Here is a 55397-nt window from a genome sequence, read left to right on the forward strand (position 1 = left end):
CCCGAAGCGCCATAGGATGTGGCTTGCCCATCTCGGACCCCCATATCTGCCCTGCAGGCAGAGAATCATACAGCCGACTTCATGGGAATCCTGAATCGAATCGACCGCAACACGCTCTAGAAAGGAGTACGGTTTTTTTGTATTTTAGTGTTGGCGCCAGATCCCGATGAAGCAGTATGGCGCTCTGAGAGACCGCTTTCGCCCCTCCTGGCACCGGGACCGGTTAACAGCCCCTTCCGCATAACTCTCGAAAGAACGGAAAATCCGCCGCAACCGGATTGGGAGAACGCTTTCGCGAGGGGTAAGTGGCGGAGCGATAGGAGTTCGAACCACTGGATCGCCCTTCGATCGCTCCGATCACCTTGCTTAGAGCGGCTCTAGAATGTAGAGGACCGTCACCACCTTCCGATCACACGGCTACGATTCCTCGGATTATGTCGGCTTCGTTTGTAAGGATGTGCAAAGAACCAGACAGCTTGTGACAGGGCATCTACCTGATCATCGTACTCACCGTTCGGAAAGGCCTGCAATTCCTCGATCAGATCCTGCAGCCAGCTGGCCTTCATGGGCAGGAAAACCCTACCGTCCTCCATGGCCACCATGGCGCGGTCCATCCTGATCTCCTTCGACTCTGTGGGCTTGAACCATTGGACCACCGCCCGTCGAACCTCGCGCGGGTAGTACTCCCAAAGTTCTTCCGCCAGGGCGCGACCACTTGAAGCCAATTCGATCAGGTAGAAGTCGGCGTCGAACTCGTCGAACGCTGCAATTGCCGCTTTCTTGAGGTTCGGAAACGACCAACGGCCTCGGCCACTGGCGACAAGGTAAAGACGACCATCGCTTATCTGCCAGACCTGGATCACCGAATAAGATCCCGAGTCTGATCCCGAGGCCGCATCAATGCTCAAGAAACGCGCGTCCCAAACCTTTGGGAACTCGCTGTGGCGCTGGAACAGCGACACGTCTATGTAGCCGCCACCGGCGGGAAGCGGTGCCTGGAGATACTGCGCACTGTATCCCGCAGTTCCCATGGCGACCTTGCGCTGCTCCAGAAACTCGGCGGGCAGAAGCTCAGGGTGGAGCAATTCACCTTTCACATACTGATACGTCGCGTCCGGTCCGATCGGAATCGACTGGTCAACCTCCGCCTTTGCCGGCAGTGAGAGCATATTCCAGGGTTCAAGCTGCCGGAGAAATGCCGCCGGGTCGTTCATGGCAAGCCGTTGCATCACCAAAACTATGATGCCTTCGGAGCCTTTGTTGAAGCGCCCCATCAGAACGTTTGCAATCCAGTGGTTCACCTTCGCGCACGCCGCCTCATTCAGAGCGTCCGAGGCATCAAGCGTATCATCCAGGATCATGATGTCGGCGCCTAGGCCCGTGATCTTACTGCCGACCGAATACGCCTTGCGGAAGCCACCTTCGCTCGTCTTCAGCATGAGAGCAGTATCCTTATCCGCCTTCGGCACCATGGTCGGGAAGGCGTCCGTGTACCAAACGGACTCTATGACGGTCCGGAACGCAGCATGATGTTCCTCGGCGAGATCAAGGCTGTGCGATACCACAAAGATTTGCATAGTCGGGTCGTGCCCCAGCACAAAGGCAGGCCAGGCGATAGAGATAATCATGGATTTCAACGTCCGGGGAGGAACGTTGACCATAACGCGCTTCGTCTCACCGTTCATCACGCAGGACAGGAGCCAAGTAATGGCGTCGATATGCCAGTTGTGAAGGTATTCCTGCCCGGGGTTCAGTGTATGGAAGACCTTTTCGACGAAGGCGGGAAAATCTTGGCGGAGTACGGCGTTCATTTCAGAGTTTGTCGCCATAAATCTAGTCCTCCACACCGGAACCCGTGCGTCCGAGGCGACGCCGCACGAAGTTCTCGAGAATTTGCAGGTCTTCTTCGGTTGGCGGGAGTGACGCATCCTCAGCAGCATGCGTCTCCGGGAAGTATCGGTTGATCTGCCGCATGAGTTCCGCGATGGCCTTCTTGTCGCCTGCGAGAGCCATATTGATCAGCAACTTGGTCAGACCACGCATGACCGAGGCCTTGAGTTTCTTGTCGCCGACCTTCATGACGATCTCGTTAGCGAGCTCCTCTCGGAGGACGGTGGCGAAGCGCTCCTGCTCCGTGCGCCTACCTGCCGGGTTGCCGGATTGGCCCTTCTTGAACCGTCCATGTTCCGGGGGCCTGCGATAGCCCACATCGTAACCGTCAGACATTTGGATCCTCCTCGTCCGGAGCCGGCAGAAGCTTCACCGCGCGCCTGGCCGAGACAGCCTCATAGGTCTCACCGGTTTCCGCATGAATGACCTTTTGCCCGGTCAGGTCCATCCAGCGCCGAAGCGCAAGGTCGACATAGCGAGGTTCGATCTCGACACCGACGCAGCGCCGACGCGATGACTCGGCAGCAATCAGCGTCGATCCAGACCCCAGGAAGCAGTCGAGGACCACGTCGCCTGGTGCTGTGACATCAAGAATGGCGTCGCGAACCATCGCCACCGGTTTCACGGTCGGATGCACGGTGAAGTCATCCTCGTCCGTCTTGCCGCTAGTGGCGCCACCGTATTCCCAGACGTTAGAGCGGTTGCGCCCAAACCGGCCGAGCTGGACATTGTTGCGATGCCGCGCACCGGGCTTGCGAAGGACGAACACCAACTCGTGCTGCGACCTGTAGAGCGTTCCCATGCCTGGCGCGCGTTTGACCCACACCGCCAGGTTGATCTGCTCGACACCGAGTTGCAGAAGCGTCTCGTTCAACTCCGACACATGACGCCAGTCCATGAAGATAAAGGCAACGCCGCCGGAACGCAGCAGAGCAATTGAGGGCCCCAGACATTCGACGAGAAACCGGACAAACTCCACCGGCTGCATCTCGCCGCTTGCTTCGGCGAACTCCGCGTGTCGCCCGTTGACGGTGCTGACATGGCCGCTGATCTTGACATTCCAAGGGGGGTCCGTAATCAGCATGGCCGCTTCACGCGCAACACCGCCGTGGGCGAGTTCGCCCATGTCCTGCGCACGACCGCAGAAAATCCGGTGATGGCCGGCAATCCAAACGTCTCCGGGACGGGTTACTTGGCTCAAGCCATCCGCAGCCAAGCCATCCAGGTCATCCAGAGGATCTTCGTCGGATGCACCAACTGAATGGTCCTGGAGGATGACATCGATCTCGGGCACTTTGAATCCGGTCACTTCCAGATCGACCCCTATCTGGAGCAAGTCGGCAAACTCGATCCGCAGTGTCTCGTTATCCCACTCACCGCTTTCCTGCAGCTTGTTCAACGACAGCGCCAACCTGCGCAGGTCCACGTCAGAAAGATCACCGACCAAGATGCGGGGCAGTTGCTCGGCTCCAAGCCGGCTGGCGGCCTCAAGCCTGATGTGGCCATCTACAACCTCATATCTTTCGCCACTCGCACCATGACGAACGAGGATCGGTACGCGGAAGCCAAAGGTCTCGATCGCTTGAACAACGGCTTCTACTTGTTTCTCGAGCGCACGCCGAACTCGACGTGGCCCCGCATCGATGAGCGCGATGGCCAACCACAGGATGCACATCTCCCCGAAAAGATCGTTCTTCAGGTTGTTTGGCTCGCGCGGAATGTCGAAAGGCTTCGCCGGTGAACCGGAGACCTCGCTCAGGACTTTTTTTGACTTGGGTTCCATATGACCTCCTGCATGCTTACCAGGAGGCGACGAAGACGGCTGTGCGGTACACGGAAGCAATACGCTCAGCTCATCCACGTCGTGACCCTCCTGGATCACGGTGGACGAACCGCGGGTAATAGACTTCCTGTCGTTGCCGGGTTCTATCTAGGCCTTCTGAGTGGCACAGTATCCCCTCCCTGTCAACCGCACCTACCCCACAACCCATTGGGATAGTTGACAAACGGTTTGGAGGGCGACACGGTCTTGCCCTTCGCAGGTTAGACTGGACTTCCTCGGCGAACGGAGCGTCAGTGGCGAAGCGCCCGGCCGGTCCGGGCTTTCCTCGGTGAGGGCCGGCACGGTGTCGACCCGGGCAAACAGAGGAGACCAGGATGAGCAAATCCACTGACGTCAAACCGCGCAAGACCAAGTCAGCGACCCTAAGGCGGCTCTTGTCGCGGAAGGCAGGGGCGGACCTCGCGACCCTTCAGGAGGCCACCGGGTGGCAGCCGCATTCGGTGCGGGCGGCGCTCAGCACCCTCCGAAAGGCGGGCTTCCGCGTCGATCGGACAGAGCCAAGATCCGAGGGTGGCGCGCCCGTCTACCGGATCACGGCAAGTCCGGAGGGGGCATGACGCTCCCGACGGTGCCGGAGATCGAAGCAATGGACCGGGCGGCACTTGTTGCCGCCTGGTCCGGGATGTTCGGCAAACCGGTCCCCAAGAGCCTCAGCCAGCCTTTCCTCCGCCGATTTCTGGCCTTCGAGGTCCAGGCCCGCCGGATGGGAGGGCTGCCAAAGGGCTTCGTGAAGGACCTGGACCGGTACCGGGCGAGGCATGTCGCGCCGGCCGGGTCGGACCTCAAACCGGGCGGCCGGCTGCTCCGGGAGTGGAACGGCATAACCCACGTCGTCCAGGTCACCGAAGATGGCTTCCGTTGGAACAGCGCGAGTTACCGCTCCCTCTCGGCGGTCGCTCGCGCCATCACCGGCGCGCGCTGGTCCGGTCCCCGGTTCTTCGGCCTGGGAGAGGCTCGATGATGGCTGTTGCGGCGAAGGTGCGCTGCGCGATCTACACCCGGAAGTCTTCCGACGAGGGACTGGAGCAGAGCTTCAACTCGCTCGACGCCCAGTACGAGGCCTGTGCCGCGTATGTCGCGAGCCAGAGGCAGGAGGGCTGGATCCTTGCGAAGGACCGTTTCGACGATGGTGGCGTCTCCGGGGGCACGCTCGAACGCCCCGCCCTGCAACAGCTGCTTTCCGAGATCGACGCGGGCCGCGTCGCGATGGTGGTGGTCTACAAGATCGACCGGCTCACCCGGTCCTTGGCGGACTTCGCCAAGCTGGTCGAACGACTGGATGCTTCGGGTTGTTCCTTTGTCTCAGTGACGCAGGCATTCAACACGGCCTCTTCGATGGGCCGACTCACCTTGAACGTCCTGCTGTCCTTCGCCCAGTTTGAACGGGAGGTGACCGCCGAGCGTATCCGCGACAAGATTGCCGCCTCGAAGAGGCAGGGAATGTGGATGGGCGGGATCGTCCCTCTCGGCTACGATCCCCATCCCGATCCCAAGGTCCGGGAACTCGTGGTCAACGAGGCCGAGGCCGAGACAGTGCGGACGATCTTCGATCTCTACGACCGCCATGGCAACCTCATCCTGGTGGCGCGCGAGGCCGCAGCGCTCGGGCTTCGGTCGAAGCGCTACGTGTTTCGGACCGGGCGTACTCAGGGCGGGAATGTCTTCTCCACCGGTCACATCCACAAGGTCCTCTTGAACCCGGTCTATCTCGGTCGCATCCGGCATAAGGAGCTAGTCTGGCCTGGGCGGCACCAGGCGATCCTCAACGAGGATCTCTGGAACCGGGTCCAGGAGAACCTGCAGGCATCGGCGCGGCGCGGGAGGGGGCGAAGGTCCGACGCAGATCCGGCACTCCTCGCGGGCAAGCTCCGCGATGAGACCGGCGATCGGTTGACGCCGACCTCAACCATGAAGGCGGGTCGTCGGCACCGGTACTACGTCTCGAACCGGCTCGTTGCCGGTGGACCCGATCCCACCGGTTGGCGCCTGCCTGCCTCGAAACTTGAGAGCCTCGTCGCGGGGCTCGTCGCAGATCACCTCGAGCGGGCGGCCTCCGGACATCAATTGCTTACCGATCCCGACCTTAGGGCCGCTTCTGATCTTGCCACGGCTGCACGCGCCCTTGCAGCTTCCTTGCGTCGACCAGTCCCCTCACTACTCAGGGGCGTCCTCGTGTCAGGGGTTGTAGGGGCCAAAGAAATCTCCCTGAAGCTGGACCGTATTACCATCGCAACGGCCCTCTCCGTCTCAGCAGACAGCCTCGCATCGGAGGTCGGCAAGGTATCGGCAGAGGTCCGGTTGCGCCGGCGCGGGGTCGAAGTGAAGCTCATCGTCGGCGACCGGGCCGAGAAGCCCGATCCCGTCCTCTTAAAGACCCTGCAAGATGCTCATCGTTGGACCGCAGCTCTGCGGACTGGCACGCCTATGGGGGACCTCGCTGCAGAAGCCGGGCACCACGAGGTACATATCCGGACCCGCGCGCCGTTCGCGTTTCTCTCGCCCCGGATCCAGCGCGCGATCGCAACCGGGACCCTGGCGCCGGAGCTGACGCTCCGACGAATGCTCGTTCTTGATATCCCCCTCGACTGGATCGAACAGGAACGGCTCTTCGGTCTCCCCTGATCCGAAGCGAATTCCCTGCACATTCCCTGCTCGGAGGCGCAGGGAATTGACTTGTAAGCAACTGTTTTGGATGAGCTTTGCCCGCCCGAAAGTGACGGAAACTGCGAGTATGCGGAAAATTCCCTGCAAATTCCCTGCCAGCAGGGAATGTCCGGCCAAAACCGTACCCGCAGTTGCTGCCTCCGGAGACTCAGCGGCCAATTGCTACCTGACATGTCTCCGAGAGGCGTCTCCGTTCAGTGAGCACGCAGACAAGTCGCGGGAATGTCGGGAGGATTTTCGGCCATTTTAAATTATATATCAATGGCTTAGGTGGCTGGCGGAGAGACAGGGATTCGAACCCTGGAGACGGTTTCCCGCCTACACACTTTCCAGGCGTGCGCCTTCGACCACTCGGCCACCTCTCCGGCAGGCTGGCGTTTAGCAGCAATATCCGACCGGGATCAAGCGCAAGCCTGACGGTGTCGTCACTTCAATCCGAGGACGTCCAGCATGTCGTATTCGCCCGGCGAGCGACCCTGTCCCCAAAGCGCCGCCTTCAGGGCGCCTCGTGCGAAAAGGCTGCGGTCGGTGGCGATGTGGCGCAGGACGATCCGCTCGCCGGGCGCGGCGAAGATGACGTCGTGCTCGCCCACGATGTCGCCGCCCCGGATCGCCGAGAACCCGATGTGTCCGGCCTCGCGCGCACCAGTGATCCCGTCACGACCGCGATCCTCGACCGCACGCAGCGATACGCCGCGTCCAGCCGCCGCGGCCTCGCCCAGCATCAGTGCAGTGCCGGAGGGCGCATCCACCTTGTGACGGTGGTGCGCCTCGACGATCTCGATGTCGTAGTCCGTGTCCAAGGCCGCCGCGACACGCCGCGTGAGTTGCACCAGAAGATTGACGCCAAGGCTCATGTTCCCGGCGCGCACGATGGTCGCGTGACGCGCCGCTGCCCTCAGCTTCGCCAAATCTCCCTCGCTCAGACCTGTCGTGCCCACCACATGAACCGTGCGCGCCTGCGCCGCGATGGCGGCATGGGCGACGGTGGCCTCGGGCGTGGTGAAATCGATCACCGCCTGAGCCTCGGCGAAGGCCTCGAGCGGATCGTCCGACACCAAGATACCCTCCGGGGCACTAGGCAGCACGTCGGACAGCGACCGGCCGACCCAGGGGTTGCCCGGCTTCTCGACCGCGCCCGACAGGCGCAGCACGTCCGACCGCTGCAAGGCGCCGATCAGGATCCGCCCCATGCGCCCCGAAGCGCCCGTCACAACCACGTTCGGCAAGTCGTCCATCGCACCCTCCCTATCCGCGCCTTCCTTACGCCAGCGGCTCCCATCCGCAAACCCGCAACTTCTTCAATCCGCAAATCCTCCGGGGGAGACGCCAAAGGCCGAGGGGGCGGAGCCCCTTGCATCGCGACTTGTCCCGAGACGCTTCAAGGCCTAGATGCGAGGACATGGCACGCTCCCGCTTCTCCGACACGTCCGGCCCCTCGCAGCGCCAGCTTCGCGTGGCCGAGCTGATCCGACGCAGGCTGTCGGACATCCTGACCCAGGGCGATATCCACGATCCCGACCTCAATCGCCTCTCGATCACCGTGGGTGAGGTGACCTGCACGCCCGACCTACGGACCGCGACCGCCTATGTCCTTCCGCTCGGCGGCGGCCAGCGCGACGAGGCGCTCGACGCGCTGCGCCGCAACCGCTCCGAGATCCGCCGCGTCGTGGGCCGCAGCCTTCAGCTCAAGTTCACGCCCGAAATCCGCTACGAGATCGACGAGACCTTCGACCGTCTCGACGACACACGCGCCATGTTCGCCGACGAGAATGTCCGCCGCGACCTGGATCGCGAGTAGCGCGATCCTTCTTGCGTCGCTCTTCTCCGGGACCGCGCAGGCGGCCGGATGCCGGGACGTGGCATTCGAGGACACGCCCTTCACCGTGTGCGAGGCCGACCCCGCAACCGACGACATCCGGCTCTTCCTCCGAGACGATGACGGAAGGCTGCTCGGCACCTTCGAGAATGTCGATGCGTCCCTAGCGTCCGAAGGAAGGCGCCTCGCCTTTGCGGTCAACGCCGGCATGTATCATCCCGACCGGCGCCCCGTCGGGCTTTACGTCGAGGACGGGACCGAACGCGCGCGTATCGTCACCCGCAAGGGCCCGGGCAACTTCGGTCTCCTGCCGAACGGCGTGCTCTGCATCGGCGACGGCTGGGCGCGCGTGGTCGAATCCCGTGCTTTCGCCGCCGAACCACCCGCCTGCCGCTATGCCACGCAATCCGGGCCGATGCTCGTCATCGACGGCGCGCTCCATCCGCGCTTCTTGCCCGACTCGCGGTCTCGCTACATCCGCAACGGTGTCGGCGTCACGCCGGAGGGACGGATGATCGTCGCGATCTCGAACCGCCCGGTGACCTTCCACCGCTTCGCGCGGTTCTTCCGCGATGTCCTCGGAACGCCGAACGCCCTCTTCCTCGACGGCAACATCTCGCGCCTCTACGCGCCCGAGCTCCGCCGCCAGGACTTCGGTTTTCCGATGGGGCCGATCCTTGGCGTCACCGTTCCCACCGATTGACATTTGCGCCCGCGAGGCGCTAGCACGCCGCCTCTCGGAAGGGGACGAGCATGGCACGGCGCAAAAAGGGACGCGACATCTCGGGATGGCTGGTGGTGGACAAGCCCGCCGGACCGACCTCGACCGCCGTGGTGAACAAGGTCAGGTGGGCTTTCGACGCGAAGAAGGCCGGCCACGCAGGCACCCTCGACCCCGACGCAACCGGCCTCCTTGCCATCGCGCTGGGTGAGGCGACCAAGACGGTGCCCTTCGTCACCGACGCGCTCAAGGCCTACGACTTCACGATCCGCCTTGGCGCCTCCACCAACACCGACGACGCCGAGGGCGAGGTAACGGCCACCTCCGACACCCGCCCCACCGACGAAGAAATCCGCGCGGCCCTGCCCGCCTTCACCGGCGACATCCTCCAGACACCGCCCGCCTTTTCCGCCGTGAAGATCGAGGGCGAGCGCGCTTATACGCTCGCCCGCGCCGGCGAGACCGTCGAGATCGAGGCGCGCCCGCTCTACGTCGAGAGTCTCGACCTCCTGGCCCGCCTCGATCCCGACCACGCACAACTGCGGATGGTCTGCGGCAAGGGCGGATATGTCCGCGCCATCGCCCGCGACCTTGGAGAAGCGCTCGGCTGCTTCGGCCACGTCGTCACGCTCAGACGCACCTGGGCCGGGCCATTCGATCTCGATGACGCTGTGACCCTCGACGACGTCGAACGCCTCGCCCGCACGCCCGAGCTCGACGAGCTTCTCCTACCGCTCGAGACCGGACTTGCCGATCTGCCCGAATTGCCCGCGACTGCCGAGGGCGCCGCGCGGCTCAGAAACGGCAATCCCGGCATGGTGATCGCCTCCGACGCGGAATACGGCGAGATGGCCTGGGCCTCCTACCAGGGCGAGGCTGTCGCCGTCGGCACCTACCGCGCGGGCGAACTGCATCCGACCCGCGTCTTCGCCTCGTGACCCTCGTCACCCGCCGCCACACTGGCGACGGGCGCGACAGCGCGGCGGTCTATTCGCCCTGCCTCCGCTACCGCTACGCGCTGACCCGGACCTGGGACGCGGCCGGCCCGCGCCTTCTCTACGTCATGCTGAACCCCTCGACCGCCACCGAAGCCGCAAACGACCCCACCGTCGAGCGCTGCGAACGCCGCGCCCGTGCTCTCGGCTATGGCGCCTTCCGCGTCGCGAACCTCTTCGCCCTGCGCGAGACCGATCCCGCCCGACTGCGCCGCGCCGAGCGGCCAGTCGGTGCGGCGAACGACGCCCAGATCGCCGAGGCTGCGGACTGGAGCGACGCCGTCCTCTGCGCCTGGGGCATCCACGGCGCGCATCGGTCTCGGGGGCAAGCAGTCGCCGCGATCCTCAACGCCAGTGGCAAGCCCCTCCTGACGCTCGGACTATCGAAGGACGGCCACCCGAGGCACCCGCTCTATGTCTCCTACGGCGTTGGCCCGGTCTCCTGGACCTGAAGGGCCGGCACGCATGCAGAATGACCCACAGCCCACGGCACCGGCGGCGCAAAGACCCCGCCGCCAACCGTCACGGGATCGCTGCCCTGCATCTTCACTGGTCCGAAAATATCCCGGGGGAGGCCCGGCCTTGCGCCGGGACGGGGGCAGCGCCCCCCTTCCTGACCGGCGGGCGGCGGCCGCGCATCGCGGCCGCCGTCAGGCCCCCCGTGCACGCACGGGTCCGCCGCCCCTTCCAAGGTCACCTGGACTCCCTTCTGGAGCGGCCGCACCCCTGCGGCTCATGACAGGCAATCTGGCAGCTTCTGATGAAGACGCCGTTACCGCCTCACGTCGTCTTTCCGGAACGCCTGTTCCGGTCGTGCCACGCTCCATCTGCTCCCAGATTCCGCTTTCCAACGGCATCCGCTTCGCCTATACGCCCCATCTCACCTCCACGGGCCTTGCTGGACGACATCCCGGCTCGCGCCATCGATCCTGAAAGGAGACCCCGATGTCGATCACTGCCGAAGAAAAGCAGAAGCTGATCAAGGACTACGGCACCAAGGACGGCGACACCGGTTCGCCCGAAGTGCAGGTCGCGATCCTGTCGTCGCGCATTTCCACGCTGACCGAGCACTTCAAGACCCACGCGAAGGACAACCACTCGCGCCGCGGTCTTCTCAAGCTCGTCGCGCTGCGCCGCAAGCTCCTCGACTACGTCAAGGCCAAGGACGAGAAGCGCTATCAGGACCTGATCGAGCGTCTCGGCCTCCGTCGCTGAGGCAAGCCTCCAAGACCGAACACCGGAAGGGCTGCCTCGGGCGGCCCTTTTTCGTTGAGCCCCTCCCTATGTGAACTCGTCGCCCGTCCGTTCCGCGTCCCTGCCCAGAGCCGCAGCCGGCTTGAACCGCCTCGGTATCTCGACTAGGGACGTCCTCGCATCACCGGAGTAAGGCACATGGACCAGCACTGCATCTGACCCGTCACCCATCGACAAAGATCAGACCAGCGAGGCGTCCATGCCCTTCCCCTCTCCCGACACACGTCATCCCCTGAGGCTGCCCGATGGCTCCGCCCATCCCGGCGCCGTTTTCCTGAAGGCCGTCGTCGATCACCCGAGGATCGAGGTCGGAGATTACACCTATGCCTTCGAGAACGACCCGCCAGACGACTGGATCGCGCGAAAGGCCCCCTACATCTTTCCCTTCTCGGCCGAGAAGCTTGTGATCGGCAAGTTCTGCCAGATCGCCAGCGGCGCACGCTTCATCACCGCCTCGGCCAACCACAGGTACGACGGGATATCGAGCTTTCCCTTCGCGATCTTCGGCGGCCCGACCGTCGGGCGCCCTTCGATGCCGACATCGTTTTCGGACACCATCGTCGGCCACGATGTCTGGCTTGGCGACGCAGCCACGATCCTGCCGGGTGCACGGATCGGATCGGGCGTCATCGTGGGCGCCGGTGCCGTGGTGTCAGGCTCCATCCCGGACTACGCCATCGTGGCAGGCAATCCGGGCCGCGTTCTGCGCAGGCGTTTCACCGACGGGCAGATCGACCGCCTCATGCGCATCGCCTGGTGGGACTGGCCGATCGACCGCATCCTCGCCCACGAGTCCGAGATTTGCGGCGGAGACGTGGACGCGCTCGAGCGTGCGGCGCCATGAGCGAGCCCGAACTCTTCCTCGTGACCCATCCCGGTCTCGAAGACTTCCTCGCGGACGAAGCGCGCGAGAAGGGCTTCGGCGTCACCGGCACCATACCCGGCGGCGTCACGCTGTCGGGCGGCTGGTCCGAGGCCTGGCGCGCGAACCTGCGTCTGCGCGGCGCGACGCGCGTGCTTGTCCGCCTGACCTCGTTCCGCGCCATGCATCTTGCACAACTCGACAAGCGCGCACGCAAGGTACCCTGGGGGGACTGGCTGCGGCCCGACCTTCCGTTCCGCGTCGAGGCGACGTGCCGCAAGTCCCGCATCTACCATGCCGGTGCCGCCGCGCAGAGGATCGAGCGCGCGGTGAGCGAAACCCTCGGTGCGCCCCTGTCCAAGGACGCCGCCATCGTCCTGAAGCTTCGGATCGAGGACGACCTGGCCACGCTCAGCGTCGACACCTCGGGCGCGTCGCTCCACAAACGCGGTCTGAAGCAGGCCGTCGCGAAGGCGCCCATGCGCGAGACGATGGCCTCCCTCCTCCTGCGCGCCGCGGGCTTTGACGGACGCGAGACGGTCCTCGATCCCATGTGCGGCTCAGGAACCTTCCCCATCGAGGCAGCCGAGATCGCGTCCGACCTGGCCCCCGGCCGCGCCCGCGCGTTCGCGTTCGAGACGCTGGCCACCTTCGACGCAACAGGCTGGGAGGCGATGCGCCATGCACACGACCGGGTTACGCCCCCTGGCCCGCCCCGCTTCTTCGGCTCGGACCGGGACCAGGGGGCCGTCCGGATGGCGGGCGAAAACGCGACAAGGGCCCGCGTTTCGGAAATCATCCGTTTCCAGCGCATGGACGTCTCGGACGTGGCCCCGCCCGAGGGACGCCCCGGCCTCGTCATCGCGAACCCGCCCTACGGCGGCCGCATCGGCGCCAAGGGTCCGCTTCATGCGCTGCACGCAAGCTTCGGAAAGGCCATGAAGGAAAGGTTTCGGGGCTGGCGCATCGCCCTCGTCACGTCCGAGCCCGGCCTGGTGAAATCGACGGGCCTTCCCTTCGCCGAACCCGGTCCGTTCATCGACCACGGAGGGATCCGCGTCCGTCTCTATCAGACCGGCCCTCTCTGACCTCGGCAATCCCTTCACGAAGCCGCCGCAATTTTGCCCGAATCCGGGGTCGAGATCGGAGGCGCATCCAGAACGGGGACACGGCCATGATGTTCGCACGGAAACCGCCCAGGGAACTCTGCGTCCGTCGGCTCAAGCGGCGGATGATCGGCATCGGTGACGACGCGGCCAGGCTGATCGCCACGATGAAGGAAAACCGCCCCCTGTCCTACGGTCCCGACCGTCGTCCGCTGGACCTGATCCGCAATGCGGACTCCGAGGCGCTCTTCGTCGAAACCGACGCGCTTGGCCACGACAGCTTCCAGCATTTTCACTACACGGACGACTTCCGCTCGATCGATCCGAACGCGCAGGTCGACCTCATGGTGCTCTTCGGCGATGTCGCGCGGGTCAACGCCATCCTCGCGCCCTTCGCCGGGTCGAGCGTCGCGTCCCCTGCCGCGCGCCTCGTCAACGAGATCGCGGACCGCATCATCGCGACGGCCTGTTTCTTCGACGCCTATTTCTCGCGCTTCGACGTATCCACCGACATTCTCCTCGGCCGCACGTCGGGCCGAGCCCTGGCCGAACGGATGGCCGCGCTGGGCGCAGAGGACCGCATCCGCTACGACCGCGCACAATCCCGGCTGTCGGACCCCGCAACGGACGCCGCCCGCCTCGCGCCGCGCCGCATCCCGCCCTTCGTGATCTCGGCCGGGTTGCGCTATGGCCGGGGGCAGACCTTCGTCAACGGAGTGTACTTCCCGACCGAGGCGGCGCAGGTGATCCTTGGCCAGACGGCGGCGCTGGCGGCCGCCTCGCAACTCGAAGCCGCGCCGCGGATGCACTGAGGGGCGGACACCCGCCCCGCGCACTTGACCCGCGTTTGACCTGCATCATGTCTCGAGAGGCATCGGCCCGCCACCATGGCGGAACAGCTTTCGCAGGACAGGTCCCATGACGCTCAGCCGCCAGACACCCGACACGGACACGCCGGACCTCCGCGTCCCGCTCGACACCGTATGCTATGTCATCGAGAAGGCGCGCGAGTTCGACGTCAAGACGGGGTCGTCCGATCCGGCGGCATCGCGGCTCGACGACGACGACATCGACGCCGCCGTGCTCGAGGATCGACCGTCCGACCCCGTCCGGCACGAGCTTCTCTCGGTCATCTCCGATCTCAACCACGGCGCGCAGATCGACCTCGTCGCCATCATGTGGCTCGGTCGCGCCGAAGGCCCCGACAGCTGGGACGAAGCCCGTCGCATGGCCGAGGAAGGGCACAACGACCGCACCGCGCAATACCTCGTGGGCACGCCGCTTCTGGGTGACTACCTGGAAGAAGGCCTGAACGTCATCGGCCTTTCCTGTGCCGACTACGTCGAGAACAACGTGTAACAGGGCTTGCATCGAATCCATATATCTGGAATTCTGGATATATGGATAAGACAAACAGCCTCGCCGCCCTCTCCGCCCTGTCCCAGGACGTTCGTCTCGACGCCTTCCGTCTGCTCGTCCAGGCCGGCGCCGAGGGCCTGCCTGCGGGCGAGATCGGCGACCGCCTGGGCGTCCGCCAGAACACGATGTCTTCCCACCTTTCGATCCTTCATCAGGCCGGCCTCGTGCGGAACCGCCGCGAGGGCCGGGGGATCCGCTATTTCGCCGACATGGAAGGCATGCGCGGGCTCCTTGGTTTCCTGATGGAAGACTGCTGCGGCGGTCGCTCCGAACTCTGCCAACCCGTCATCCAGGAAGTCGCCTGCTCCTGCTGAGATGCCTATCATGCGCGAACCCTACAACGTCCTCTTCCTCTGCACCGGCAACTCCGCCCGCTCGATCCTGGGCGAGGCGATCATGACCCGCGAGGGCGCAGGCCGCTTCCGCGGCTTCTCGGCCGGCTCGCGGCCCTCGGGCCAGCCGCACCCGTACGCCATCGACCTGCTCACACGTCTCGGCCACGACACCGCCTTCGCGCGCTCGAAAAGCTGGGACGAATTCGCCGGACCCGGAGCGCCGAAGATGGACTTCATCTTCACCGTCTGCGACCAGGCGGCGGCCGAGGAATGCCCCTACTGGCCCGGCCATCCGATGTCGGCGCACTGGGGCCTGCCAGATCCCGCCGCAGCGACCGGGACCGAGGCGGAACGCCGTCTCGCCTTCTCCGACACCTACCGGATGCTGCGCAACCGGATCACCGCCTTCGTGAACCTGCCGACCGAGTCGCTCGACAAGGCCTCGCTGCGCGCCCGACTGGCCGAGATCGGCCGCGACACCACGCCCGCCCCGACCGAATGACCGACACGCCCCGCCGACTGGTGGCCGAAGCGCTCGGCACTGCCCTCCTCGTCGCGACCGTCGTCGGTTCGGGCATCATGGCCGACGCGCTCTCCGCCGACGACGCCGTCTCGCTTCTCGGCAACACGATCCCCACGGGAGCGATCCTGATCGTCCTCATCACCATCCTCGGCCCCGTCTCGGGCGCGCACTTCAACCCCGCCGTGACGCTTGTCTTCGCCGCCCGCCGTGACCTCGCCCCAGGCCTCGCCCTGGCCTACGTCGCCGCCCAGATCGCGGGCGGTATCGCCGGCAGCCTTCTCGCGCACGCCATGTTCGAACTGCCCATGCTCCAGATCTCGACCCGCGCGCGCACCGACGCCGGCCAATGGATCGCCGAGGTCGTCGCGACCTTCGGCCTGCTCCTGACGATCCTCGGCGGCCTGCGCCACCGCGCCGACGCGGTCCCGTGGCTCGTCGGCCTCTACATCAGCGCAGCCTACTGGTTCACCGCCTCGACCAGCTTCGCCAATCCCGCCGTCGCCATCGCCCGCGGCCTGTCGGACACCTTCGCCGGGATCCGTCCCGCCGACGTGCCCGCCTTCGTTCTGGCCGAGATCGCAGGCGCGCTCCTCGCCGCCGCCCTCGGGGGGTGGCTCTTCGTGCCCGACCGCAACGCGCCCCGGTGACGGGCCGGGCACACGCCCTTTCCAACCCGGCCATTCTCCTGTATGGCCCGCCAATCTGAGACGTGACGCTACGGACCCCGGCGAACGCGAAGGATAGGGGTCGGCGGCAATGGGGCCGCCATTTCAACGGGACGCTGTGGAACGCCGCGCGATCCCAGACAGGATGTCAAGATGTTCAAGGAAATCAAGAAATCGATCCAGTGGGGCGAAGAAACGCTGACACTGGAAACGGGCAAGGTCGCCCGCCAGGCCGACGGATCGGTCATCGCCACCTACGGCGAAACCTCCGTCATGGCCAACGTCACCTTCGCCAAGGAAGCCAAGCCCGACCAGGACTTCTTCCCGCTGACGGTGCACTACAACGAGAAATACTACGCCGCCGGCAAGATCCCCGGAGGCTTCTTCAAGCGCGAGGCCCGTCCGACCGAGAAGGAGACGCTGACCTCCCGCCTGATCGACCGTCCGATCCGGCCGCTTTTCGCGCCCGGCTTCAAGAACGAAGTCCTCGTGATCTGCACCGTGCTGTCGCATGACCTGGTCAACGATCCCGACGTCGTCGCCATGATCGCGGCGTCGGCCGCCCTGACGATCTCTGGCGTGCCCTTCATGGGTCCGATCGCCGGCTGCCGCATCGGCTTCGAGGACGGCGACTACGTCCTGAACCCGACCGTCGACGACATGCACCAGCTTCGCAACAATCCCGACCAGCGCCTCGACCTCGTGGTCGCCGGCACCAAGGACGCGGTGATGATGGTGGAATCGGAGGCCTACGAGCTCTCCGAGGCCGAGATGCTGGGCGCGGTCAACTTCGCGCACGAGCAGATCCAGCCCGTGATCGACCTCATCATCGACCTCGCGGAAGACGCGGCGAAAGAGCCGTTCGACTTCCAGGCTCCGGACTACTCGGCGCTCTACAACGCCGTGAAGGCCGCCGGCGAGGACAAGATGCGCGCCGCCTACGCCATCACCGACAAGCAGAAGCGCGTCGCGGCGGTGTCCGAGGCCCGTGAAGCCGTCAAGGCGTCGCTCTCGGAAGAGCAACTCGCCGACAAGAACCTCGGTTCGGCCTTCAAGAAGCTCGAATCCGCAGTCCTGCGCGGCGACGTCGTCAAGAACGGTCGCCGCATCGACGGCCGCGCGCTCGATCAGGTTCGCCCGATCGTCTGCGAAACCGGGCTTCTGCCCCGGACCCACGGCTCGGCGCTGTTCACCCGCGGCGAAACGCAGGGCCTCGTGGTCACCACGCTCGGCACCGGCGACGACGAGCAGATGATCGACGCGCTGAACGGCACGTATCGCTCGAACTTCCTCCTGCACTACAACTTCCCGCCCTACTCGGTCGGTGAAGTGGGTCGCTTCGGACCGCCGGGCCGGCGCGAGATCGGACACGGCAAGCTCGCCTGGCGCGCGCTCCAGGCCGTCCTGCCCTCGACGACCGACTTCCCCTACACGATCCGCCTCGTCTCCGAGATCACGGAATCGAACGGCTCCTCGTCCATGGCTTCGGTCTGCGGCGGGTCGCTCTCGATGATGGACGCGGGCGTGCCGATCAAGGCCGCCGTCGCAGGCGTCGCAATGGGCCTCGTGCTCGAGGACGACGGCTCCTATGCGGTGCTGACCGACATCCTCGGCGACGAGGATCACCTCGGCGACATGGACTTCAAGGTCGCCGGCACCGAGAAGGGCATCACCTCGCTCCAGATGGACATCAAGGTCCAGGGCATCACGCCCGCGATCATGGAGGAGGCGCTCGCACAGGCCAAGACCGGTCGTCTCCACATCCTGGGCGAGATGAACAAGGCCAAGGCCGAGACCGGCGACTTCTCGGTCCACGCACCCCGCATCGAGACGATGACCATCCCGACCGACAAGATCCGTGAAGTGATCGGCTCGGGCGGCAAGGTCATCCGCGAGATCGTCGAGGTCTCGGGCGCCAAGGTCGACATCAACGACGACGGCGTCATCAAGATCGCCAGCGCCAACGGCGATGCCATCCAGAAGGCCTACGACATGATCTACTCGATCGTGGCCGAGCCCGAGGAAGGCAAGGTCTACAAGGGCAAGGTCGTGAAGATCGTCGACTTCGGCGCCTTCGTGAACTTCTTCGGCAAGCGCGACGGCCTCGTCCACGTCAGCCAGATCGAGAACAAGCGCCTGAACCATCCTTCCGACGTCCTGAAGGAAGGCCAGGAGGTCTGGGTGAAACTTCTCGGCTTCGACGACCGCGGCAAGGTCCGCCTCGCGATGAAGATGGTCGACCAGACGACAGGCGAAGAGCTCTCGAAAGAAATGCAGGAAGAAGCGGCCGACTGAGGCGCTTTCTCCTCCGATCACTCAGGGCCTCGGCGGAAACGCCGGGGCCTTTTTGTTTTGCGGCGCTGGACGTGGGTCAATGACCGCGATGCGGACGAAGCGGACATTGCACATTGACTAACTCTTTCATCGCTCACATCTTCGAACTGTGAAAAGGTTGATCATCTCAGCAGTAGCTTCAGCATACCTGATTCCGTCTGTGGGTTTCGCCGACAATGAAAAAGCACCGGAGTTTCTCAGCTTCGGGAGGCCCTTCAGTGAACAAAGCGAAAAGCTGAGTGCACGAGAACTTCAGCGATATGAGCGAGCTCTTGGTAAGTTCCAGCGTGTTGACGATTGCGTAGAAAAAACTGAAGCAACACTAGATTTCGGACTGTCACAGATGCGCTGGAATGAGCTGAATACACTTGAGAAAGTGAATTTATGTGTTTTTCGGCCGGCGGCGGAGCTCAACAGCTACGAAAGGATGCTCAAATGGTTCAATTCAAATGGGTTCAAGGCGATCTCGACTAAACGGCCACAAAGCGTCATGAGGTTTTACCAACATGATAGTGACGGCATCTTGGTGAGCGCTACCGCACCCATAGATGGCCCAATTAGAGTGGGGCTTCTGGACCGGTTGCTGGCTCACAGCGTTTCCGTGGGTGTTACGCTTACTTCAGATGGCAAGCCTCTAGGCGTCAACACAACCATCACAAGAAAGTAGTTTCAGCACCAAGATATCGTCGGTATGGGCTCAAAGCTGACGTTAGCTACGCGTACGAACGTTTCCGGGGCGCCAAGGTCGGCTGTGCGGACGAAGCGGACATTGATCAGATCAGCACTGTCTAAATACTTAGTAAATTTCTTGATCTTCATCCCTCAGTGAACGGTCGAAAATAATCTCGCAAACTCAATTATGGATTCGATGTTTTCTTCCATCGCAATTGGGTCGGGTCCGTCCTTGCGCATTTCCTCGACAAAGTCGTCAATTCTGTAGGCCGTCTCATGAACTCGTACGAACGTTTCAGTTATATTTCCTAGGAAGAGACGATTATTTCCCGAAATTTTCTGATAGGCCTTGAGCAGAATGTCGCCAGCGAACTGGGTCTCACAGTAATAGATAGCGGACAATGCAACATCTATTACGTCCTCATCCCTCGTGGCGCTGTCGATGCGCGCGATCACCTCATCTTCAGTAAGTGGCTCAGGAATTACATACTCCACTAGCTCACCATAGCAGAACTCTTCTCGTAGGGTAAGTTGATGCTTCCAGCCAGCTAAGGGCTCAAAGCTGCCCTTCGCTGCTGCGCAGAAGAAAGCGACTGCACTCCCTTCAGCCGAGATCCCCTCCTTCACCCTCACTCAGTCGCCCCTAACAAACCCCACCGCCCGCTTCATCCCATCCCGCGAACCCGCTCCATCCACCGACGCAATACCGACGTGATACCGACGCGATACCGAAGGTCCCGGGAGCGCCATTTCCCTTCATTTGCTGGCATTAACGTATGTCCCCGACGCAGCCGCACCGGCGTTGCGTCAGAACGGTACCTGCGACCGGAACGTCATCCCCACGCCCCCGTCCGGATGGCGGAACTTCAGGCTCTCGGAATGCAGCATCAGCCGTGGGAAGTCCCTCACCCAACCCTCGGCATAGAAGGGATCGCCCAGGATCGGATGACCGAGCGTCAGCATGTGGACCCGCAGCTGGTGCGACCGCCCAGTCTTGGGGAAAAGCCTGACACGCGTCTCGTTCTCGCCCACCTTCAGGACCCGCCAGTCGGTCACGGCGGGACGCCCGTTCTCGTGGTCGACGTGCTGCCTCGGCCGGTTCGGCCAGTCGACCCCGATCGGCAGGTCCACCGTCCCCGTCTTCTCGGCGATGCGCCCCGCCACACGGGCCACATAGGCCTTTCTTACATGGCGTTTCTCGAACTGAAGCCCCAGGTGCCGCTGCGCGTGCGGGGTCAGCGCAAAGACCATGACGCCCGAGGTATCCCGGTCCAGACGATGCACCAGAAGCGCCGTCGGAAACACTGCCTGCGCCCGTGTCAGCAGGCAGTCCGCCAGGTGCTCGCCCTTGCCGGGCACCGACAGCAGCCCTTGCGGCTTGACCACCACAAGGACCTCGTGGTCGTGGTGCAGCACCTCCAGCGGCACGTCCGGCGGATCGTAGGCGTCGCTCACCGCTGCGGCACGCCGTCCGCGATGTCGTAGTAGTCGCCCTTGTCGGCGGTGAAGATGTGCTTCTCCAGCCGCAGCCCCGTCGGCCCGTCGATGGCGCCGAGCGCGAAGGACACGTGATCGTCAGCCTCGCCCTTCCAGAACAGGAAAGACCCGCAGGTCGGACAGAACCCCCGCCGCGCCTTCTCCGACGCGCGGAACCACCGAACCTCGCCCTCGACCGAAAGGTCCGCGTCCGGCACGTGAGCCGACGACCAGACGTGCCCCGACTGCTTGCGGCACTGCCCGCAATGGCAGACGGACGTCCCTTGAGGCGTGCCCCTGACGGTGAAGCGGACAGCTCCGCAAAGGCAACTGCCCCCGATCATGCCAGCCTCCCGAAGACCTGTGCCAGAAGGCGTTCCATGCCCTCCGCATCCTCGCGCGTAAAGGCGTCAGGCAGATCGCTGTCGATGTCGAAGACCGCGATCAGCGCGCCCTTGCCATCATGGACGGGCAGGACCAGTTCGGATCTGGTGGACGACGCGCAGGCGATGTGACCTGGAAAGGCGTCGACGTCGGGGACGAGTTGCACCTCGCCCGTCCGCGCACAGGCCCCGCAGACGCCCTTGTCGAAGGGAATGACGAGGCAGCCGTGCCCGCCCTGGTAGGGGCCGATCTTCAGGAGGTCGGGCGACACCACGCGATAGAATCCCGTCCAGTCGAAGCGGTCGTCGGCGTGATGCACCTCGCAGGCGACCGTCGCCATAAGCGCGATGGCGTCATCCTCGCCCTCGGCCACCGCCGCCAGGCGTCCGGCCAACTCCCTGTAGTCCACGCGCAGCCCGCCGGCGTCTTTTGGCATGAGGGTCCCCGCTTACAGATTGGTAACGCCTGTCCCTTAGTGTGCCTCAACCCGCATGTGAAGGAGTTTGCGATGCATATGACAGCCACCGAGATCGGCCCCGCCCTGGTCGTGGCCGTAGGCGATCGTCGCATCGACGCCGCCGTCGCCGTGCGGTTCAAGGACAAGATGCTGGAACTGACGAAGCATCCCGCGGACCGCGTCATCCTCGACCTCGGCAACGTCGACTTCCTCGATTCCAGCGGTCTTGGCGCGGTCGTGGGCTCGATGAAACAACTCGGTCGGACCCGTCACCTCGACCTCGCCGCCATGACGCCGACGGTCGAAAAGGTCTTCCGCATCACCCGCATGGACCGCGTCTTCCGCATCTTCCCCACCGTCGACGCGGCGTTGGAGGACAAGGCGGATGCCTGACGACGCCCTGGGCCACGGCACGACGGACCTGCCGGGACAGCCCGCGTCGCAGTCGGGCATCGTCGCGGACGAGGTTTTCAAGGCCGACTTCCGGTGGGTTCGGCGCGGGGTGCAAACCCTTATCCACACCCTCTCGACTCAGGGCATCTTGCCCGGCGACCTCGGCACTGTCGAAATCGTCGTGGCGGAAGTTCTGAACAACATCGTCGAACATGCCTACCCCGAAGGGGCGCCAGGCGAGATCCGCGTGATCGTCCGCAGGCGGTCCAGCAGCCTGATGGTCGAAATTCGCGACCGGGGACGTCCGATGCCCAAGGGCCGCGCGCCGCTCGGCAACCATCCGATGGTCGAGTTCAACCCGAACGACGCCATGCCGGAGGGTGGCTATGGCTGGTTTTTGATCCGCGAACTGGTGAGAGACCTCGTTTACGACCGCAAGGAGGACGAGAACATCCTGTTCTTCCGGGTCGCTCTCGGCAAACCTACGCCGACCTGATGTATACATAACGCGCCGAAACGCCCCCAGAGTTGCCTCCTAACCCTACGATCCGTATACACGGCTCCGAGGGGGAGATTCGACAGAAATGGCCGACGGCGCGACAAGGCAGTCCGAACGGGCTCTGCAGAGCCTCCGCAGCCTCGTGCTGAACGGCGACTTCGCCCCGGGCGAGCGGCTGTCCGAACCCGTCCTGTCCGAGCTCCTCGGTATCTCACGCACCCCCCTGCGGGAGGCCAAGGCCAAGCTGATGGAGGAGGGGCTTCTCGAGCCCGTCGCCGGCGGCTTCCGCGTCGCCCGCTTCTCGATGCAGGACATCTCGGATGCGATCGAGACGCGTGGCTCCCTGGAAGGCCTCGCCGCCCGACTTGCGGCCGAGCGGGGCGTATCCGATGCCGACGCGCGCGCCTGCGCCGACATCCTCGACGCGCTTGACGGCGCACTCGCCGCCCCCGGCACCGACTTCGATGCCTACGTCCTGTGGAACTCACGCTTCCACGACTGGCTGGCGCAGGCCCCCGGCAGCCCCATCGTCGCCCGCGAGGTCGCACGTGCCGCGCGCCTCCCTCTCGCAAGTCCAAGCGCTTTCCTGCGCGGACAAGAGGACCGGCCGGAATTTTTAGCGTCGCTCGTCATCGCCCAGGATCAGCACCGCGTCATCCTGGAAGCGATCCGCGCCCGCGAAGGCGCCCGCGCCGAGGCCGCCGCCCGCGAACATGCCCGCCAGGCCCGCCGCAATCTGAAATACGCCATTGAAAGCAAGGCCGACCTCGCCCGCCGCATCCCCGGCCTGGCGCTGGTCACGGCCGACTGAGAACCCGAAAGCCCCCGAGGAGGAAGCCCATGCAAAGCCTGTCCACAGTGATGGAAAATCACAAGAACCCCGTCGAGATGCTGCGCAACAGCAAGATCGGCATGTACGTCTATCCCGTCGTCACGCCCGAGTTCCGCAACTGGCGCGTCGAGCAGGAAGCCTGGCGCAAGACCGCCGTCCTCTTCGACCAGTCGCACCACATGGACGAGCTGATCGTCGAAGGCCCGGATGCCGAGAAATTCCTGTCGCACCACGGCGTCAACGCCTTCGGCAACTTCGGCCTGAACCGTGCCAAACACTTCGTACCGGTCACGCCGGCGGGTCACGTCATCGGCGACCACATCATCTTCCGCGAGCGCGAGGACAAGTTCATCCTCGTCGGCCGCGCCCCCGTCTCCAACTGGCTTCAATTCTGCGCCGCCTGGGGCAAATGGAACGTGCGGATCAAGCATGACCCCCGCTCCACCTCGCGCCCCGAGGGCGAGCGCGTGCTGCGCACCCACTACCGCTTCCAGATCCAGGGTCCCGACGCGCCCAAGGTGTTCGAGAAAATGAACGGCGGTCCGGTCCCCGACATCCCGTTCTTCCACGTCGACACCGTCAGTATCGGCTCGAAGAAGGTGCAGGCGCTCCGCCACGGCATGTCCGGCGCCCCCGGCCTCGAAGTCTGGGGCCCCTACGACGACAAGCACTACATCCACTCGACGATCCTTCAGGCGGCCAGCGACGCCGGCGTCGATCTTGTCCAGTGCGGCAGCCGCGCCTATTCGACCAATACGCTGGAATCCGGCTGGATTCCGTCCCCGCTCCCCGGCATCTACACCGGCGACGGGATGCTGGCCGACTACCGGGACTGGCTCGGCGCCGACAGCTACGAGGCCGCTGGCGCCATAGGCGGCAGCTTCGTGTCGGACGACATCGAGGACTATTACGTCAACCCGTTCGAGTTGGGCTACGGCTTCTACATCGGTTGGAAAAAGGACGACTTCATCGGCAAGGACGCCCTCGCCGCGATGAAGGACGCGCCCTCGAACCGCAAGAAGGTCACCTTCGAGTGGAACAAGGAAGATGTCCTCAAGGTCATCGCCTCGGCCTTCGAGGAAGGCACGCCCTACAAGTGGATCGACTTCCCGCAGCCGAACTACGCGTCGTCGACCGCCGACATGGTGATGAGCGGCGACAAGATGGTCGGCATGAGCATGTTCAACGGCTACTCGTTCAACGAACGCTGCATGCTGTCGCTCGGCGTGGTGAGCCAGGACGTTCAGGAAGGCGACGTGCTGACGCTCCGGTGGGGCGAGTCCGACGACACCGCCAAGACCTCGGCCGAGAAGCACAAGCAGGCCGAGATTCGGGTGCGCGTGTCGCCCACGCCCTACGCGAAAGAGGCGCGCGAGAGCTACGCCGACAGTTGGCGATCGCGCTGACCCACATCGGGCGCGCCGGGTCTTCCGGCGCGTCCTCACTTCCGGCATGGTGCCTCCGGGAGGGGCCGCCATGAGACCATCAGCGACGCGATGACCGTGCTCCGCCGCGCCGCCGATGCGCTGACCCGCCTCGCCGCGACCATCGGCGCGCTGGCCCTCCTGGTCGAGGTCGGCGTGATCCTCGTCGACGTCATCGGCCGCGCCTTCGGCCATCCGCTTTTCGGCTCGCAGGACCTCGTGACCATGACGATGGTGATCCTCGTCTTCGGCGGCATGACGCTCTGCGACCGCAATGGCGGGCACATCGCCGTCGACTTGCTCGAGCCGCGTTTCTCCCCGACGCTGAACCGGGTGATCGACGTTGCCTCCGCGATCCTCGGTGCAGTGATCTTCGTCTTCATCGCCTGGGCCGTCTGGGAAAGCGCGAAACTCAGCCAGATGCTGAACCTCTCGACGAACCTCCTTCGGCTGCCGAAGGCATGGTTCCAGTGGGCGCTGATCGCCTTCGTCCTCCTCGCCGCAGTCGGCATGGCCCTGCGCGCGGCGGAACTGGCGCTTCGCCGCCACGATGTCCGGAAAGAACCGCTGTGAGCGGGGGCGTCATCGGCACGCTCGGCATCGTCGTGCTTCTGGTCCTGCTGCTGGCCCGCGTTCCGGTGGCCTTTGCAATGTTCCTCGTGGGGTTCCTGGGCATCTGGGCGCTGAACGGCTGGAACGCGGCCATGGGGCTCCTGGGGTCCGAGACCTTCACCCTCGCGTCCAACCCCGAGCTCGTCGTCATTCCCCTCTTCATCCTCATGGGCAACGTGGCCAGCGCATCAGGGATGAGCCGCAAGCTCTATGATGCGGCTTACGCCATGATCGGCCAGGTGCGCGGCGGCCTCGCCTCGGCCACCGTCATCGGCTGTGGCGGCTTCGCGGCGCTCTCGGGCTCGTCGGTCGCCTCGGCGCTGACCATGGGCAAGGTGTCCCTGGGCGAAATGGACCGCTTCGGGTACGACGACCGGCTGTCGACCGGCGTCATCGCGGCAGGCGGCACGCTCGGCATCCTGATCCCACCCTCGACCGGCTTCGTCATCTACGCGATCCTGACCGAGCAATCCATCGGGCGGCTGTTCCTCGCCGGCGTGCTGCCTGGCTTGCTGCTGCTGGCAGCCTTCGTCCTGACGATCACGCTGCTCTGCTGGCGTCGGCCCGAGCTTGGCCCGCCCGGACCCTCCACCACCGCAGCCGAGAAGTTGCGCTCGATCCTCGGCGCCGGACCGATCCTCGTCGTCGTCCTAGTCACCATCGGAGGCATCTATGGCGGCTTCTTCTCGCCGGTCGAGGCGGCGGGCGTCGGCGCAGGCATGGTCGTCGTCTATGGTTTCGCCACCGGCACACTAGGTCTTCAAGCCTTCTGGCAGGCATCACGCGAAAGCATCGTCACCACCGCGACGGTCATGCTGATCCTGATCGCCGCCCACGTCCTCAATCCCTTCATCGCGCTGTCGCAAATCCCCGCCTCGGTCGGAGCCTTCCTGACCGCCCTCGACCTGCCCCCGACGGCGACGCTTCTGCTGATCCTCGCCGTCTACATGGTGCTCGGCTGTTTCCTCGAAGGCTTCGCGATGCTGGTGCTGACCCTTCCGATCTTCTTCCCGGTCATCCTGCAACTGGGAATCGACCCGATCTGGTTCGGCGTCCTTGTCGTCCTGACGCTGGAAATGGGGCTGATCTCGCCGCCCGTCGGCCTGAACGTGTTCATCGTGAAGTCGGTCGCCCCCCAGGTGCCCCTGGGCCGCATCTTCCGCGGCGTCCTGCCGTTCTGGTTCGCCATGCTGGTGACGCTGGCGATCCTCGTGGCCTTCCCGGCGATCTCGCTGATCTTGCCGACGACGATGTTCGGCTGAGGTTCAGACCGCTTCCAGCGCGATCGCGATCCCCTGCCCCACACCGATGCACATGGTGGCAAGCGCGCGCTTGCCGCCGCTCAGCGACATCTCCAGCGCCGCCGTGCCCGCCAGCCGAGCTCCCGACATGCCAAGCGGATGCCCAAGGGCTATGGCCCCACCGTTCGGGTTCACGCGGGGGTCGTCATCGGCAATTCCGAGCTGGCGCAGAGTGGCAAGGCCCTGGCTCGCGAAGGCCTCGTTCAGTTCCACCACGTCCAGGTCGGCGACGCTCCACCCCAGGCGGTCGAGCAGCTTCTGCGAGGCGGGCGCCGGCCCGATCCCCATGATGCGCGGAGACACCCCCGCCGTCGCACCGCCGACCACACGCGCGATTGGCGTCAGACCATGACGCCGGGCGGCCGCCTCGGACGCGACGATCAAGGCCGCTGCGCCATCATTCACGCCGCTCGCGTTGCCCGCCGTGACGGAACCGTTCTCACGGAACGGCGTCGGCAACTTCGCCAGCGCCTCGACAGTCGTGTCGGGACGGGGATGCTCGTCCTCGGACACCACCACAGTCTCGCCCTTCCGTTGCGGGATCGACACCGGCACGATTTCCCGCGCCAGCCGTCCGCTCTCCATCGCGCGGCCCGCCTTCTGCTGCGACCGGATCGCAAAGGCGTCCTGGTCGGCGCGCGAGATGCCGAATTCCTCGGCTACGTTCTCGCCCGTCTCGGGCATGGAATCGATGCCGTAAGCCTTCTTCATCGCCGGGTTCACGAAGCGCCAGCCGATGGTCGTGTCGAAAATCTCGGCGTTCCGCGAGAAAGCGCTCGTCGCCTTCGGCATCACGAAGGGCGCGCGGCTCATGCTCTCGACGCCGCCTGCGACGCTCATCTCGATCTCGCCCGCCATGATGGCACGCGCCACGTCCAGCACGGCATTCATACCCGAGCCGCACAGCCGGTTCACCGTCGCGCCCGGAACGGTCTCGGGCCAGCCAGCAAGCAAGAGCGACATCCGCGCGACGTTGCGGTTGTCCTCGCCCGCCTGGTTCGCGCAGCCGAAGATCACCTCCTCGACGGCAGCGAGGTCGAGCGAGGGGTTCCGCTCCGCCAGCGCCCGCAACGGGATCGCCCCCAGATCGTCGGCCCGGACCGAGGACAGCGCGCCCCCGAACCGACCGATCGGCGTGCGGACATAGTCGCAGATGAAGGCGTCGGTCATGGGATCTCCGGAACGGTCAGGTCGGCCAGGGGGCCGGGGGTGTGCAGCGTCGCGCCGGTCATCGACTGAAGCTCTTCCATCGACAGCCCGGGCACCTTCTCGCGCAGGACGAATTGGCCATCCTCGATGTCGACGACGGCGAGCGAGGTATAGACACGGCTGATGCAGGCGACGCCGGTCAGCGGAAAGGTGCAGCGCTCGACCAGCTTGGGCTCGCCGTCCCGGGTGACGTGTTCGGTCACGACAGCGACGCGCTTCGCTCCATGCACCAGGTCCATCGCGCCGCCCACGGCAGGCACGCCCTTCGATCCCACGCGCCAGTTGGCCAGGTCACCGCTCTCGGCCACCTGCAAGGCTCCCAGAATGGCAACATCCAGATGCCCGCCCCGCACCATGGCGAAGCTGTCGGCGTGGTGGAAGAACGATGCGCCGGGCTTCAGGGTGATCGCCTTCTTTCCGGCGTTGATGAGGTCCCAGTCCTCCTCGCCCTCGGGCGGCGCATCGCCGAACCCCAGGACGCCGTTTTCGGTATGAAAGATCGCCTCGCGCCCAGGCGGCTGATAGCGGGCGACCATCTCGGGGAACCCGATCCCGAGGTTGACGTAGGCGCCGTCCTCGATGCCCTGAGCCGCGCGCCAGGCGATCTGCGTGTTCGTCAGCTTCTCCCAAGTCATGCGTAGGCCTCGCCCGCACGGATCATCTGTTCCTCCTGCCGTGGGTCCGCGACCTCGACCACGCCGTCGACGAATATTCCAGGGGTCACCACCTGCTCGGGGTCGATGTCCCCCGGCGGAACGATGCGGCTGACCTGCGCGATGGTGGTGGCCGCCGCCATGCACATCAGCGGATTGAAGTTCCGCGAGGCATAGCGATAGGTCAGGTTCCCGTGGGCGTCGCCCAGATGAGCCTTCACGATCGCGACGTCGGCCTTCAGCCAGCGCTCCTGAACGTAGGACGCGCCGTCGAACTCGGCCACCGGCTTGCCCTCGGCCAGCTCGGTCCCGAAGCCCGTCGGCGTATAGAATGCCGGGATGCCCGCGCCCCCCGCCCGGATGCGTTCCGCCAGTGTGCCCTGGGGCACAAGCTCCAGCTCGATCTCGCCGGCGAGATACTTGTCGGTGAATGCGCGCGGATCCGACGACTTCGGAAACGAGCACACCATCTTCCTCACCATTCCCGCGTCGATCATGGCCGCGATGCCGACACGTCCGTTGCCCGCGTTGTTGTTGACCACCGTCAGGTCGCCCGGACTGCCGGTCGCGCGATATCGGTCGATCAGAGCGTGGATCAACTCGATAGGCGACCCGGACCCTCCGAAGCCGCCGATCATCAGGACACTTCCGTCGGCGATCCCGGAAACGGCCTCGGCGGGCGATGCGATTGTCTTGTCCATGAACGTCTCCCTGCCGACGGTTCTAACGCCACCGCTCTTCGGCGCAACCGCCCGTCCGTCAGTAGGGCAGGCCGATATAGTTCTCGGCAAGCTCTCGCCGCGCCGTCTCGGACTGCGACAGGTGCTGCAACGTCGCCTTGCGCATCTGGGCAGCAAAGCTGTCCTCGCCCTCGAAGCGGTGCAGCATCATGGTCATCTGCCAGGAAAACCGCATCGCCTTCCAGACACGCATAAGGGCCCGCTCGGAATAGGTGTCGATGCCCGATCGGTCGCCGGATTTTACCGCGTCGATCAGCGCGGCATGAAGGTAATGCACATCCGACGCCGCCAGGTTCAGCCCCTTCGCCCCGGTCGGCGGGACGATGTGTGCGGCGTCACCCACAAGAAAAAGGTTTCCCCACCTCATCGGCTCGGCCACGAAACTGCGCAGGGGCGCAATGGACTTCTCCATCGACGGCCCCGTGACCATGCGCTCCGCCGTCTCGAACGGCAGGCGTCTCTTCAGTTCGGCCCAGAAGGCGTCGTCGGACCAGGCCTCCACCTTGTCGGTCAGGGGCACCTGCACGTAGTAGCGCGACAGGTTCTCGTTGCGCATGGACGCCAGGGCGAACCCGCGCGGCGAGTTGGCGTAGATCAGCTCGTCGTTGCAGGGCGGTGTCTCGGACAGGAGTCCGAGCCAGCCAAAGGGATAGACCCTCTCGTGTTCGCGGCGCTTCCCTTCCGGGATCGTCTTGCGGCTGACCCCGTGAAAGCCGTCGCAGCCCGCAACGAAAAGGCAGTCCAGCCGCTTGCGCTCACCCTCGTGCGTGAAGTCGACGTGGGAGGTCGCCTGGTCGAGGTCATGTATCGTGACGTCCGACACCTCGTGCAGGATCGTCGTACCCATGACGTCCTGCGCCTTGTAGAGATCCTGCGTCACCTCGGTCTGCCCGTAGACCGTGACGTGCTGGCCGGTAAGCTTTTTGAAATCAATTCGGACCATAAGGTCCTCGTCGGTGAGGAAACAGCCGTCGTGCGGGATGGCCTCGCGATCCAGCCGGTCCGCCACGCCTGCCTCGCGCAGCATCCTCACCGCGCCGAATTCCAGGATGCCGGCCCGGATGCGGGACAGCACATGCTCGCGCGTCGACCTTTCAAGGATGACGGTTTCCACACCGGCACGATTGAGAAGCTGAGACAGCAGGAGGCCGGAGGGTCCGCCCCCGATGATGGCCACCTCGGTCTTCATGCCACGTCTCCTGCAAGCGTTGTCCCGCCAGTCTGGCCGGAACTAGTTTGCGAAGTCAACTAAACCCGCCGCGCGTTGCGTCAAGCCACACCCAGAAGGCGCATCGCGTTCTCCTTGAGGATCAGCGGCCTGACCTCGTCCTTAAACGGCATCGCCTCGAAATCGGCCAGCCATCGGTCCGGCGTGATCGCGGGCCAGTCCGAGCCGAACAGCATCTTCTTCTTCAGGATCGAGTTCGCATAGCGGACGAAGAGCTCGGGGAAGTACTTCGGAGACCACCCCGACATGTCGTAGTAGACGTTCGGCTTGTGCTGCGCGACCGCGAGACCTTCCTCGGTCCAGGGAAACGACGGATGCGCCAGCACGATCGGCATGTCCGGAAAATCGACCGCCACGTCGTCGAGGTGGATCGGGTTCGAGTATTTCAGCCGCATTCCCATGCCGCCCTTCATCCCGGATCCCACGCCGGTCTGGCCGGTGTGGAAAAGCGTGATCGCGCCTTCGTCGGCGATGGCCTCGTACATCACATAGGCGGAGCGGTCGTTCGGATAGAACCCCTGCATCGTTGGGTGGAACTTGAAGCCCTTCACGCCGAACTCGCGCACCAGGCGCCGCGCTTCCCGCGCGCCAGCTTTGCCCTTGGCCGGGTCGATCGAGGCGAAGGGAATCAGCACGTCATCGTTCCTGGCGCAGGCTTCGGCGACTTCTTCGTTCGAATAGCGCCGGAAGCCCGTCTCGCGCTCGGCGTCGACCGGAAAAATGACGGCGGCGATGGTGCGTTCCCGGTAATAGGCGGCGGTGTCGTCGATGGTCGGCAACATTCCCTTCGAGCCAGCAGGGTTCCTGAAATAGGCCGCCATGCCCGCCTGGAACTCGTCATAGCCATCGTCGCGCGGACCGCAGCAGGGTTCCTCGGCGTGGGTGTGGAAATCTATCGCCCGGACTTTCGCGAAATCGACCACGGCATACCTCCCTCTTCGTCACTGCTTGCTGGCAGGAGAATGCTATACAGGACAACAATTGAACACTATAACTGTCTCGCCCCGAAAGCGGAGACGAAGATGACCGATGCCGTCGCGCGCGTCGACCTGGAAGACGATATCGCTGTGATGACCTTCACCCGCCCGGATAAGCGCAATGCGATGAACGACGACCTTGTGGCGGCGCTCGACGCGTTCTTCTCCTCGCCGCCGCAGGTCCGCGCCGTCATCCTCCACGGCGAGGGTGGGCATTTCTGCTCTGGCCTGGACCTCGCCGAGCACCGGCACCGCAGCCCCGAAAAGACCGTCTACCACTCCCGCAACTGGCACCGCGTCGCCGATCTCATCGAATTCGGCGGCCTGCCCGTCGTGGCTGCCCTGACCGGAGCGGTGATCGGCGGCGGGCTCGAGATCGCAGCGGCCTGCCACGTCCGCATCGCCGAACCCTCTGTCCGCTTCCAGCTCCCCGAAGGGCGGCGTGGCATCTTCGTCGGCGGCGGCGCCACGGTCCGCGTCGGCCGCATCCTCGGTGCCGACCGGATGCGGGAGATGATGCTGACGGGGCGCACCTACGGCGCGGACGACGGCCTTTCCCTTGGCCTCTGCCACTACTCCGTCGGTGTGGATGAAGCGCTTCCGCTCGCCAGGGACCTTGCCCGCAAGATCGCGGACAACGCCGCCTTCTCGAACTACCTGATGATTCAGGCGATCAGCCGCATCGGAGACATGAGCCGGCAGGACGGCCTGTTCGCCGAAAGCCTCGCTGCCGCGATGTCGCAGACGACGCCCGAGGCGCAAGAAGGCCTGAAAGCCTTTCTCGAGAAGCGCGCCCCCGACTTCCGCCGCTAAGGCTACGTCTGTCCTGAACTACTCCGGGGTCCGGGGCAGAGCCCTTGGTCAGACCGCGACGATGCCCGGCCCGCCTGCATAGAGCGTCTCGATCAGATCGACATTGTGCGCCCGCATCGCACGCTGGTTCAAGGATCCCTTCTCGGTCACCTCGCCCCTGTCGAAGCTGGGCGGCGTCTCGAGGATCGCCATACGACGCACCCGGCTCGCCGACCCTGAAGCCGCCGCCGCCGCCACGGCTAGCCTCTCGCGGAGGGCGGCCTCCACATCGGACCTCGGCGTGTTTGCCGCCTTTTCCGACAGGAGGATCAGCGCGCCGAGCTCGGGCTTGTCCTCGCCCACGATGACCGCATCCCGCGCCAACCCGCCAAGCGCATCGACCAGAGCGCCACGCACCGCCCCGACCGTGACCCAAGTGCCGGTCGACAGCTTGAAGTTCTCTGCGACGCGCCCGTCGAAATAGAAGCCTCGCGCAAGGTCATCCGGATCCACCGGCTTCAAGGCGTCACCCAGGCAGTAGAACCCCTCGTCGTCGAAAACCTCGGCCGTCTTCTCCGGATCGTCCAGATAGCCCGGCGTCATCGTCGGCCCCTTCAGCCGGGCTTCCAGCTTGCCGCCCGCGGGCACCAGCTTCAGCGTCAGCCCGCGAGACGGCACACCCACGTTGCCCGCCTTCTTCTGCGGTTCGGTGCAGGCCAGCGCGAAGGGCGCCGTCTCCGTCGACCCAAGGCCCGTCGCGAGCAGAACCTCGCGCCCAGTCGCCTCGTGTCCCAGGGCGATCAGCCGGTCCCAAGTGTGCTGCGCCATGCCCGCTCCGGCGTAGAACATCATCGAAAGGCGCGAATAGAACGTGTCGCGCAGGGCCTCGTCGGTCTCCAGCGCCTCGACCAGCATGTCGTAGCCGAGGGGCACGTTGAAGTACCAGGTGCAGGCGATTTCGCGCAGGTTGCGGATCGTCTCGTCGAACTTGCCCGGCACCGGGCGACCGTCGTCGATGTAGTATGTGCCGCCGTTGGTCAGCACGAGGGACGAAACCTTGTTGCCCGCCGCCGTGTGGTTCCACGGCGCCCAGTCCAGCACCACCGGAGGCTCATCCTCGAGAAAGCGATAGCAATCCCGCGTCATGGCAGCCATCGCGGTCATCATGCCATTGGTGTTGATGACGGCCTTGGGCGAGCCCGTAGAACCCGAGGTGAAGAGGTACTTCACCACGGTCTCTGCTGTCAGAGCCGCGCGCGCGGCCTCGGCCGGCGCTTCGGACACGGACCTCAGGTCATCATAGAGCAGAGCGCCGTCGACCGGGTGCCTTGCGTTTAGGACGACACGGCCCGGCGCAGCTATGGCGTCGAGCGCGGTCGAGAATGCTGCGCCGTCGTCGGCGAAGACCGCGCCGGGATTCAAGGTCGCCGCGATGTCCCGCAACTTGCCGTGGTCCTTCGAAACCAGCGAATAGGCCGGCGAAACGGGGGCATAGGGAATGCCGACCCACGAGCAGGCGAGTCCCAGAAGCCCATGTTCGAGGCTGTTCTCGGACAGGATAAGCAGCGGCCGCTCGGGCCCAAGCCCCAACTCGAGGAGGGCCGCGCCGATGCGGCGTGCCGCCCGCCGAGCCTCGGCGTAGGGCACGCCGACCCAGTTTCCCCCGTTCTGCCGGCGCGCAAGCCATGTCCGGTCAGGCGTCGCGTCGGCCCAGTGATCGAGGTAATCCGCCAGCGTCGGAAAGTGATCCTCCAACGGCTCGGACTGGCGCATGAGGATGGTGCCGTCGTCTCTGCGCTCGATCTCGAAGGTCGGCGACCAGAACCGTGGAGAGCTCATCCGCGAACCTCGTGCATGTCTCGCAATCGGCCCAGAATGCGGATCAGGGCACGGCGGTCCTGCCCCGAAAGGACGGACAGAAGCCGCTCCTCGTCACGCGCGATGCGGACCGCCGTACGTTCGTGGACTTCGCGGCCGGTCAGCGTCGGTGTCAGGGCCTGAACCCGGCGGTCGCCCGGCACTCCGACGCGTTCCAGAAGGCCAAGCGACTCGAGCCCGTCGACGATGGCGACAAGGCCCGAACGCTCGATGCCGAGACGCCGGGCGAGTTCGCTTTGGGTCACGCTCGGCTGCTGCACGGTCAGCGAAAGGACGGAATAGGATCGCGGCGCGAGGCCCTCTTGGCCCAGGATGTCGCGCAGCTTGTCCTGGAAGATCATGTAGACGCGTTTCAGGTTGTAACCGACGAGATCGTCCAGCTCGGCCGAGCTTTCGGTTATCGGTGAGCCGGACATGGGCAACTCCTGAAATCTGTTACCAAGGTAAACTGTTATTCATACCACCCGCATCTGTCCATGGCCGCGCAGCGCTTGGTCAATCCAGCCGCTTGCCCTGCCGTTGTCGCCCCAGTCGCAACGCCGCCTTGGAATGGACACATTTAGGTCCAATTTCAGCCTTCGCCGGGAGTCATGCCGCGAAGGTAGCTGTGAAGCTTCCCTCGGCATCGCGAATATTTACAGCCCCCACCCAGTAACGCGATGCCGAGGTTCACCGCTTTTCAGCGGCGATCCCCTCGTCTAGGCTGACCTCGAGGGAACGGATTCAGAGACAATGCGCAATTTCCAACTGCCCGGCCGTTCGGCCGTCCTGGCGACGAACGGCATGGTCGCCACGTCGCACCCGCTCGCTGCCTCCGAGGCGCTTCAGGTCCTCAGGGATGGTGGCAACGCCGTCGATGCGGTGATCGCCGGGGCCGTGCTTCTGGGTGTCTGCGAACCTCAGATGACGGGGCTCGGTGGCGACTGCTTTGCCCTGGTCAAGCCGGCGGGAAGCGAGGAGGTCGTGGCGCTGAACGGCTCGGGACGGGCACCTGCAGGGCTTGACGCCGATGCGGTGCGCGCAGACGGCGTGACGGTCATCGAGGCAGGTCATCCGGCCTCGATCACCATTCCCGGCGCCGTCGATGCCCTCTGCCGCCTATCCGACCGCTATGGAAAGCTGGGGCTCGAGCGGTCTCTTGCGCCGGCGATCCGCTATTTCGAAGAGGGTGTGCCGATCGCGGCGCGCGTGGCCTTCGATATCGAACCCATGGGCGGGGCCATGAATGCGGGCGCGCAAAAGCACTTCCTGAAGAACGGGGCAGCCTATCGCGAAGGCGACGTGCTGGCTCTGCCCGCTCAGGCCGAGGTGCTTCGGCGCGTCGTCCGCGAGGGGCGGGATGCGTTCTACACCGGTGAAATCGCCGAAGATATGCTGAAGGCATTGACGGCCATCGGCGGGACGCACACTGCCGGGGATTTCGCGGCGACCGAGGCAAGCTGGGGCACTCCCCTGCGCGGCGGGTACCGCAAGCACGAACTGGTCGAGCATCCACCGAATGGGCAGGGTGCGACTGCGATCCTGTTGGCAGCAATACTGGCAGAATTCGACATCGCCTCGATGGAGCCGAACGGGGCAGAGCGCCTGCACCTCGAAGCCGAAGCGACGCGGCTGGCCTATGACGCGCGGAACCGCTTCATTGCGGACGCGGACCACGTCACACGGCTGGAGCACATGCTTTCGCCCGAGACGGCGAAACGACTGGCGGCGCTGATAGACCCGAAGACGGCGATGGCGGCGCCCGCACCGCTGACCGAGGACGTTCACCGGGACACCATCCTCATCACCGCCATCGACCGCGACGGCATGGCGGTCAGCCTGATCTATTCGATTTTCTCGACCTTCGGCTCCGGCATCGCCACCGACCGCTTCGGCATCCTGTTCCAGAACCGTGGCTGCGGTTTCAACCTGACGGCCGGACACCCGAACGAGGCCGGCGGCGGCAAGCGGCCGATGCACACCATCATCCCCGCAATGCGCGCGACGGACGGCAAGGTCGACATGGCCTTCGGGGTCATGGGCGGGCAGTACCAGGCCTGCGGTCACGCTCACGTCCTGTCGAACATGGCTGACTTCGGCATGGACCCGCAGGAGGCGGTGGACGCACCCCGCGCCTTCGCCGATCCAAAAACGGGGCTTCTTCAGGTCGAGGACGGCGTGAGCGAGGCGACCTGTGCCGCTCTTGCCGCGAAAGGCCACCGGCTGAGCCACGCCGAGGGGCCGATCGGCGGCGCGCAGGTCATCCTGATGGATGCGTCACGCGGGATCCTGATCGGGGCGTCCGACCCGCGCAAGGACGGGATGGCGGTCGGCTATTAGGCCGCCGCCGATCCCGAACGGCCTAGTTCAACTGGACCTGCAGGGGATACTGCCCGTCCACGAAATCCCCGAAGAATTCGGTAAGATCCGGATGTTCGATCGGCTCGCCGGAATAGTCGGCCACCAGGTTCTGCTCCGAGACGTAAGCCACGTAGTAGCTTTGGTCGTTCTCGGCCAGAAGGTGATAGAATGGTTGTTCCTTGGACGGTCGGCTGTCTTCGGGAATCGCCTGATACCACTCCTCGGTATTCGAGAAGACGGCATCCACGTCGAACACGACGCCGCGAAACGGATGCTTCCGATGACGCACAACTTGGCCCAAGGCGTATTTCGCACGCGACTTGAACATAACAGTACCCCCTTCACACGTTCTAGGACGCGTCCCCCGGGCTGTCGACGGGTTTCCCCGCGATTCGCAAGAAACAATTTGTGACGCGAGACCAGACAGTCACGGCCGCACTGCGCGTCCTGACGCTTTTCCTCGTACCGAAAATTTGCTAGGCTCGCCGCAAATAAAAAAGGCGAACGTGGCATGAGCAGACCTCTTCGCGCCTTGATCCTGGTTCTCTTCGTCTCCGCTTGCGGCGGCGACAACACCTCGGCTCCGAGAGACCTGGACAACGCGTGTTCCATCGTCAGGCAGCGACCCAACTACCTTCCGGCGATGCAGCGGACCGAACGCCAGTGGGGCGTGCCGGTCGCCGTCCAGATGGCGACCATCTATCAGGAAAGCAAGTTCGTCGGTAACGCGCAGACGCCCTACGAGTACGCCCTCGGGATCATTCCCATGGGCCGCCAAAGCTCGGCCTACGGCTATAGCCAGGCCTTGGACGGGACGTGGGAAGAATATCAGTCCGACAGGGGCCGGCGGAGCGCGCGGCGCGACGACATCGACCACGCCACCGATTTCATGGGCTGGTACTTCCAGCAATCCTACGCCGACCTCGGCATTCCCCTGGGCGATGCGCGCAATCAGTACCTGGCCTACCACGAGGGCCGGAACGGGTATCGCCGCGGGAGCCATATGCAGAAAAGCTGGCTTCTGCGGGTCTCGGACGAGGTCGCGGCGCGCGCGATCCTCTATGACACGCAGCTTCGCAGCTGCGGCATGATCTGAGCCTTTCGGCAGCGCCCGTCAGCGGCGCTGCCCCTCCTCACGGTCGATGTCGAAAAGACGCGCGGACGGCGAGTCCGTCTTGGCGAGCTGGCCCAGGATGACTGTCGTCTTGGCCCCTTGCCCGTCGCGCACGATCCACTGACGCAGCTCGACCGGGTCGGCGGTGAACTTCATCTGGATCGAGCCGTATTCGGGATGTGCCGGATCCTGAGCCGTAACGATCGTCGCCGTGCCGTCGTAGTCGTGTCCGGTCACCATGTTGCGGCGGCCGAGATCCACAGTGCGCTCGAGGATCAGGCTGAGGGGCGTTTGGACAAGCGGATACCTCTCGGCGCGCGAAACGTTCGACTTGCCGTCGAAGACCCCCACCTCGCCACCGCCGGCAACGACCAACAGCCGCTCGGGTGGGTTGTATTCGAAACGCATCCGACCCGGCCTGTTCAGGTAGAAGGTGCCGGTCGACAGCGAGCCGTCGTCGTTCACCTGAGTGAAATCCGAACTCGCCGAAGTGATGCCGTTCAGGTAGTCCGAGATCGCCTGAAGCGACAGCTTGTCGGCGAGGGCGGGCGTCGCGGCCAGCGCCGCGGCAGCTGCGGTCGCGGCAAGGAATGTTCTGCGGTGCATGGTCGTGCCTTCCGTTCTGCTCGGGGTGGATATAGGCGGAAGGTGGGGATATCGCTAGTGTTAGGCCATATCACCCGCGCGTCGCGGCTTAACTCGCAAGGCGCACCAGCCCCAAAACCACGAGTACCCCAAGCGACGCACCGAGACCCGCGACAGCGCCGGAAACCAGGATCAGCCCGCGTGTCGCACGGGACGAAGGCGCATGGGTTCCCAAGACGATGCGCTGCGAGCGGGGCATGCGGCCATTAATGCCGCCTTAGGTGAAGACGTGGTTAAACGGCGCGATGGCACTGACGCTTCATTCTGTCTCGCGCGACCGCTGGCACCGGCTTTCCGCCGACGCCCCGTTCCAGCAGTCGTGGAGCTATGGCGCTGCGGCCGAGGCTCTTGGAGCGGACGTCCTGCGCCTCGAGGTGCGGGAGGGACCGAACACGATCGCCATCGCGCAGGGCATAGGACGCAGGATCGGGGTCAGGACGACGCTCTTCGGACGCGGTCCGCTCTGGACCGGTGAATCCGATGACGGCCTCCGGGCCGACGTCCTGCGGGTTCTGCGGCGCGAGACGCGCGGGATCGCTCTGGTGACGCCGCACGCGAATGATGCCGGAGCGGTTCGGTCTGCGGGATTTTTTGCTGCGATGACGCCTGCGACTGTGGCCGAGTGGCGCCTCGGTCCCGACATGCGCGCCCGCATTCACGGCAAATGGCGCAACAGGCTCTGCGCCGCCGAAGCATCAGGGGTAACGCTTCTGCGAAGCCGGCGGGGCGATGATCTGCGCTGGCTCGTCGGGCTAGACCGGGAACAGCAGAGGCGGAAAGGGTTCCGTGCGCTTCCGCCCGCTTTCCTGGCGGCCTGGATGGCGCGCGACCCCCGGTCGGTGCGGCTGACGATTGCGCACTTCAGGGGCGAAAGGGTCGCCGCCATCCTCGTTCTGAGCCACGGGACACGTGCCACCTATCACATCGGCTGGAGCGGCGGCGAAGGGCGGCGCCTGTCGGCGCACAACCTGCTCTTGTGGGAGGCGGCGCAGCGACTGTCAGACGACGGCGTCAGCGTCCTCGATCTCGGGCTTGTCGATACGGAAACCGCGCCGGGATTGGCACGGTTCAAGCTGGGGACGGGCGCAATGCCGGTCAGAACGGGCGGGACATGGATCGGCCTGCCCCGCTTTCCCGTCATCAAGCGGGCTCGGGCACCAGAATATCCCGCTTGCCCACATGGTTCGCGGGCGTGACGAGGCCGTTATCCTCCATCTGCTCGACGAGGCGCGCCGCCTTGTTGTAGCCGATGGCGAGCTTCCGCTGGATGTATGAAGTCGAGCATTTGCGGTCCTTGATGACGATCTGCACCGCCTGGTCGTAAAGCGCGTCGTCCCCGTCCGAGTTGCCCCCGGTCAGGCCCAGGACAGCGTCGATCTCGGAGGCGTTGTCGTCGTCGTGGCCCTCCTGCACCGACGACACATAATCCGGCGCGCCGAAGCTCTTGAGGTGGTTGACGACCTCCTCGACCTCCTCGTCCGATACGAAGGGGCCGTGGACGCGGATGATGCGCCCGCCGCCCGCCATGTAGAGCATGTCGCCCTGACCCAATAGCTGCTCGGCCCCCATCTCGCCCAGGATGGTGCGGCTGTCGATCTTCGAGGTGACCTGGAAGCTGATCCGAGTCGGGAAGTTGGCCTTGATGGTGCCGGTGATGACGTCGACCGAAGGCCGTTGCGTCGCCATGATGAGGTGGATGCCCGAGGCACGTGCCATCTGCGCAAGACGCTGGATGCAGGCCTCGATCTCCTTGCCAGCGACCATCATCAGGTCGGCCATCTCGTCGACGATGACGACGATATAGGGTAGGGTCTGGGGCTCGAATTCCTCGGTCTCGAACACGGGTTCGCCGGTCTGATCGTCGAAGCCTGTCTGCACTGTGCGCGAGAACAGCTCGCCTTTGCTCAGGGCCTCGCGGACACGGCCGTTGTAGCCCTCGATGTTGCGCACGCCCATCTTGGACATTCGGCGATAGCGGTCCTCCATCTCGCCCACGACCCACTTCAGCGCCACGACGGCTTTCTTCGGATCGGTGACGACAGGCGACAGGAGGTGCGGGATGCCGTCATAGACGCTGAGTTCCAGCATCTTCGGGTCGATCATGATGAGGCGGCATTCCTCGGGCGTCAGCTTGTAGAGAAGCGACAGGATCATGGTATTGATGCCGACCGACTTGCCCGAGCCGGTGGTGCCCGCGATCAGAAGGTGGGGCATCTTGGCGAGGTTCGCGATGACCGGGTCGCCGGCAATGTCCTTGCCAAGCGCGAGAGACAGGCGATGGTTTCCGTCGCCATAGTCGCGGGACGACAGCATCTCGCGCAGGACGACCATCTCGCGGTTCTCGTTCGGCAGTTCGATCCCGATGACCGACCGTCCGGGCACCGTCGAGACGCGTGCAGAGAGGGCCGACATCGAGCGCGCGATGTCGTCGGCCAGACCGATGACGCGGCTCGCCTTCAGACCGGGCGCGGGCTCGAGTTCGTACATCGTGACGACTGGGCCGGGGCGAACGCTGACGATTTCGCCCTTCACGCCATAGTCGTCGAGCACGCTTTCGAGCATCCGCGCGTTCTGCTCCAGCGCCTGGTCGGACAGGTGATGACGCACGATCGTCGAAGGGTCGGTCAGAAGGCTGAGGGGCGGCATCTCGAATGCGCCCTCCTCGCCGAAAAGCGAGGGTTGCGCTTCGGCCATCGCGCGACGCGAGGGCGCGGGCTTCCTGACAGCGTGCTGTACCTTCGCACGAGCTTCGGGCGTTGCGTTGCGGGCGCTCGAGAAGCCCGCCTCACCTGCCGAGCTCAGCACTCCATCATGCTCGAGCCTGTTGTACTGCGCGTCGAGTGCGGCCAGTTCGGCGATCTCGCCGTCCTCGTCCAGCATGGCGATGCGGGGTTCGGCCATCCGGCTGAGAGGCGGCTCGTCCCGAACCGCCATATCCGGCCGGCGGACGCGGTTCTTGACCGCGTCGGCGATACGCGCGCTCACGCGGTCGGTCGGCTCGACCCCGTCCATCTGCACGGGCTTCGCGTCGCGGCGCTTCAAAAGCGACGGCATGAGGTCCAGAAGCCCGCCCTTCTGCGGAGTGTCGCGATACAGACGGCTGGCCTTAAGCACGGCTTCGCTGGTGCTCTCGTTCGTGGGAGCCTCGACGCGCGCTTCACGAGCCCGGGCGCGGGCGGACTTCGCAGCTTGCAACCCGCCCATGGCACCGCGTCCCAGAAGCGACAGGATGCCATGGTAGATCAGGATCAGGCCTCCGGTGAGATAGCGCGTATAGGTCCAAAGCTCCTTGCGGTCGAAGCCGAGCGCGAAGGCCATCATGGCGATGCTTCCGGCAAAAAGCGCGACCGCCACGATCTTGAGCCCCACGCCGGGCGAGACGGGAAGGACGCCAAGGATCGCTCCAAGGACCGTGTCCCCGAAAAGGCCGCCCAACCCGAAGGAGTGTTCCCAGCCATCGCCCGGGACGTGGGTCGAGAAGTAGACCGAGACCATCGCGACCGCGATCGGCGCGAAGATCAGGCGGCTTAAAGCGCCCTCTTCACCGTGGTGGACGACGAAGCGCACGCCCCAGACCGCGAAGACCACAGCGATGGCCCAGGCTCCGTAGCCCGCGATGACGTACAGCGGCGAGGCGAAGGCGGCTCCGAGCGGGCCAAGGAGGTTCTGCGCCGGCTCTTCGGTCGACGACAGCCAGTTCGGATCGTCGGGCGAATAGGAGCCAAGCGCCAACGCGACCAGGAAGGCCAGACCCAGAAGGGTCAGCCCGATCAGCTCTTTCCCTCGGCGCTCGATGATCGCCTGGGTGTCGCTGTCGAACAGGGGGTCGCGTTGTCTTGCCTGGTACGCCATGCCTCGTATTCCCTCACTTGAATAGACAGTCGCGGATCCGCTCCAATCCACGCTGCATTTCTTGTTCTTCGGCTACCATCGCGACGCGAATGTAGCCTTTGCCGGGGTTGTCCCCGTTGACCTCACGCGAGAGGTAAGCGCCCGGAAGCACCCGCACGCCCGTCTCGCGCCAGAGTTTCAGTGCCGCCGCCTCGCCGTCGTCGACCGGCAGCCAGAGGAAGAAACCGCCCTCCGGTGCGCCGCAGCCCTCGATGCCCGCGAAGACGCGGTCGGCAATATCGTACTTGGCGACGTAGCGCTGCCGGCTTTCCTCGACGTGGGTCTCGTCCCTCCAGACCGCCTCGGCCGCGCGTTGCAGGGGCAGAGGAGCCGGGGCGCCGGAATAGGCGCGAAGCTGGCTGATGCGACGGATGCTCTCGGGGCCGCCTGCGACGAAGCCCGACCGGAGACCGGCGAGGTTCGACCGTTTGGAGAGCGAATGGAACACGAGCACCCGCTCGGGATCGGCGCCCATTTCGGACGCCACTTCGAGAGCGCCGGTCGGCCGAGCGTCGCGCCAGATCTCGGAGTAGCACTCGTCGGCGAAGATGCGGAAGTCGTGCTTCTCTGCCAGGCCCATCAAGGTGCGGAGATACTCGCGCGAGGCGACGGCACCCTGAGGGTTCGACGGCGAGCACAGATAGACGATGGCGGTCCGGTCAAGCGTCTCGGCGTCGACGGCGGTGAAATCGGGCAGGAACCCTGTCGCGCGCTTGGCGGGCAGATAGCGTGGCTCGGCACCTACGGAGAGGGCGGCGACGGCGTAGACCTGATAGAACGGGTTCGGCATCAGCACGACGGGCTGACCGCCGTTCTTTCGTTCGGGGCAAAGCGCCATCGCGGCGTTGTAGAGCCCCTCGCGGGTGCCATTCAGCATCACGATGCGGTCGGTGCCGACCAAGACGCCGAAGCGGCGGCCGATCCAGTCCGAGATGGCGTCGAGAAGTTCGGGGGTGCCGTCGTTCGGGGGGTATCTTCCGAAGCCGTCCGACTCGCGCAGGATGATGTCGGCCACGAAGGCCGGAAAGGCGTGCCGCGGCTCGCCGATGGTCATGTGAAGGATGTCGCCGCCCGGTTCATGGACGTCGAGAAGCGCCCGCAGGCGCGGGAACGCATAAGCCGGTAGGTTCGAGAACCGCTCGGGAAACACCATCTCTGCCTCAAGGTCAGGGTCGTAACGCCCCGTTTGGGAAAACAATATCGTGAGGCCCGCCCGTGGTCCACGGTTTTCGCCCGAGTTTCCGGGGTGCCTGGACCGTGATGTGGCTTTTGGGTTCCTGACCCTGCCGTCGCCGGACGTCTCGAGGGCACAGACCGCTCCGACCAGGCGATTCCTCAGGAAAGCGCGCGTTCGACAGCCGCGGCGACGCGAAGCAGGCGCTCTTCGACCGGACCTTGAAGCGTGATGCCGCAGGAGGGTGTTCCCGTCGGCAGCGTCACCGCCGCCAGCCCCATCAGGTTCGCGATCCGCGTGTTTCGAAGCGTCATCAGGTTGGCAGTCTTGTAGGCCTCCCCGTCCGTCGCAAGCGTCTTCGCGCTTGGCGGCCTGATCGGGCAGGACGGAAGGATCACGGCATCGAAGCCCGCGACGGAAGCCGCATACTCAGCCCGGAGCCGCTTCAATGCCTGCCAGCCCGCGACGTACTCCCAGGCCAGGATCTCGCGACCGCCTCGGAAGCGTTCCAGGATCTCGGGGAACATGACGTCGGGGTTGCCTTCGATGGTCTCGCGCCACGTGCCATAGGCCTCGGGCGCGAAGAGGATGCGGGAAAGCGGCATGGCCTCGGCCACTTGAGGGACGGTGCCGCGCAGGATTTCGGCACCCGCTGTCCCAAGGGTTTCGACGGCGGCCTCGAACGCGACGCGGGGCGTGTCTTCGATGTCGTCGAAGGCCACGGTCTCGAGCACGAGCATACGAACGCCGGACAGGCTGGAGTTCGAGAGATCGGCGGACTTGCCGTCGGACAACGCCGCAAGAAGAAGGCTCGCATCCTCGACGGTCCTGCAAAGCGGTCCGACGGTATCGAAGCTGGGGCAAAGCGGTACGACCCCGTCCAGCGACAGTCGTCCATGGCGCGTTTTCAGGCCGACCAGGTCGTTCCATGCGGCGGGGATGCGGACCGACCCACCCGTATCCGACCCGATGGCGGCCGGGGCGAGTCCGAAAGCCACCGACGTCGCCGCACCCGACGAGGATCCTCCCGACACGGCGGCTTCGTCGTTTGCGCAGGGGGGCGAGGCGGTGATCGGATTGAGGCCCAGACCGGAAAACGCCAGCTCCGTCATGTGGGTCTTGCCCAGACAGACGAGACCCGCACGGGTCGCAGCCGTCAGGACGCGCGCATCGCGGTCCGGCACTCGACCCTTCAGGAGCGCCGACCCCGCCTCGGTCTCGACGCCCGCGGTGTCGAAGAGGTCCTTCCAGGAAATCGGCACGCCGTCGAGCGGCCCTCGCCTCAGCCCCCGTTTCGCGCGGTCGGCGGCAGCGGCGGCCTCGGCGCTGGCGCGATCAGGCGTCGTGCGGGCATAGATCCGGGCCGCGAAGCGGTGGCCGTCAATGGCGTCGAGGAAGGTTCGCGCGAGGTCGCGGGGGTCGATCCGTCCCGCCTCGATGCCGCGACCCAGATCGCCCGCGCTCATCCCAAGCCAGTCCCGCATTCGTCGTCCTCCGCCAATCGCCGCGACGGTAGCGGCAGGCGGGCGCATGGACAATGCCGGGGGTCCGGCCATATTCACATGCATGACCTTCGACACCGACATCCTGATCGCAGGCGGCGGCCTGAACGGCCTTTCGATGGCCTTGGCGGCACGCCAGGGCGGGTTCGCCGTCACGCTCGCCGATCCCCAGCCCGCAACAGCGCGGGGCGATGACGGCTTCGACGGACGATCCTATGCCCTGGCGATCTCCTCGCAGCGCGCTCTCGACGCGCTCGGCGTTTGGAAGGGGCTGGACGCGGTGCAGCCCATCCTGGGCATCAAGGTCACTGACGGCCGCGCGGGCGAGGGCCCGTCGCCGTTGATGCTCGTCTTCGATCACGCCGAGATCGAGGAGGGCCCGATGGGGTTCATGGTCGAGGACCGCCACTTGCGCCCCGCGCTTCTTCGCGCGGCCGAGGCTGCAGGGGTCGAGCAGGTCGAGGCCGGGGTCGAGGCCTTCGAGGCCGACGGTTCGGGCGTCACCGTCCACCTCTCCGACGGCACGTCGCGGCGGGCGAGGCTTTTGGTCGGCTGCGACGGCAAGGCCAGCCGCGTCGCGTCCTTGTCAGGCATCAAGCGGTCTGGCTGGGGCTACGGACAGACAGCGCTGGTCTGCGCCGTTTCGCATGCGAAACCGCACGAGGGCGTCGCACACCAGTTCTTCATGCCGCCCGGTCCGCTGGCGATCCTGCCGCTGTCCGGCAATCGCTCCTCCATCGTCTGGAGCGAGCAAGAGCAGCGCGCCGCCGAAATCCAGGCGATGGACGACGAGGCCTATCTCGGCGTCCTGCGCCCGCGCTTCGGCAGTTTCTTGGGCGACATCTCCCTTTCGGGAGCGCGGTTCACCTACCCTCTGGGCCTGTCGCTTGCCGACCGCTTCATCGCGCCCCGCGTCGCGCTGGTGGGCGACGCGGCGCATGTCGTCCATCCGATTGCGGGACAGGGCCTCAATGCCGGGCTCAAGGACGTGGCAGCACTTGCCGAGGTCCTGACAGATGCCCGGCGGCGGGGCGAGGACATCGCCGGGCCGCAGGTTCTTGAACGCTATGCCGCCTGGCGCCGCTTCGACGTCGCGGCGCTTGCGGCGGCCACGGATGCATTCAATCGACTGTTCTCGAACGACAATCCGCTCCTGAGAGCCGCGCGGGACATCGGCCTCGGCATCGCCAACGCCGTCCCCGTTCTGCGTCGCGGACTGATCCGCGAAGCGGCGGGCCTGACTGGCGACCTGCCCCGTCTGATGCGGGGCCGGCCGCTCTGAGGCGTCACTCGATCTTGCGCGCCTCGTCGACCAACATGATGGGGATGCCGTTTCGGATTGGGTAGGCCAGATGCGCGGCCTTCGAGATCAGCTCCTGCGCTTCGGCGTCATAGGTCAGTTGCGCGCGCGTCTCGGGGCAGACCAGCGCCTCGAGCATCCGGCGGTCGAAGGATTGCGTCTCGTTCATTGAAGGATCTCCTCTCCACCGCCGCGCATGGCGAATTCGATCAGGGTCACGAGGGTCTCGCGCCGCGTCGTCAGCGAAGGCGCCTCCAGAAGCGCCTGCTTGTCCTCGGGCTCGAAGGAACAGAGCATCGACAGCGAGTTGATGAGCAACTCGTCCTCGGCGTCGCGCAGAGAATCCCAGTCGGTCCGAAGCTCCTCGAAATCGAAGAAGCTCCTCAGCAACGGGAAAAAGCGGTCACGGTCCAGTCCCTTGTCGTGCTCGACAGGTCCCATGTCGCGCTCGAAGCCGGACCAGGACACCCGACATCGCCGGTAGGGGGTGAAGCCGTCGACCTCTTCCAGCACGCGAAACCGCGAAAGCCCCGAGAGGGTGATCATGTAGCGGCCGTCCTCGGTCTCGGAGAAGGCGGTGAGCCGTCCGGCGCATCCGATGGCCTGGAGCTTGGGTCCGCCATCGAACTGCCCATCGCGGGGCTGGATCATCCCGATCAGCCGTGAGGGCGTCTTCAGGGTGTCCTCGATCATGGCGAGGTAGCGCGGCTCGAAGATGTGAAGCGGGAGTCGCGCTCGCGGCAGAAGAAGCGCGCCAGGCAGGGGGAAGACGGGTATGGTGTCGGGGAGGTCCGATGCCGAAAGCATATATGGCACCTAGCCCTCTCCCCCGCTCAGGCAAAGATCAGCGACGATAGTTTTCTTCGACCGTTCAGCGCAATCGGGTCATTCGGCTTCAGCGCCTCGAAGATCGTGAAGAGCTGGCTCTTTGCGGCGCCGTCGTTCCACTCACGGTCGCGACGGAAGGATTCCAGAAGGTGATCCACCGCGCCGGCGATGTCGCCCGAAGCGTGAAGCGCCTGGGCAAGGTCATAGCGGGCCTGCTGATTGGCCGGGTCGGCCTCTACGGCGGCGCGAAGCTCGTTCACCGGGCCCGCGTTCGCCGCTTGCCGTGCAAGGGCGAGTTGCGCGCGCGCGGCCTCAAGCTCGGGCGACTTCGCGATGCCCTCGGGGGCGTTGTCAATGAGAGCCGCCGCTTCGTCGGTCTGACCGAGTGCCAGATACGCGCGGGCGAGGCCGCCGTAGGACGCCGCGTTGGCGGGGTCTTCTTGCAGGATCGCGGCAAAGACCTGGGCTGCGTCCGCGGCGGCGCCTTCCGACAGCATCGTCTCCGCGCTTTCGATGGCTTCCGACAGGCCGCCGTCCGCCTCGCCGCCCGCGGTCTGGATCAGCCGCTCGATGAAGCGCTTGATTTCGGAGGCAGGAAGCGCGCCCTGGAACGCGTCGACCGGCTGTCCCTGCCAGAAGGCGTAGACGGTCGGGATCGACTGGACGCGAAGCTGGCCGGCGATACCCTGGTTTTCATCCACGTTGATCTTGACCAGCTTTACCGCGCCGCGAGCGTCTCTGACGGCGCCTTCGATGGCCGGCGTGAGCTGGCGGCACGGGCCGCACCACGGCGCCCAGAAGTCGACGATGACGGGCACATGGCGGCTGGCCTCGACGACGTCGGCCATGAAGGTCGCTTCGGTGCTGTCCTTGATCAGGTCGGCGCCGGCGGCCGGCGCGGCATTGGCGTTGAGTTCAAGCATCACATTCCCCGCATGTCTGACGTCGCGCCTTATATGCGATCGCGAGGCGAATAACCAAGGGGTCGGGATCAGCCGTCGCGCGCGTTCAGTCCGGCCCGACCTTCTTCCGAAAGCGGAAGACACCCTCTCAGTCCCGCCGGAAGGACCAGTCGCGCCCCCGCCGCATAGAGGTCGGCCGCGAGGCCGGGGCGATTCGCGAAGGTGACGGACATCCTGCCGTGATCGACGATGGCGGCCTCGTCGGGCAGCGCCGCCATGAGCCGCGCCGAGGGCATGGGGACGACCGCCGCAGGGGCTGCGTCCGACACCCGCATCACAAGCGCCATGACACCGACCCATGCGACGAGGACGATCGGCACAGCCAGAAGGACGCGTCTAATAATCGTGGACATGCTCGATCTTCAGGCTGCCGGGCTGTCGCAGCCTGTTGGCAAGGTCGGCGACGGGGGTCAGGACGAGGTGGCGATGGTCCGCGCTTGCCTGCAGAGGGAAGGAGAAGAGGGCATCGTCGAATGCAGGCTCGGACGAGAGCGCCGTGAAGAGGATGTCGTCGTTGCCTGCGATCTCGATGAAGTCGCCACCGGCTTGTGCGATACGCTCCGCGATCCGGGTGAAGGCGCGATAGCGGTCCGTCTCGATCTCGATGCCGCCTGCGCTTTTGCTGACCACCGTCACACCGTCGATGCCCTCAAGGTTTTCGGGGGTCAGGCCGCTGACGACACTTCGCATCCGCAAGGCGTCCTCTCCCATTCCCGCGACGGCCGCCTCGATCTGCCGGGCATAGGCTGCCTTGGCGCGGTATTCGAGGCCGAGGGCCACGCGCCGCTCGCGGTCGCGGAGACTGTCGCCACCCTTGGATCGCAATTCGTCGACGTCGGCGCGAAAGTCCCACTTGTACCAGGACACCTGCTGGAGGAACGCGGCATAGCGCGCGGCCTGGTCCGCGCTGACGTCGTCGAGCGGCGCGCGCTCGGGCCCACGCACAAGCGTGGCAAGTCGCCCGAGCGTTTCCTCGTAGGCGGCCTTGGCCAGAAGCTCGGCGGTGAAGCTGACGCCGATGGTGTAGATCGTCATCTTCTGGTCGCCCGTCATCCCGCCCATGCCGTCCGCCTGCGCCTTTAGCGGGCAAAGCGACGTCCAGAACCCGGCGATAGCGCGCAGGTAGCTGAAGTCGTGGGGGTCGCCGGTGGCGATCACGCGGGCATAGTCGTCGTAGGCATGAACGATGTGCCATTCGGGATAGGTCGTCAGCGTCCGGCTTTCCGGTCGCCGCCATTCGGGCGCGACGAGGGGAACGTAGGACTCACCCGTCTGCGCCTCGCCGGTGCAGGCCACTTCGACATATCCGACGGGCAAGAGAAGGAGGAGAACGAGAGCGAAAAGCCCGAAGACAAGGCGCTTCGTCCAGCGCCACAGGATCCTCATGCCCGGCGGCTCCAGTCCAGGCTGGCAATGAGGGCGGCCGCGCCAAGGCCGATGTGCGGCAGGTTCGCGAGGATCCGGAAGGTGAAAGGCAGACTTTGCACACCGTTGGTGAAGATGCCGAAGTCGAGGTATCCCGATCCCGTTGCCAGCCCGAGAAGACCGTCGCCCAGATAGAGTACCCCGAACAGGATAAGGAACGTGCGCGCGGCCCGCGACGAGACGAGCGCCGCCACGAGTGCCCAGAGGGCCGAGGCGAGGTGGAGCGCGTCGTCGAAGAGGTCCAGCGCGAAGACCCCGAATGCAACGCCTTTCTCATCCGTCGCGCCGGGAATGTAGTTCAGCGACGCCGCACCCAGGAGGATGACGAAATAGACCAGTGCGGCCTTCTGCCACAAGCTCATGCCAGTGCCTCCAGGTAATTGTCCCAGAACATGTTGCGGAAGACGAGGTTCGGGTCCAGTTCGCGTTTGCGCTCGACGAATTCTTGCGCTCGGGGATAGGCGCGCGCGAACTGATCGGGCGTCGCGTGGGGACGGTAGGGCAGGTAATACGTCCCGCCCAGATCAAGCACACGCTCGATCAGGTCGCGGGTCATGCGGCGGTGGTCGATCTCGGCGCGCTCGGTCATTTCCTGGCTGAACAGCATGACGCAGGCGACGCGCGGGCCGGGGGCATAGGACAGCACGCTTTCGCGGTCGGCCTGCACGTAGCGGAGGGTGATGTTCATCATCTCCTGGTAAGACGACGGAATGACGTCCTGGCAGGCGTCGATGAAGTCGGCGAAACGGTCGGGCGGGATGAAGTACTCGTGCAGGATGTCGGTCCGCTGGTCGTCCCGGTCGTCGAGCGTGATGACGGGCTCGTTCAGAAGCGAATTCCGCGTGACCGCCCCGCCCGCGACGAGGGGGCCAAGCCGCGTCTCGATTCCCCACCTGATGTTCTTCACGGTCTCGTTGTAGACCTGCGCACGGAATACCCGTGCGGCGGCGCGGCTGACGAAACCCGACCCGCTGGCGGGAGGGAGTTCGGTCTGATCTTCGGCATCGCGGAACGTGATCATCAGCGCATCCTCGAAGAAGGTGGCTCGGTCGACGTTCAGTCGACCATAGGCCATGCTGACATCGCCCGCCTCGATGGCTCCGACGAAATATGCGGCGAAGTCGCGCGAGGGCATCTCTTGGAACGTGGGCACGAGCCGGCGGTTCGGGACCATCTCGACCTCCATGTCGACGATGGCGCCGGTCAGGCCGTAGCCGCCCATGGTCATCCCGAAGAGGTCAGCGAACTCGTCGCGCGACACCCGCAGAAGCTCTCCGTCCGGGCGGAGCATGTAGATGGTGCGGACCGTCGATCCCATCGGGCCGTGCGAGACGGGCCAGCCGTGGGCATTGACGCAGAAGGTCGCGGCGACGCCGAAATCATTGTTCGACTGCATGACCTTGGGGCTCATCCCAACGGTGTCGAGTTGCGCGATGACCTGGCTCCAGCGTGCGCCGGGGTGGACGCGGTAGACACCGTTGCGCTGATCGGGTTCGACGAGGCCGTTGTCGAAGGTGACGGCGTGACCCTCGGGCGGTATGGTGTGCCCCCCCATGCTGTGGCGTGCCGCGGCGACGTTGAAGGGTCTGCCTTCCGAACGGGCCTCGTCCATCTCGCGGCGCAGATGCGCCAGAAGCTGGTCGCCCGGATTGTCGCGTAGGATCGTGTGCCGGAACACGGGCGTTTCGTTCAGGAGGCTCGCGTCGTTCAGCGTCCCTTGGGCACCGGTCGGCCCGAGAAGCGAGGTTCCTGCGACAGAGGGAACATTGCTGGAGTAGCGACCCCCGACCCAGGCGCCCGCGGCTGCGCCCGTGCCGAACAGGATCGTCCTGCGCGTCAGCTGCCCCCTCACGCCTGGATAGCTCATGCCTTTACTCCATCGGCCGGAGCATCCCCCGGCGTCTACTGACGCGCTGTCGCGACCTAGCGTCAACAGCGGGCTGTCGGCGCACCTTTCCGCGGCGGCTTCATGTTCACGTTCTGCAACAGTTTTCCTGCCGCTAAAGGTCGAATGTGGCGAAAACCGGGACGTGGTCCGACGGCTGGTCCCAGCCACGCGCATCACGCAGGACGCGGCTGGAGTGCGCCGCCGTGGCGATGTCCGGCGTGGCCCAGATATGGTCCAGACGGCGTCCGCGGTCGGCTTCCGCCCAGTCCCGCGCGCGGTAGGACCACCAGGAATAGAGCAGCCCCGAGGGGATGTCCTGTCGCGTGACATCGACCCAGGAGCCGGACTCCTGCGCTTGCGCCAGATGCTCGACCTCGATCGGGGTATGACTGACGATCTTCAGAAGCTTCTTGTGGTCCCAGACGTCGTCCTCGCGCGGGGCGATGTTCAGGTCGCCGACGAGGATCGACTTTTGCGGCGCGTCGGCGTGGAAGTGGTCGCGCATCTCGGTCAGGAAGTCGAGTTTCTGCCCGAACTTCACATTGACCTCGCGGTCGGGTTCGTCGCCCCCGGCCGGGACATAGACGTTGTGGACCGTCACCCCGTTCTCGAGCGTCGCCGCGACGTGACGGGCGTGGCCGAGTGCGGCCCAGTCGCGGTGTCCGGCGTCGAGGAGCGGGGTCTTCGAAAGGATGGCGACGCCGTTGTAACCCTTCTGGCCCCGAGCGACCATGTGGCGGTAACCAAGGCTGCCGAAGATCTCGAGCGGGATCTTCTCGACCGGCGACTTGCATTCCTGGAGGCAAAGCACATCCGGCGCGTGTTCCTGCAGCAGACGGCTGACGAGGGCCTCGCGCAGGCGGACCGAGTTGATGTTCCAGGTGGCGACGGTAAATGGCATTCTGGCGACCTCCCGGGGCTTGGATGGGGGCTTGGCGGACCGAGGTCAAGGTCGGGAGAGCCCGTCGATGGCGGCAACAAGCGCGGCATGAAAGGCGGCGGGTTCCTCGACCTGCGGAATATGACCTACGCCTTCAAGCCAGGTGACCGGCGCGCCGCCCAGGGCCGTCGACAGAAGGTCGGCTTCTCGCGGCGGTGTCACGGTGTCCTCTGTTCCCCAGATGAGCAAGACCGGCAGGTCGAGGTCGGCATAGGCCGCGGCGTCGGTGCTGCGCGCGCCGCGCGGCGGGATGAGAAGCGTCGGAAGCCAGGCTGCCATGGCGGGCGTGGTGCCCTTGCGTGTGAGGGGATGACGGAAAAGGTCGTGCTGCGCCTCCGTCAGCGCGTCCTTGCGATAGAGGAACCGCTTGTAGAGCCAGGCCGAAAGCTTGGGGTTCAGAACGCTGGCCGCGAGAGCCGTCTCTCGCATGCCTGCCCACGCGAGGTACCAAGGAAGCGTCCGTCCGGTGCCGTCCTGCCCGAGGGACAGCGCGCCGTCGACGATCACGGCGCCACGAAAGGTGTCGGGGTCTGCGATCATCGCCTCGGCCACCGCGCCCGCGCCGAAGGAGTGGGCGACGAGGATCGGTGTCATGCCCTCCGCTTCGACAGTGGCGAGGATCCTCAGACCCTGCGCCTGGCGGCTGTAGTCGGTCCGGTCCGACCTCTCGGACAGCCCCATGGGCGGCAGATCGATGGCAATGGCGCGGTAGCCCTCTGCGGCGAGAACGTCGAGCGTATCCACCCACATTCCCGACCAGCCGACCGCGCCGTGGACGAGTAGGACGGGAACGCCGTCCTCTGGCCCGCGCTCGACCACATGGATGACGCCGAGCGGCGTCCCGATCATGCGGCTGCCCTCGACGGTCAGCGCGGCGGCCTCGTCGACCTCGCGCCGGTCTGCCGCGAAGCGAGACCCGGCCAGCAGCAGGGCGAGAGCGACGACCAGTGCTGCGGCGATGCGCAAGATGAGCTTCAGCACGTCCCCTACTCCGTTTTCACGTTCATCCTTGAAACCCTCCCCGCCTGCGTCACCCCTGCCCCGCCGTTCGGGAAGGCAGGAGAGAGGAGGCGAACCATATGGCGAGGATCGGCAGAGGCAGGGCAAGAGCGAAGGTCGCGCGAAGGCCGATCGCTTCGGCCAGCGCGCCGAAGGCAGACGGACCGACGAAGCCGATGAGGGTCGAGATCGTCGAGTAGGCCGCCACGTTCTCGGCGGCAGGTCGGCCGGGCGCGCGGGCGGAGGCTGCGAAGGCCAGCGGCTGGACGGTCGACATCCCCGCGCCGATGAGGAGGAGCCCCGCCATCAGCAGCGGCAGCGTCGGCGCTGCCACGACGGCCAGGGTACCGAGGAAAAGGATCACGGCGAAACCTCGGGCTGTGCGAACTGTGCCATAGATCGCCACCAGCCGATCACCGGCAAAGCGTCCGGCGGTCTGCGTGGCGACCACAGCAGGCAGGGCCAGCGCGGCGACCCAGTCGGTCGCGCCGAAGGTGTCGCGGGCATAAATCACTGCCCAGCCCCGGGTCGCGCCCTCCATCAGGACGCCTGCCGCAGCGAAGGCACCTATGGCAAGGATGGCCGGTCCGGGAACCGCGAAGCGGCGGGCGGGACCAGTGTCTCCTCCGTTCGTGCTTACGGGCATCGTTCCAAGGACCGCAGCGGCAGCGAGGGTCAGAACGACCGTGTGCCAGACGAACTGCGTCAACGGCGAGATGGCTTCCCGGACCAGCAGGGTTGCGACGAGGGTGGTCACGAGGAAGCCCACGGCCCACCACCCGTGACAGCGACTCATGATCCGACCCGAGTGTGCCGTCTCGAAACGGTCCGCTTCGACGTTGATGGCGACGTTGCCTGTGCTGAACGCCACGCCAAGGAGGAAGAGCGACACCGCCAGCGCCAGCCCCGAGGGAGAGAGAGCGCAGAGGATCTGCGCAGCCGCCGTCATGGGAAGGCCCCAGACGAGAACCTGGCGTGGACCACGCGCCTGAATGAGCGGCGCGACCATGATCGAGCCAAGGACGACGCCGACCGGCATCCCGAGGAGGACCAGACCGTAGGCGGCCTCGGACAGCCCCAGGTCCAGTTGTATCTCGGGCAACCTGAGGAACAGGCCGCCCACCACCGAGGCGTGGAGCGCGAAGGCCGCCATGATGCGGGCGGCGTGCCCGCGCGGATTGATTGTCATTTGGGGGGCTGGCCTACTCTGCCGCGATCTGGATCACAGGCTCCATGGCGCGAAGTGTGGCGTCGGGCAAGTGGCACTTGATGCGGTGACCCTCGCCCACGTCCTTCAGAGGCGGCGCCTCGGTCTCGCACAGGTTGCCGGGCACGACGGGCTTCCAGCCGCAGCGGGTCTGGAACGGGCATCCAGGCGGCGGGTTCATGGCCGAGGGAATCTCGCCCTCGAGAACGACGTGCCGTTTGCGGACCTTGGTGTCGGCGATCGGGACGGCGGAGAGTAGCGCCTCGGTATAGGGATGATAGGGCGGGGCGAAGACCTGCGCGGTGTCCCCGATCTCGACGACGTGGCCGAGGTACATGACCATCACGCGGTCGGCCAGATAGCGCACGATGGACAGGTCGTGCGAGATGAAGAGAAGCGTCGTCCTCTGTGTGCGCTGGATCTCCATCAGAAGGTCGGTGACGGCGGCCTGCACGCTGACGTCGAGGGCCGAGACCGGTTCATCCGCGACGACAATGCGCGCGCCGCCTGCGAAGGCGCGAGCGATGCCGACGCGCTGCTTTTGGCCACCAGACAACTGGCGCGGCATCCGGTCGGCGAAGGCGCGGGGCAGCTTGACGAGGTCGAGGAGTTCGAGCATCCGCGTCCGCCTCTCGGCCTCGCTTGCGCCGATGCGAAAGACCTCGAGCGCGCGCATGATCTGGCGTCCGACGGTCATCGAGGGGTTGAGCGTGTCGAATGGGTTCTGGAACACCATCTGTACCGACGAGACGGTGCGGGTATCGCGCTTCTCGATCGGGGTGTTCTGGATCTCGGCGTTGTCGAGATGGATCTGGCCGTCGGTCGCGGTCTCGAGCCCCATGAGCACCTTGGCGAGGGTGGACTTGCCGCAGCCGGACTCTCCGACGATGGCCAGAGTCTCGGCCTCGCGGGCCTCGAAGGAGAGAGTTTCGTTGGCCTTGACGACCTTCTGGCCGCCGCTCCCGAAAAGGGCGTTGGCGGAGACTTCGTAGTATTTCCTCAGGTTATCAGCCTTCAGCACCACGCGCCCCGGTTCGGTCGCCCGCTCGCCCGTGCTCGCCTTCGGTGGTGCCGACCAGTCGATCTCGTTCCATCTGATGCAGCGGGTGGCGTGGCGGTCGTCGCCGTCCACCTGCTCCATCGGGATGTCCTGCGCGTCGCAGCGTCCGGGCATGAAGTAGGTGCAGCGGGGTCCGAAGTTGCAGCCCGGCGGGCGTTCGTGCGG

Annotated in this window: 59 protein-coding genes and 1 tRNA gene (1 of these 60 running past the window's edge); 28 read left to right on the forward strand and 32 right to left on the reverse strand. The window is 65.4% G+C overall.

All coding sequences use genetic code 11. The features are described 5' to 3' along the window. Positions 1–395: 395 nt before the first annotated feature. From terL to C8D95_RS17560, 3 genes are read right to left on the reverse strand one after another with little or no spacing between them, the layout of a single operon-like run. On the reverse strand, positions 396–1811 hold the full coding sequence (gene terL, locus C8D95_RS17550; RefSeq protein ID WP_164721536.1) for a phage terminase large subunit: 1416 nt from the start codon (positions 1809–1811) through the stop codon (positions 396–398). Between the two features lie 22 nt (positions 1812–1833). Continuing rightward, complete coding sequence (locus tag C8D95_RS17555) at positions 1834–2226, reverse strand: DUF5681 domain-containing protein (RefSeq protein WP_109760509.1); 393 nt, start codon at positions 2224–2226, stop codon at positions 1834–1836. Further along, positions 2219–3673, reverse strand: a complete 1455-nt coding sequence (locus C8D95_RS17560; RefSeq protein WP_109760510.1) for a DNA modification methylase — start codon at positions 3671–3673, stop codon at positions 2219–2221. Before C8D95_RS17560 ends, C8D95_RS17555 begins: the two co-directional genes overlap by 8 nt. Before the next feature lie 374 nt (positions 3674–4047). On the opposite strand from C8D95_RS17560, the gene C8D95_RS17565 reads away from it, so the two are divergent. From C8D95_RS17565 to C8D95_RS17575, 3 genes are read left to right on the forward strand one after another with little or no spacing between them, the layout of a single operon-like run. Further along, on the forward strand, positions 4048–4290 hold the full coding sequence (locus C8D95_RS17565; protein WP_109760511.1) for a DUF3489 domain-containing protein: 243 nt from the start codon (positions 4048–4050) through the stop codon (positions 4288–4290). After that, a complete protein-coding gene (locus tag C8D95_RS17570) occupies positions 4287–4694 on the forward strand; it encodes a DUF2924 domain-containing protein (RefSeq protein ID WP_206508395.1) in 408 nt (135 codons plus the stop codon). Before C8D95_RS17565 ends, C8D95_RS17570 begins: the two co-directional genes overlap by 4 nt. Then, a complete protein-coding gene (locus C8D95_RS17575) occupies positions 4691–6355 on the forward strand; it encodes a recombinase family protein (protein WP_109760512.1) in 1665 nt (554 codons plus the stop codon). Before C8D95_RS17570 ends, C8D95_RS17575 begins: the two co-directional genes overlap by 4 nt. A gap of 317 nt (positions 6356–6672) precedes the next feature. On the opposite strand, the gene C8D95_RS17580 is transcribed toward C8D95_RS17575, so the two are convergent. After that, positions 6673–6762 (reverse strand) — tRNA-Ser (locus tag C8D95_RS17580). 60 nt (positions 6763–6822) lie between these two features. Then, positions 6823–7635 carry a 4-hydroxy-tetrahydrodipicolinate reductase gene (dapB, locus tag C8D95_RS17585; protein WP_109760513.1) on the reverse strand — a complete coding sequence of 271 codons (813 nt, stop codon included), beginning with the start codon at positions 7633–7635 and terminating at the stop codon, positions 6823–6825. Between the two features lie 164 nt (positions 7636–7799). Between dapB and rbfA the strand changes: the two genes are divergently transcribed. The 14 genes from rbfA to C8D95_RS21805 all read left to right on the forward strand — a co-directional run bounded on the left by rbfA (position 7800) and on the right by C8D95_RS21805 (position 19097). Next, positions 7800–8198 (forward strand): 30S ribosome-binding factor RbfA, encoded by a 399-nt coding sequence (rbfA, locus tag C8D95_RS17590; protein ID WP_109760514.1) that lies wholly within the window; start codon positions 7800–7802, stop codon positions 8196–8198. Next, positions 8170–8919 carry a phosphodiester glycosidase family protein gene (locus C8D95_RS17595; RefSeq protein ID WP_109760515.1) on the forward strand — a complete coding sequence of 250 codons (750 nt, stop codon included), beginning with the start codon at positions 8170–8172 and terminating at the stop codon, positions 8917–8919. The genes rbfA and C8D95_RS17595 overlap by 29 nt, the downstream gene beginning before the upstream one ends. A 50-nt stretch (positions 8920–8969) precedes the next feature. After that, the gene (gene truB / locus C8D95_RS17600) at positions 8970–9875 is read left to right on the forward strand and encodes a tRNA pseudouridine(55) synthase TruB (RefSeq protein WP_109760516.1); all 906 of its coding nucleotides are present in this window, start codon (positions 8970–8972) and stop codon (positions 9873–9875) included. Further along, complete coding sequence (locus C8D95_RS17605) at positions 9872–10384, forward strand: DUF1643 domain-containing protein (RefSeq protein WP_109760517.1); 513 nt, start codon at positions 9872–9874, stop codon at positions 10382–10384. Before truB ends, C8D95_RS17605 begins: the two co-directional genes overlap by 4 nt. Before the next feature lie 493 nt (positions 10385–10877). Then, positions 10878–11147 (forward strand): 30S ribosomal protein S15, encoded by a 270-nt coding sequence (gene rpsO / locus C8D95_RS17610; RefSeq protein WP_109760518.1) that lies wholly within the window; start codon positions 10878–10880, stop codon positions 11145–11147. Positions 11148–11385: 238 nt separating this feature from the next. Then, complete coding sequence (locus C8D95_RS17615; protein ID WP_109760519.1) at positions 11386–12030, forward strand: CatB-related O-acetyltransferase; 645 nt, start codon at positions 11386–11388, stop codon at positions 12028–12030. Next, positions 12027–13136: a THUMP domain-containing class I SAM-dependent RNA methyltransferase gene (locus C8D95_RS17620; protein WP_109760520.1), complete on the forward strand. Its 1110-nt coding sequence runs from the start codon at positions 12027–12029 to the stop codon at positions 13134–13136. The genes C8D95_RS17615 and C8D95_RS17620 overlap by 4 nt, the downstream gene beginning before the upstream one ends. Positions 13137–13222: 86 nt before the next feature. Further along, a complete protein-coding gene (locus C8D95_RS17625; RefSeq protein WP_109760521.1) occupies positions 13223–13966 on the forward strand; it encodes a hypothetical protein in 744 nt (247 codons plus the stop codon). A gap of 106 nt (positions 13967–14072) precedes the next feature. Then, a complete protein-coding gene (locus tag C8D95_RS17630; RefSeq protein WP_109760522.1) occupies positions 14073–14513 on the forward strand; it encodes a DUF3775 domain-containing protein in 441 nt (146 codons plus the stop codon). A 41-nt stretch (positions 14514–14554) separates the two neighbouring features. Further along, the gene (locus tag C8D95_RS17635; RefSeq protein WP_109760523.1) at positions 14555–14887 is read left to right on the forward strand and encodes an ArsR/SmtB family transcription factor; all 333 of its coding nucleotides are present in this window, start codon (positions 14555–14557) and stop codon (positions 14885–14887) included. Between the two features lie 10 nt (positions 14888–14897). Then, positions 14898–15410 carry an arsenate reductase ArsC gene (locus C8D95_RS17640; protein WP_109760665.1) on the forward strand — a complete coding sequence of 171 codons (513 nt, stop codon included), beginning with the start codon at positions 14898–14900 and terminating at the stop codon, positions 15408–15410. Next, complete coding sequence (locus C8D95_RS17645) at positions 15407–16078, forward strand: aquaporin (protein ID WP_109760524.1); 672 nt, start codon at positions 15407–15409, stop codon at positions 16076–16078. The genes C8D95_RS17640 and C8D95_RS17645 overlap by 4 nt, the downstream gene beginning before the upstream one ends. Before the next feature lie 171 nt (positions 16079–16249). After that, positions 16250–18391 carry a polyribonucleotide nucleotidyltransferase gene (gene pnp, locus C8D95_RS17650; protein WP_109760525.1) on the forward strand — a complete coding sequence of 714 codons (2142 nt, stop codon included), beginning with the start codon at positions 16250–16252 and terminating at the stop codon, positions 18389–18391. A 148-nt stretch (positions 18392–18539) separates the two neighbouring features. Continuing rightward, positions 18540–19097, forward strand: a complete 558-nt coding sequence (locus tag C8D95_RS21805; protein ID WP_146203012.1) for a hypothetical protein — start codon at positions 18540–18542, stop codon at positions 19095–19097. Between the two features lie 155 nt (positions 19098–19252). Here C8D95_RS21805 and C8D95_RS17655 read toward each other — a convergent pair whose 3' ends face one another. From C8D95_RS17655 to C8D95_RS17670, 4 genes are all read right to left on the reverse strand, one after another. Then, a complete protein-coding gene (locus C8D95_RS17655; protein WP_126918453.1) occupies positions 19253–19735 on the reverse strand; it encodes a hypothetical protein in 483 nt (160 codons plus the stop codon). Between the two features lie 174 nt (positions 19736–19909). Continuing rightward, positions 19910–20557, reverse strand: coding sequence for a pseudouridine synthase (locus C8D95_RS17660; RefSeq protein ID WP_109760527.1), 648 nt, complete (start codon positions 20555–20557; stop codon positions 19910–19912). Next, positions 20554–20922, reverse strand: a complete 369-nt coding sequence (locus C8D95_RS17665) for a GFA family protein (protein ID WP_109760528.1) — start codon at positions 20920–20922, stop codon at positions 20554–20556. Before C8D95_RS17665 ends, C8D95_RS17660 begins: the two co-directional genes overlap by 4 nt. Next, positions 20919–21377: a GAF domain-containing protein gene (locus tag C8D95_RS17670; RefSeq protein WP_109760666.1), complete on the reverse strand. Its 459-nt coding sequence runs from the start codon at positions 21375–21377 to the stop codon at positions 20919–20921. The genes C8D95_RS17665 and C8D95_RS17670 overlap by 4 nt, the downstream gene beginning before the upstream one ends. A gap of 93 nt (positions 21378–21470) precedes the next feature. On the opposite strand from C8D95_RS17670, the gene C8D95_RS17675 reads away from it, so the two are divergent. From C8D95_RS17675 to C8D95_RS17700, 6 genes are all read left to right on the forward strand, one after another. Next, positions 21471–21812 carry an STAS domain-containing protein gene (locus C8D95_RS17675; RefSeq protein WP_109760529.1) on the forward strand — a complete coding sequence of 114 codons (342 nt, stop codon included), beginning with the start codon at positions 21471–21473 and terminating at the stop codon, positions 21810–21812. Continuing rightward, positions 21805–22308 (forward strand): ATP-binding protein, encoded by a 504-nt coding sequence (locus C8D95_RS17680; protein WP_109760530.1) that lies wholly within the window; start codon positions 21805–21807, stop codon positions 22306–22308. Before C8D95_RS17675 ends, C8D95_RS17680 begins: the two co-directional genes overlap by 8 nt. An 88-nt stretch (positions 22309–22396) precedes the next feature. Further along, positions 22397–23122: a GntR family transcriptional regulator gene (locus C8D95_RS17685; protein ID WP_109760531.1), complete on the forward strand. Its 726-nt coding sequence runs from the start codon at positions 22397–22399 to the stop codon at positions 23120–23122. Between the two features lie 29 nt (positions 23123–23151). After that, a complete protein-coding gene (gene ligM, locus C8D95_RS17690) occupies positions 23152–24549 on the forward strand; it encodes a vanillate/3-O-methylgallate O-demethylase (protein ID WP_109760532.1) in 1398 nt (465 codons plus the stop codon). Between the two features lie 90 nt (positions 24550–24639). Further along, positions 24640–25140, forward strand: coding sequence for a TRAP transporter small permease (locus C8D95_RS17695; protein WP_109760533.1), 501 nt, complete (start codon positions 24640–24642; stop codon positions 25138–25140). Continuing rightward, a complete protein-coding gene (locus C8D95_RS17700) occupies positions 25137–26441 on the forward strand; it encodes a TRAP transporter large permease (protein WP_109760534.1) in 1305 nt (434 codons plus the stop codon). Before C8D95_RS17695 ends, C8D95_RS17700 begins: the two co-directional genes overlap by 4 nt. 3 nt (positions 26442–26444) lie before the next feature. Here the strand turns inward: C8D95_RS17700 and pcaF are convergent, their stop codons facing one another. From pcaF to C8D95_RS17725, 5 genes are all read right to left on the reverse strand, one after another. After that, positions 26445–27650, reverse strand: coding sequence for a 3-oxoadipyl-CoA thiolase (gene pcaF / locus C8D95_RS17705; RefSeq protein WP_109760535.1), 1206 nt, complete (start codon positions 27648–27650; stop codon positions 26445–26447). Beyond that, positions 27647–28324, reverse strand: coding sequence for a CoA transferase subunit B (locus tag C8D95_RS17710; RefSeq protein WP_109760536.1), 678 nt, complete (start codon positions 28322–28324; stop codon positions 27647–27649). The genes pcaF and C8D95_RS17710 overlap by 4 nt, the downstream gene beginning before the upstream one ends. Further along, complete coding sequence (locus tag C8D95_RS17715) at positions 28321–29043, reverse strand: 3-oxoacid CoA-transferase subunit A (protein ID WP_109760537.1); 723 nt, start codon at positions 29041–29043, stop codon at positions 28321–28323. Before C8D95_RS17715 ends, C8D95_RS17710 begins: the two co-directional genes overlap by 4 nt. A 58-nt stretch (positions 29044–29101) precedes the next feature. Then, a complete protein-coding gene (gene pobA / locus C8D95_RS17720; RefSeq protein ID WP_109760538.1) occupies positions 29102–30271 on the reverse strand; it encodes a 4-hydroxybenzoate 3-monooxygenase in 1170 nt (389 codons plus the stop codon). A gap of 80 nt (positions 30272–30351) precedes the next feature. Next, a complete protein-coding gene (locus C8D95_RS17725) occupies positions 30352–31233 on the reverse strand; it encodes an amidohydrolase family protein (RefSeq protein ID WP_109760539.1) in 882 nt (293 codons plus the stop codon). A 99-nt stretch (positions 31234–31332) separates the two neighbouring features. On the opposite strand from C8D95_RS17725, the gene C8D95_RS17730 reads away from it, so the two are divergent. After that, positions 31333–32100 carry a crotonase/enoyl-CoA hydratase family protein gene (locus C8D95_RS17730; protein ID WP_109760540.1) on the forward strand — a complete coding sequence of 256 codons (768 nt, stop codon included), beginning with the start codon at positions 31333–31335 and terminating at the stop codon, positions 32098–32100. A gap of 48 nt (positions 32101–32148) precedes the next feature. On the opposite strand, the gene C8D95_RS17735 is transcribed toward C8D95_RS17730, so the two are convergent. Continuing rightward, complete coding sequence (locus tag C8D95_RS17735) at positions 32149–33918, reverse strand: feruloyl-CoA synthase (protein ID WP_109760541.1); 1770 nt, start codon at positions 33916–33918, stop codon at positions 32149–32151. After that, on the reverse strand, positions 33915–34373 hold the full coding sequence (locus C8D95_RS17740) for a MarR family winged helix-turn-helix transcriptional regulator (protein ID WP_109760542.1): 459 nt from the start codon (positions 34371–34373) through the stop codon (positions 33915–33917). The genes C8D95_RS17735 and C8D95_RS17740 overlap by 4 nt, the downstream gene beginning before the upstream one ends. 316 nt (positions 34374–34689) lie before the next feature. Here C8D95_RS17740 and C8D95_RS17745 point away from each other — a divergent pair, with 316 nt between their 5' ends. Then, positions 34690–36276, forward strand: a complete 1587-nt coding sequence (locus C8D95_RS17745; RefSeq protein ID WP_109760543.1) for a gamma-glutamyltransferase family protein — start codon at positions 34690–34692, stop codon at positions 36274–36276. A 22-nt stretch (positions 36277–36298) separates the two neighbouring features. Here C8D95_RS17745 and hspQ read toward each other — a convergent pair whose 3' ends face one another. Continuing rightward, on the reverse strand, positions 36299–36625 hold the full coding sequence (hspQ, locus tag C8D95_RS17750; protein WP_109760544.1) for a heat shock protein HspQ: 327 nt from the start codon (positions 36623–36625) through the stop codon (positions 36299–36301). 183 nt (positions 36626–36808) lie between these two features. Between hspQ and C8D95_RS17755 the strand changes: the two genes are divergently transcribed. After that, on the forward strand, positions 36809–37393 hold the full coding sequence (locus C8D95_RS17755; RefSeq protein WP_109760545.1) for a transglycosylase SLT domain-containing protein: 585 nt from the start codon (positions 36809–36811) through the stop codon (positions 37391–37393). An 18-nt stretch (positions 37394–37411) separates the two neighbouring features. On the opposite strand, the gene C8D95_RS17760 is transcribed toward C8D95_RS17755, so the two are convergent. Beyond that, positions 37412–38017 (reverse strand): LolA family protein, encoded by a 606-nt coding sequence (locus C8D95_RS17760; RefSeq protein ID WP_109760546.1) that lies wholly within the window; start codon positions 38015–38017, stop codon positions 37412–37414. Positions 38018–38301: 284 nt separating this feature from the next. Here C8D95_RS17760 and C8D95_RS17765 point away from each other — a divergent pair, with 284 nt between their 5' ends. Then, positions 38302–39252 carry a GNAT family N-acetyltransferase gene (locus C8D95_RS17765; protein WP_109760547.1) on the forward strand — a complete coding sequence of 317 codons (951 nt, stop codon included), beginning with the start codon at positions 38302–38304 and terminating at the stop codon, positions 39250–39252. Here C8D95_RS17765 and C8D95_RS17770 read toward each other — a convergent pair. The 3 genes from C8D95_RS17770 to C8D95_RS17780 all read right to left on the reverse strand — a co-directional run bounded on the left by C8D95_RS17770 (position 39197) and on the right by C8D95_RS17780 (position 44605). Then, on the reverse strand, positions 39197–41908 hold the full coding sequence (locus tag C8D95_RS17770; RefSeq protein ID WP_109760548.1) for a DNA translocase FtsK: 2712 nt from the start codon (positions 41906–41908) through the stop codon (positions 39197–39199). The two genes, C8D95_RS17765 and C8D95_RS17770, sit on opposite strands and share 56 nt — an antisense overlap. 13 nt (positions 41909–41921) lie before the next feature. After that, positions 41922–43100: an aminotransferase class I/II-fold pyridoxal phosphate-dependent enzyme gene (locus C8D95_RS17775; protein WP_109760549.1), complete on the reverse strand. Its 1179-nt coding sequence runs from the start codon at positions 43098–43100 to the stop codon at positions 41922–41924. Between the two features lie 182 nt (positions 43101–43282). Further along, positions 43283–44605 carry an amidase gene (locus C8D95_RS17780; RefSeq protein ID WP_164721533.1) on the reverse strand — a complete coding sequence of 441 codons (1323 nt, stop codon included), beginning with the start codon at positions 44603–44605 and terminating at the stop codon, positions 43283–43285. A gap of 82 nt (positions 44606–44687) precedes the next feature. On the opposite strand from C8D95_RS17780, the gene C8D95_RS17785 reads away from it, so the two are divergent. Continuing rightward, positions 44688–45905: an FAD-dependent monooxygenase gene (locus C8D95_RS17785; RefSeq protein WP_206508394.1), complete on the forward strand. Its 1218-nt coding sequence runs from the start codon at positions 44688–44690 to the stop codon at positions 45903–45905. 4 nt (positions 45906–45909) lie between these two features. On the opposite strand, the gene C8D95_RS17790 is transcribed toward C8D95_RS17785, so the two are convergent. From C8D95_RS17790 to C8D95_RS17840, 11 genes are all read right to left on the reverse strand, one after another. Continuing rightward, positions 45910–46092 (reverse strand): Trm112 family protein, encoded by a 183-nt coding sequence (locus tag C8D95_RS17790; RefSeq protein WP_109760551.1) that lies wholly within the window; start codon positions 46090–46092, stop codon positions 45910–45912. Continuing rightward, positions 46089–46730, reverse strand: coding sequence for an LON peptidase substrate-binding domain-containing protein (locus C8D95_RS17795; protein WP_109760552.1), 642 nt, complete (start codon positions 46728–46730; stop codon positions 46089–46091). The genes C8D95_RS17790 and C8D95_RS17795 overlap by 4 nt, the downstream gene beginning before the upstream one ends. 26 nt (positions 46731–46756) lie before the next feature. Beyond that, positions 46757–47674, reverse strand: a complete 918-nt coding sequence (locus C8D95_RS17800) for a thioredoxin family protein (RefSeq protein ID WP_109760553.1) — start codon at positions 47672–47674, stop codon at positions 46757–46759. Positions 47675–47742: 68 nt separating this feature from the next. Beyond that, positions 47743–48066, reverse strand: a complete 324-nt coding sequence (locus tag C8D95_RS17805) for a hypothetical protein (RefSeq protein ID WP_241239764.1) — start codon at positions 48064–48066, stop codon at positions 47743–47745. Beyond that, complete coding sequence (locus tag C8D95_RS17810; protein WP_109760554.1) at positions 48050–49099, reverse strand: hypothetical protein; 1050 nt, start codon at positions 49097–49099, stop codon at positions 48050–48052. Before C8D95_RS17810 ends, C8D95_RS17805 begins: the two co-directional genes overlap by 17 nt. After that, positions 49096–49500 (reverse strand): DUF4383 domain-containing protein, encoded by a 405-nt coding sequence (locus tag C8D95_RS17815; RefSeq protein ID WP_109760555.1) that lies wholly within the window; start codon positions 49498–49500, stop codon positions 49096–49098. The genes C8D95_RS17810 and C8D95_RS17815 overlap by 4 nt, the downstream gene beginning before the upstream one ends. Continuing rightward, complete coding sequence (locus C8D95_RS17820; protein WP_109760556.1) at positions 49497–51005, reverse strand: FAD-binding oxidoreductase; 1509 nt, start codon at positions 51003–51005, stop codon at positions 49497–49499. The genes C8D95_RS17815 and C8D95_RS17820 overlap by 4 nt, the downstream gene beginning before the upstream one ends. Before the next feature lie 133 nt (positions 51006–51138). Beyond that, positions 51139–51927, reverse strand: coding sequence for an exodeoxyribonuclease III (locus C8D95_RS17825; RefSeq protein WP_109760557.1), 789 nt, complete (start codon positions 51925–51927; stop codon positions 51139–51141). Positions 51928–51972: 45 nt separating this feature from the next. Then, entirely contained in the window at positions 51973–52947 is a 975-nt protein-coding gene (locus tag C8D95_RS17830) for an alpha/beta fold hydrolase (protein ID WP_109760558.1), read from the reverse strand. Positions 52948–52996: 49 nt separating this feature from the next. Next, positions 52997–54154, reverse strand: coding sequence for an MFS transporter (locus tag C8D95_RS17835; RefSeq protein ID WP_109760559.1), 1158 nt, complete (start codon positions 54152–54154; stop codon positions 52997–52999). Between the two features lie 13 nt (positions 54155–54167). Next, on the reverse strand, positions 54168–55397 hold the 3' portion of the coding sequence (locus C8D95_RS17840; RefSeq protein ID WP_109760560.1) for a dipeptide ABC transporter ATP-binding protein. Its footprint extends 855 nt past the window's final position; only the last 1230 of its 2085 coding nucleotides appear in the window; its start codon lies beyond the right edge, outside the window; the stop codon is at positions 54168–54170.

Origin of the sequence: Silicimonas algicola (assembly GCF_003148765.1) — a bacterium.
GTDB classification, from domain to species: Bacteria; Pseudomonadota; Alphaproteobacteria; order Rhodobacterales; family Rhodobacteraceae; genus Silicimonas; species Silicimonas algicola.

Bases quoted from the DNA above. Each gene is read 5' to 3' on its own strand.
- C8D95_RS17680 (WP_109760530.1), top strand. From the start codon at position 21,805: ATGCCTGACGACGCCCTGGGCCACGGCACGACGGACCTGCCGGGACAG.
- C8D95_RS17640 (WP_109760665.1), top strand. From the start codon at position 14,898: ATGCGCGAACCCTACAACGTCCTCTTCCTCTGCACCGGCAACTCCGCC.
- C8D95_RS17760 (WP_109760546.1), bottom strand. From the start codon at position 38,017: ATGCACCGCAGAACATTCCTTGCCGCGACCGCAGCTGCCGCGGCGCTG.
- C8D95_RS17825 (WP_109760557.1), bottom strand. From the start codon at position 51,927: ATGCCATTTACCGTCGCCACCTGGAACATCAACTCGGTCCGCCTGCGC.
- C8D95_RS17710 (WP_109760536.1), bottom strand. From the start codon at position 28,324: ATGACTTGGGAGAAGCTGACGAACACGCAGATCGCCTGGCGCGCGGCT.
- truB (WP_109760516.1), top strand. From the start codon at position 8,970: ATGGCACGGCGCAAAAAGGGACGCGACATCTCGGGATGGCTGGTGGTG.
- terL (WP_164721536.1), bottom strand. From the start codon at position 1,811: ATGAACGCCGTACTCCGCCAAGATTTTCCCGCCTTCGTCGAAAAGGTC.
- C8D95_RS17755 (WP_109760545.1), top strand. From the start codon at position 36,809: ATGAGCAGACCTCTTCGCGCCTTGATCCTGGTTCTCTTCGTCTCCGCT.
- C8D95_RS17745 (WP_109760543.1), top strand. From the start codon at position 34,690: ATGCGCAATTTCCAACTGCCCGGCCGTTCGGCCGTCCTGGCGACGAAC.
- C8D95_RS17795 (WP_109760552.1), bottom strand. From the start codon at position 46,730: ATGCTTTCGGCATCGGACCTCCCCGACACCATACCCGTCTTCCCCCTG.
- C8D95_RS17715 (WP_109760537.1), bottom strand. From the start codon at position 29,043: ATGGACAAGACAATCGCATCGCCCGCCGAGGCCGTTTCCGGGATCGCC.
- rbfA (WP_109760514.1), top strand. From the start codon at position 7,800: ATGGCACGCTCCCGCTTCTCCGACACGTCCGGCCCCTCGCAGCGCCAG.
- C8D95_RS17630 (WP_109760522.1), top strand. From the start codon at position 14,073: ATGACGCTCAGCCGCCAGACACCCGACACGGACACGCCGGACCTCCGC.
- C8D95_RS17645 (WP_109760524.1), top strand. From the start codon at position 15,407: ATGACCGACACGCCCCGCCGACTGGTGGCCGAAGCGCTCGGCACTGCC.
- C8D95_RS17740 (WP_109760542.1), bottom strand. From the start codon at position 34,373: ATGTCCGGCTCACCGATAACCGAAAGCTCGGCCGAGCTGGACGATCTC.
- C8D95_RS17665 (WP_109760528.1), bottom strand. From the start codon at position 20,922: ATGATCGGGGGCAGTTGCCTTTGCGGAGCTGTCCGCTTCACCGTCAGG.
- C8D95_RS17675 (WP_109760529.1), top strand. From the start codon at position 21,471: ATGCATATGACAGCCACCGAGATCGGCCCCGCCCTGGTCGTGGCCGTA.
- C8D95_RS17785 (WP_206508394.1), top strand. From the start codon at position 44,688: ATGACCTTCGACACCGACATCCTGATCGCAGGCGGCGGCCTGAACGGC.
- C8D95_RS17820 (WP_109760556.1), bottom strand. From the start codon at position 51,005: ATGAGCTATCCAGGCGTGAGGGGGCAGCTGACGCGCAGGACGATCCTG.
- dapB (WP_109760513.1), bottom strand. From the start codon at position 7,635: ATGGACGACTTGCCGAACGTGGTTGTGACGGGCGCTTCGGGGCGCATG.
- C8D95_RS17770 (WP_109760548.1), bottom strand. From the start codon at position 41,908: ATGGCGTACCAGGCAAGACAACGCGACCCCCTGTTCGACAGCGACACC.
- C8D95_RS17735 (WP_109760541.1), bottom strand. From the start codon at position 33,918: ATGAGCTCTCCACGGTTCTGGTCGCCGACCTTCGAGATCGAGCGCAGA.
- C8D95_RS17595 (WP_109760515.1), top strand. From the start codon at position 8,170: ATGTCCGCCGCGACCTGGATCGCGAGTAGCGCGATCCTTCTTGCGTCG.
- C8D95_RS17625 (WP_109760521.1), top strand. From the start codon at position 13,223: ATGATGTTCGCACGGAAACCGCCCAGGGAACTCTGCGTCCGTCGGCTC.
- C8D95_RS17555 (WP_109760509.1), bottom strand. From the start codon at position 2,226: ATGTCTGACGGTTACGATGTGGGCTATCGCAGGCCCCCGGAACATGGA.
- C8D95_RS17775 (WP_109760549.1), bottom strand. From the start codon at position 43,100: ATGGTGTTTCCCGAGCGGTTCTCGAACCTACCGGCTTATGCGTTCCCG.
- rpsO (WP_109760518.1), top strand. From the start codon at position 10,878: ATGTCGATCACTGCCGAAGAAAAGCAGAAGCTGATCAAGGACTACGGC.
- C8D95_RS17730 (WP_109760540.1), top strand. From the start codon at position 31,333: ATGACCGATGCCGTCGCGCGCGTCGACCTGGAAGACGATATCGCTGTG.
- pnp (WP_109760525.1), top strand. From the start codon at position 16,250: ATGTTCAAGGAAATCAAGAAATCGATCCAGTGGGGCGAAGAAACGCTG.
- C8D95_RS17780 (WP_164721533.1), bottom strand. From the start codon at position 44,605: ATGCGGGACTGGCTTGGGATGAGCGCGGGCGATCTGGGTCGCGGCATC.
- pcaF (WP_109760535.1), bottom strand. From the start codon at position 27,650: ATGACCGACGCCTTCATCTGCGACTATGTCCGCACGCCGATCGGTCGG.
- C8D95_RS17765 (WP_109760547.1), top strand. From the start codon at position 38,302: ATGGCACTGACGCTTCATTCTGTCTCGCGCGACCGCTGGCACCGGCTT.
- C8D95_RS17575 (WP_109760512.1), top strand. From the start codon at position 4,691: ATGATGGCTGTTGCGGCGAAGGTGCGCTGCGCGATCTACACCCGGAAG.
- C8D95_RS17635 (WP_109760523.1), top strand. From the start codon at position 14,555: ATGGATAAGACAAACAGCCTCGCCGCCCTCTCCGCCCTGTCCCAGGAC.
- C8D95_RS17620 (WP_109760520.1), top strand. From the start codon at position 12,027: ATGAGCGAGCCCGAACTCTTCCTCGTGACCCATCCCGGTCTCGAAGAC.
- C8D95_RS17805 (WP_241239764.1), bottom strand. From the start codon at position 48,066: ATGTCCACGATTATTAGACGCGTCCTTCTGGCTGTGCCGATCGTCCTC.
- C8D95_RS17615 (WP_109760519.1), top strand. From the start codon at position 11,386: ATGCCCTTCCCCTCTCCCGACACACGTCATCCCCTGAGGCTGCCCGAT.
- hspQ (WP_109760544.1), bottom strand. From the start codon at position 36,625: ATGTTCAAGTCGCGTGCGAAATACGCCTTGGGCCAAGTTGTGCGTCAT.
- C8D95_RS17810 (WP_109760554.1), bottom strand. From the start codon at position 49,099: ATGAGGATCCTGTGGCGCTGGACGAAGCGCCTTGTCTTCGGGCTTTTC.
- C8D95_RS17800 (WP_109760553.1), bottom strand. From the start codon at position 47,674: ATGCTTGAACTCAACGCCAATGCCGCGCCGGCCGCCGGCGCCGACCTG.
- C8D95_RS17685 (WP_109760531.1), top strand. From the start codon at position 22,397: ATGGCCGACGGCGCGACAAGGCAGTCCGAACGGGCTCTGCAGAGCCTC.
- C8D95_RS17570 (WP_206508395.1), top strand. From the start codon at position 4,287: ATGACGCTCCCGACGGTGCCGGAGATCGAAGCAATGGACCGGGCGGCA.
- pobA (WP_109760538.1), bottom strand. From the start codon at position 30,271: ATGAAGACCGAGGTGGCCATCATCGGGGGCGGACCCTCCGGCCTCCTG.
- C8D95_RS17565 (WP_109760511.1), top strand. From the start codon at position 4,048: ATGAGCAAATCCACTGACGTCAAACCGCGCAAGACCAAGTCAGCGACC.
- C8D95_RS17835 (WP_109760559.1), bottom strand. From the start codon at position 54,154: ATGACAATCAATCCGCGCGGGCACGCCGCCCGCATCATGGCGGCCTTC.
- C8D95_RS17790 (WP_109760551.1), bottom strand. From the start codon at position 46,092: ATGAACGAGACGCAATCCTTCGACCGCCGGATGCTCGAGGCGCTGGTC.
- C8D95_RS17815 (WP_109760555.1), bottom strand. From the start codon at position 49,500: ATGAGCTTGTGGCAGAAGGCCGCACTGGTCTATTTCGTCATCCTCCTG.
- C8D95_RS17560 (WP_109760510.1), bottom strand. From the start codon at position 3,673: ATGGAACCCAAGTCAAAAAAAGTCCTGAGCGAGGTCTCCGGTTCACCG.
- C8D95_RS17695 (WP_109760533.1), top strand. From the start codon at position 24,640: ATGACCGTGCTCCGCCGCGCCGCCGATGCGCTGACCCGCCTCGCCGCG.
- ligM (WP_109760532.1), top strand. From the start codon at position 23,152: ATGCAAAGCCTGTCCACAGTGATGGAAAATCACAAGAACCCCGTCGAG.